At 61.2% G+C, this 57671-nt stretch carries 52 protein-coding genes and 1 pseudogene (2 of these 53 cut by a window edge); 29 read left to right on the top strand and 24 right to left on the bottom strand.

What is annotated here, in order from left to right; all coding sequences use genetic code 11:
* The 3 genes in view from P0648_RS19060 to P0648_RS19050 are tightly spaced (at most 50 nt apart) and all read right to left on the bottom strand, a layout consistent with a single transcriptional unit that may run on beyond the window.
* A protein-coding gene (locus P0648_RS19060) for an arylsulfatase (RefSeq protein ID WP_277506448.1) crosses the window boundary here: on the bottom strand, positions 1-32 show its start. 1399 nt of this gene lie to the left of the window's left edge; the window shows 32 of its 1431 coding nt (coding positions 1-32); the start codon lies at positions 30-32; its stop codon lies beyond the left edge, outside the window.
* 50 nt (positions 33-82) lie between these two features.
* Entirely contained in the window at positions 83-1984 is a 1902-nt protein-coding gene (locus P0648_RS19055; RefSeq protein WP_277506446.1) for a heparinase II/III family protein, read from the bottom strand.
* Positions 1977-2195 (bottom strand): hypothetical protein, encoded by a 219-nt coding sequence (locus P0648_RS19050; RefSeq protein ID WP_276248768.1) that lies wholly within the window; start codon positions 2193-2195, stop codon positions 1977-1979. Before P0648_RS19050 ends, P0648_RS19055 begins: the two co-directional genes overlap by 8 nt.
* Positions 2196-2655: 460 nt before the next feature.
* On the opposite strand from P0648_RS19050, the gene P0648_RS19045 reads away from it, so the two are divergent.
* The 3 genes and pseudogenes from P0648_RS19045 (at position 2656) to P0648_RS19035 (ending at position 6919) form a co-directional block, all read left to right on the top strand.
* Positions 2656-3783: a GNAT family N-acetyltransferase gene (locus P0648_RS19045; RefSeq protein WP_276275012.1), complete on the top strand. Its 1128-nt coding sequence runs from the start codon at positions 2656-2658 to the stop codon at positions 3781-3783.
* Positions 3784-3823: 40 nt separating this feature from the next.
* The gene (locus P0648_RS19040; protein WP_276248766.1) at positions 3824-4669 is read left to right on the top strand and encodes a GNAT family N-acetyltransferase; all 846 of its coding nucleotides are present in this window, start codon (positions 3824-3826) and stop codon (positions 4667-4669) included.
* Positions 4670-4748: 79 nt separating this feature from the next.
* Positions 4749-6919 (top strand): annotated as a pseudogene (locus P0648_RS19035) (ABC transporter ATP-binding protein).
* 21 nt (positions 6920-6940) lie between these two features.
* Here the strand turns inward: P0648_RS19035 and P0648_RS19030 are convergent.
* Complete coding sequence (locus P0648_RS19030) at positions 6941-7162, bottom strand: hypothetical protein (protein WP_276248765.1); 222 nt, start codon at positions 7160-7162, stop codon at positions 6941-6943.
* A 75-nt stretch (positions 7163-7237) separates the two neighbouring features.
* The gene (locus P0648_RS19025) at positions 7238-7666 is read right to left on the bottom strand and encodes a hypothetical protein (protein WP_277506444.1); all 429 of its coding nucleotides are present in this window, start codon (positions 7664-7666) and stop codon (positions 7238-7240) included.
* Between the two features lie 92 nt (positions 7667-7758).
* On the opposite strand from P0648_RS19025, the gene P0648_RS19020 reads away from it, so the two are divergent.
* The 3 genes from P0648_RS19020 (at position 7759) to P0648_RS19010 (ending at position 10023) form a co-directional block, all read left to right on the top strand.
* Positions 7759-8364 (top strand): hypothetical protein, encoded by a 606-nt coding sequence (locus P0648_RS19020; protein ID WP_276248763.1) that lies wholly within the window; start codon positions 7759-7761, stop codon positions 8362-8364.
* A gap of 2 nt (positions 8365-8366) precedes the next feature.
* Complete coding sequence (locus P0648_RS19015; RefSeq protein WP_276248762.1) at positions 8367-9221, top strand: metallophosphoesterase; 855 nt, start codon at positions 8367-8369, stop codon at positions 9219-9221.
* A 67-nt stretch (positions 9222-9288) separates the two neighbouring features.
* Positions 9289-10023 carry a fumarylacetoacetate hydrolase family protein gene (locus P0648_RS19010; RefSeq protein ID WP_277506442.1) on the top strand — a complete coding sequence of 245 codons (735 nt, stop codon included), beginning with the start codon at positions 9289-9291 and terminating at the stop codon, positions 10021-10023.
* Between the two features lie 38 nt (positions 10024-10061).
* On the opposite strand, the gene P0648_RS19005 is transcribed toward P0648_RS19010, so the two are convergent.
* Positions 10062-11030: a mannonate dehydratase gene (locus P0648_RS19005; RefSeq protein WP_276249005.1), complete on the bottom strand. Its 969-nt coding sequence runs from the start codon at positions 11028-11030 to the stop codon at positions 10062-10064.
* 100 nt (positions 11031-11130) lie between these two features.
* On the opposite strand from P0648_RS19005, the gene P0648_RS19000 reads away from it, so the two are divergent.
* Positions 11131-11832, top strand: coding sequence for a PIG-L deacetylase family protein (locus P0648_RS19000; RefSeq protein WP_276248760.1), 702 nt, complete (start codon positions 11131-11133; stop codon positions 11830-11832).
* Positions 11833-12218: 386 nt separating this feature from the next.
* Here the strand turns inward: P0648_RS19000 and P0648_RS18995 are convergent, their stop codons facing one another.
* Positions 12219-13424: an aminotransferase class V-fold PLP-dependent enzyme gene (locus P0648_RS18995; protein WP_276248759.1), complete on the bottom strand. Its 1206-nt coding sequence runs from the start codon at positions 13422-13424 to the stop codon at positions 12219-12221.
* Between the two features lie 322 nt (positions 13425-13746).
* On the opposite strand from P0648_RS18995, the gene P0648_RS18990 reads away from it, so the two are divergent.
* On the top strand, positions 13747-15381 hold the full coding sequence (locus P0648_RS18990) for an alkaline phosphatase family protein (RefSeq protein ID WP_277506440.1): 1635 nt from the start codon (positions 13747-13749) through the stop codon (positions 15379-15381).
* Between the two features lie 48 nt (positions 15382-15429).
* Here the strand turns inward: P0648_RS18990 and P0648_RS18985 are convergent, their stop codons facing one another.
* Both P0648_RS18985 and P0648_RS18980 read right to left on the bottom strand, forming a co-directional pair.
* On the bottom strand, positions 15430-15819 hold the full coding sequence (locus P0648_RS18985) for a hypothetical protein (RefSeq protein WP_277506439.1): 390 nt from the start codon (positions 15817-15819) through the stop codon (positions 15430-15432).
* Positions 15816-16610, bottom strand: a complete 795-nt coding sequence (locus P0648_RS18980; protein ID WP_276248756.1) for a ParA family protein — start codon at positions 16608-16610, stop codon at positions 15816-15818. The genes P0648_RS18985 and P0648_RS18980 overlap by 4 nt, the downstream gene beginning before the upstream one ends.
* Before the next feature lie 490 nt (positions 16611-17100).
* Here P0648_RS18980 and P0648_RS18975 point away from each other — a divergent pair, with 490 nt between their 5' ends.
* On the top strand, positions 17101-17451 hold the full coding sequence (locus P0648_RS18975; RefSeq protein WP_277506438.1) for a DUF6788 family protein: 351 nt from the start codon (positions 17101-17103) through the stop codon (positions 17449-17451).
* Positions 17452-17614: 163 nt separating this feature from the next.
* On the opposite strand, the gene P0648_RS18970 is transcribed toward P0648_RS18975, so the two are convergent.
* Complete coding sequence (locus P0648_RS18970) at positions 17615-18784, bottom strand: mandelate racemase/muconate lactonizing enzyme family protein (RefSeq protein ID WP_277506437.1); 1170 nt, start codon at positions 18782-18784, stop codon at positions 17615-17617.
* Between the two features lie 1632 nt (positions 18785-20416).
* Here P0648_RS18970 and P0648_RS18965 point away from each other — a divergent pair.
* Positions 20417-21691: an orc1/cdc6 family replication initiation protein gene (locus tag P0648_RS18965; protein WP_277506436.1), complete on the top strand. Its 1275-nt coding sequence runs from the start codon at positions 20417-20419 to the stop codon at positions 21689-21691.
* A 118-nt stretch (positions 21692-21809) separates the two neighbouring features.
* Here the strand turns inward: P0648_RS18965 and P0648_RS18960 are convergent, their stop codons facing one another.
* Both P0648_RS18960 and P0648_RS18955 read right to left on the bottom strand, forming a co-directional pair.
* The gene (locus tag P0648_RS18960; RefSeq protein ID WP_276248752.1) at positions 21810-22028 is read right to left on the bottom strand and encodes a hypothetical protein; all 219 of its coding nucleotides are present in this window, start codon (positions 22026-22028) and stop codon (positions 21810-21812) included.
* A gap of 238 nt (positions 22029-22266) precedes the next feature.
* Complete coding sequence (locus P0648_RS18955) at positions 22267-22770, bottom strand: Lrp/AsnC family transcriptional regulator (protein WP_276248751.1); 504 nt, start codon at positions 22768-22770, stop codon at positions 22267-22269.
* Positions 22771-23088: 318 nt separating this feature from the next.
* Between P0648_RS18955 and P0648_RS18950 the strand changes: the two genes are divergently transcribed.
* The 6 genes from P0648_RS18950 (at position 23089) to P0648_RS18925 (ending at position 29141) form a co-directional block, all read left to right on the top strand.
* Complete coding sequence (locus P0648_RS18950; RefSeq protein ID WP_277506434.1) at positions 23089-24381, top strand: ABC transporter substrate-binding protein; 1293 nt, start codon at positions 23089-23091, stop codon at positions 24379-24381.
* A gap of 50 nt (positions 24382-24431) precedes the next feature.
* Entirely contained in the window at positions 24432-25142 is a 711-nt protein-coding gene (locus tag P0648_RS18945) for an ABC transporter ATP-binding protein (RefSeq protein ID WP_276248749.1), read from the top strand.
* Between the two features lies 1 nt (position 25143).
* A complete protein-coding gene (locus tag P0648_RS18940; protein WP_276248748.1) occupies positions 25144-25863 on the top strand; it encodes an ABC transporter ATP-binding protein in 720 nt (239 codons plus the stop codon).
* A 45-nt stretch (positions 25864-25908) separates the two neighbouring features.
* Complete coding sequence (locus P0648_RS18935) at positions 25909-26784, top strand: branched-chain amino acid ABC transporter permease (RefSeq protein WP_276248747.1); 876 nt, start codon at positions 25909-25911, stop codon at positions 26782-26784.
* Positions 26781-27773, top strand: a complete 993-nt coding sequence (locus P0648_RS18930; RefSeq protein ID WP_276248746.1) for a branched-chain amino acid ABC transporter permease — start codon at positions 26781-26783, stop codon at positions 27771-27773. The genes P0648_RS18935 and P0648_RS18930 overlap by 4 nt, the downstream gene beginning before the upstream one ends.
* Positions 27774-27851: 78 nt before the next feature.
* Positions 27852-29141: an ArgE/DapE family deacylase gene (locus P0648_RS18925; protein ID WP_276248745.1), complete on the top strand. Its 1290-nt coding sequence runs from the start codon at positions 27852-27854 to the stop codon at positions 29139-29141.
* 21 nt (positions 29142-29162) lie between these two features.
* Here the strand turns inward: P0648_RS18925 and P0648_RS18920 are convergent, their stop codons facing one another.
* A complete protein-coding gene (locus tag P0648_RS18920; protein WP_276248744.1) occupies positions 29163-29603 on the bottom strand; it encodes a hypothetical protein in 441 nt (146 codons plus the stop codon).
* A 165-nt stretch (positions 29604-29768) separates the two neighbouring features.
* On the opposite strand from P0648_RS18920, the gene P0648_RS18915 reads away from it, so the two are divergent.
* The 3 genes from P0648_RS18915 to P0648_RS18905 all read left to right on the top strand — a co-directional run bounded on the left by P0648_RS18915 (position 29769) and on the right by P0648_RS18905 (position 32915).
* The gene (locus tag P0648_RS18915; protein WP_277506432.1) at positions 29769-30353 is read left to right on the top strand and encodes a TetR/AcrR family transcriptional regulator; all 585 of its coding nucleotides are present in this window, start codon (positions 29769-29771) and stop codon (positions 30351-30353) included.
* Complete coding sequence (locus tag P0648_RS18910; RefSeq protein WP_276248742.1) at positions 30350-31798, top strand: MATE family efflux transporter; 1449 nt, start codon at positions 30350-30352, stop codon at positions 31796-31798. Before P0648_RS18915 ends, P0648_RS18910 begins: the two co-directional genes overlap by 4 nt.
* Positions 31799-31880: 82 nt before the next feature.
* Positions 31881-32915: a M48 family metalloprotease gene (locus P0648_RS18905; RefSeq protein WP_277506431.1), complete on the top strand. Its 1035-nt coding sequence runs from the start codon at positions 31881-31883 to the stop codon at positions 32913-32915.
* 5 nt (positions 32916-32920) lie between these two features.
* On the opposite strand, the gene P0648_RS18900 is transcribed toward P0648_RS18905, so the two are convergent.
* From P0648_RS18900 to P0648_RS18885, 4 genes are all read right to left on the bottom strand, one after another.
* Positions 32921-34252 (bottom strand): PQQ-binding-like beta-propeller repeat protein, encoded by a 1332-nt coding sequence (locus P0648_RS18900; RefSeq protein ID WP_277506430.1) that lies wholly within the window; start codon positions 34250-34252, stop codon positions 32921-32923.
* Between the two features lie 78 nt (positions 34253-34330).
* Positions 34331-35152, bottom strand: coding sequence for a hypothetical protein (locus tag P0648_RS18895; protein ID WP_277506428.1), 822 nt, complete (start codon positions 35150-35152; stop codon positions 34331-34333).
* 87 nt (positions 35153-35239) lie between these two features.
* On the bottom strand, positions 35240-36580 hold the full coding sequence (locus tag P0648_RS18890; RefSeq protein ID WP_369685697.1) for a S8 family serine peptidase: 1341 nt from the start codon (positions 36578-36580) through the stop codon (positions 35240-35242).
* Complete coding sequence (locus P0648_RS18885) at positions 36577-37896, bottom strand: M14 family zinc carboxypeptidase (protein ID WP_277506427.1); 1320 nt, start codon at positions 37894-37896, stop codon at positions 36577-36579. Before P0648_RS18885 ends, P0648_RS18890 begins: the two co-directional genes overlap by 4 nt.
* Positions 37897-38100: 204 nt before the next feature.
* Here P0648_RS18885 and P0648_RS18880 point away from each other — a divergent pair, with 204 nt between their 5' ends.
* Entirely contained in the window at positions 38101-38574 is a 474-nt protein-coding gene (locus tag P0648_RS18880; RefSeq protein ID WP_276248737.1) for a hypothetical protein, read from the top strand.
* Between the two features lie 103 nt (positions 38575-38677).
* The gene (locus tag P0648_RS18875) at positions 38678-39067 is read left to right on the top strand and encodes a hypothetical protein (protein WP_276248736.1); all 390 of its coding nucleotides are present in this window, start codon (positions 38678-38680) and stop codon (positions 39065-39067) included.
* A gap of 19 nt (positions 39068-39086) precedes the next feature.
* Here the strand turns inward: P0648_RS18875 and P0648_RS18870 are convergent, their stop codons facing one another.
* Positions 39087-39581: an MOSC domain-containing protein gene (locus P0648_RS18870; protein WP_277506425.1), complete on the bottom strand. Its 495-nt coding sequence runs from the start codon at positions 39579-39581 to the stop codon at positions 39087-39089.
* A gap of 62 nt (positions 39582-39643) precedes the next feature.
* Complete coding sequence (locus tag P0648_RS18865) at positions 39644-43294, bottom strand: glycoside hydrolase family 97 catalytic domain-containing protein (protein ID WP_277506424.1); 3651 nt, start codon at positions 43292-43294, stop codon at positions 39644-39646.
* 274 nt (positions 43295-43568) lie between these two features.
* On the opposite strand from P0648_RS18865, the gene P0648_RS18860 reads away from it, so the two are divergent.
* Complete coding sequence (locus P0648_RS18860; protein ID WP_276248733.1) at positions 43569-44960, top strand: GntP family permease; 1392 nt, start codon at positions 43569-43571, stop codon at positions 44958-44960.
* 54 nt (positions 44961-45014) lie between these two features.
* Here P0648_RS18860 and P0648_RS18855 read toward each other — a convergent pair whose 3' ends face one another.
* The 3 genes from P0648_RS18855 to P0648_RS18845 all read right to left on the bottom strand — a co-directional run bounded on the left by P0648_RS18855 (position 45015) and on the right by P0648_RS18845 (position 48306).
* Positions 45015-45218 (bottom strand): hypothetical protein, encoded by a 204-nt coding sequence (locus P0648_RS18855; RefSeq protein ID WP_276248732.1) that lies wholly within the window; start codon positions 45216-45218, stop codon positions 45015-45017.
* A 91-nt stretch (positions 45219-45309) separates the two neighbouring features.
* A complete protein-coding gene (locus tag P0648_RS18850; protein ID WP_277506423.1) occupies positions 45310-46602 on the bottom strand; it encodes an LVIVD repeat-containing protein in 1293 nt (430 codons plus the stop codon).
* A gap of 69 nt (positions 46603-46671) precedes the next feature.
* Positions 46672-48306 (bottom strand): multicopper oxidase family protein, encoded by a 1635-nt coding sequence (locus P0648_RS18845; RefSeq protein WP_277506421.1) that lies wholly within the window; start codon positions 48304-48306, stop codon positions 46672-46674.
* Positions 48307-48661: 355 nt separating this feature from the next.
* Here P0648_RS18845 and P0648_RS18840 point away from each other — a divergent pair, with 355 nt between their 5' ends.
* From P0648_RS18840 to P0648_RS18810, 7 genes are all read left to right on the top strand, one after another.
* The gene (locus P0648_RS18840) at positions 48662-49606 is read left to right on the top strand and encodes a peptidoglycan-binding protein (protein ID WP_277506420.1); all 945 of its coding nucleotides are present in this window, start codon (positions 48662-48664) and stop codon (positions 49604-49606) included.
* A 113-nt stretch (positions 49607-49719) separates the two neighbouring features.
* Positions 49720-51291: a lamin tail domain-containing protein gene (locus P0648_RS18835; RefSeq protein ID WP_277506419.1), complete on the top strand. Its 1572-nt coding sequence runs from the start codon at positions 49720-49722 to the stop codon at positions 51289-51291.
* Between the two features lie 107 nt (positions 51292-51398).
* Positions 51399-52535, top strand: a complete 1137-nt coding sequence (locus tag P0648_RS18830; protein WP_277506417.1) for a citrate synthase/methylcitrate synthase — start codon at positions 51399-51401, stop codon at positions 52533-52535.
* A 256-nt stretch (positions 52536-52791) separates the two neighbouring features.
* Entirely contained in the window at positions 52792-53172 is a 381-nt protein-coding gene (locus P0648_RS18825) for a hypothetical protein (RefSeq protein ID WP_277506416.1), read from the top strand.
* A 62-nt stretch (positions 53173-53234) separates the two neighbouring features.
* Complete coding sequence (locus P0648_RS18820) at positions 53235-53981, top strand: hypothetical protein (protein WP_276275017.1); 747 nt, start codon at positions 53235-53237, stop codon at positions 53979-53981.
* 110 nt (positions 53982-54091) lie between these two features.
* Positions 54092-54883, top strand: a complete 792-nt coding sequence (locus P0648_RS18815; RefSeq protein ID WP_276248724.1) for a helix-turn-helix domain-containing protein — start codon at positions 54092-54094, stop codon at positions 54881-54883.
* 118 nt (positions 54884-55001) lie between these two features.
* Entirely contained in the window at positions 55002-55157 is a 156-nt protein-coding gene (locus P0648_RS18810) for a hypothetical protein (protein ID WP_277506414.1), read from the top strand.
* A 46-nt stretch (positions 55158-55203) separates the two neighbouring features.
* On the opposite strand, the gene P0648_RS18805 is transcribed toward P0648_RS18810, so the two are convergent.
* Positions 55204-55806 carry a TetR/AcrR family transcriptional regulator gene (locus P0648_RS18805; protein WP_276248722.1) on the bottom strand — a complete coding sequence of 201 codons (603 nt, stop codon included), beginning with the start codon at positions 55804-55806 and terminating at the stop codon, positions 55204-55206.
* A 300-nt stretch (positions 55807-56106) separates the two neighbouring features.
* On the bottom strand, positions 56107-57671 hold the 3' portion of the coding sequence (locus tag P0648_RS18800) for an RND family transporter (protein ID WP_276275018.1). The gene runs 883 nt beyond the window's last position; the window shows 1565 of its 2448 coding nt (coding positions 884-2448); the start codon falls outside the window, past its right edge; it ends in the stop codon at positions 56107-56109.

The raw sequence follows: 57671 nt of genomic DNA, 5'->3' as shown, positions 1-57671 counted from the left end.
ATCAGCAACAGGATGTTCGGACGGTCAGGCATACCTCACTGCTCACAGGTGGGCGTAATAATTCTTTACCGGAAGCCGAGGGTTACTGGTGCTCGATGGCCAGTCGAACGCGCGCTTGGCCATCGGTTGCTGACGTGGTGAATCGAGCACGCCACACGTCCGGGAAGTCCGCGGGTGGGAATCGACGCTCCGTCTTGTCGATGTTTCCCTCCAGTCGCTCGACCGACCGCTCGACCGCGTTAGCACTCGTCACGGTCGCCGACCTGGTTTCGCCGACGATGCGAACACCGCCGTCGAATGGTTCGATGGGGAAGTAGGAGACGAGCACCGACGTCAGGGTTGCGTCCGATTCGTCGAATCTCGCCGTGTCTTCGAGGGTCAACAGACCCGGCTCCGTGCGGGAAAGCGAAAAGCGACGGCGGAGCGCCGCGAGGCCGGCCGCACGCGGGTAACAGGCAGTAAGGTCGAGTTCGAACACCGACTCGCTGTCGGTCGTCGCACATCGCTCGACGGTCGCGGCGTGTTCCTCCCCGACCATCTGCTCGTGGCCGTTTACGTACGGAACCGAGTGCCCGAGTGACCGAGCGGCGAGGTACTCGTATCGCCGGTCGGTGAAGTAGTAGTTGTCGTAAGTGTGCGCGCCGAGGTCCGTGAGCAGCGACTCGCCTCCAACGTGGTACACGAACGACCCGCAGTCGTTGTGGTTGTGCGATTCGCCGTTGTGTCCGCCCTTCGCGGCGACGACGAGCGCGGACTCGTCGGCCGGGTCACACCGGGCGAACCACCACCCGTGCCCGGACAGCAATCTGCTGGTCGGGTGGTTCGACGGCGGAACCTCCGGTTCACTGTCGGGACACCAACAGAGCGTTCTAATGGATTTCGAGAACGGACGAATCGTCTCTGCGAGCGGCGGTGTGCGGTCCGCAGCCTGAAACGCCCGCCAGCCCAGCGCCGCGAGGCGTGGGAGGTCGAATCGGTCGCCAAGCCAACATGCGAGATACGGTTCGACGGCGTGAGTTTCGTCCGCGTCCGAGAACGCCGGGTAGCGGCCCGGGCGCAGCGCGATGCGAACGGGATACTGCGCGATTTCGCGCACCACCGGCGGTGTGAGCAGCGACAGTTCCCCGGCCGTCCGGGTCTCCAGCGTCGCCGCGAGTTGGACGTAGTTCTCGAAGCCGTAATTCCAGTAGCCGATTCCTTCGGGCGTACAGCCATCTGCGTCGAACGACTGGATGTAGTGGTCCAGATTCGCCACCGCACGCGAGACGAGGCTGGCACGGCGGTCGAGGTCACTTTCGAGGTACATCGCGGCCATCCCGACGCCGGCGTTGCAGACGGCGTTCCAGTTGTTCGCCGGGGGACGCATCCACCACATTTCGCGCCGTTCGAAGGGCTGGAACACACGCCGGTCTACTTCGGTGCGGATTCGAGACCGGAGCGCGGGGTGGAGCTTGTCACCCAGGACGTAATCGACCTCGCCAAGAAGTTTCGCGATTTCGGCCGGTCGCAGGGCGACGTTTCGCGAGGCAGGCGGGGCATCGACCGGGAGACCGTCACAGCGCTCGCCTTCAGCGAGATTCGCGGGGTGGAGCCAGGTCGTCTGTTCGCAGAGCGCCCACGCATAGTCGAGAATCGTCGCGGTAAATCGGCCGTCCCGTTCTAAACACGCCGCGAGCACCAGCGTCGAGAGGGCTTGCATGCGGTCGAGCATCGGTCGCATCACCGCCTTCTGTGAGACTTGCTCGTCCTCGTGATAGGCGAGGTACTGACTGGCCGGATACGCGGGAACGGGTTCACCCACGAAGTCCGCCGCCGCATCGATGTGGGAGTCCGCGAGCGACCGGGTGTGCTGGCCGGTACGAAGCGACTCCCAGACGCTAGCCGCTTCGTACTGAGGAACGGAGAATACGCGATCGGCCGACTCGAACGCTCGGCGAATGACGGCTGCGTTCCAGTCGCGGGGTGGATACGCGTGGTCAGTCATAGTGCGACGATGCGTCCGGGTCTGTGATGCGCTCGATTCGCGGGGCGATGCTGTAGTTGTAGTAGAAGACCCAGAACACGGAGACGACGGCGGCGGGAGCGACGATGAGCGCGGGCGACAGGTCGGTGAACAGTTTCTCTACGTACACCCCGGAGATGACCGCACCGAGGGTGTACATGTACCGAACGAAGTCACTTCGGGTGACGTCCATGTTCCGAACGTTTGCGAACGAGTGACAAAGTTCTTTGCCCAGCGACCGTCGGCCATCGGGCGATTCGCCCGGCGGAAGTGGTCGAGACGTGAATTCTGACCAACTGTTTTGTATCACAAAATTCTCGATGAGGATGCCACAGACAAGCGTCTCAGCGTCTCTCTGGGTCGGCGCGTCAGACAACCACCCATGCAGATTCATGTACGATTACAGCCCTATGTCTGTAACGGACGACCGCACAGCCACAGCGGGTAGTGTTTTGTATTATCAAACGATTTTGCCTGGTAGGCAGTCGTCCCTCGCAGCACGTCGCTACGACGCTCGGTGTGAACGCGGCAGCCGGGGGTCGAATAGGGTGTGGCCGAGAACCGACCGACACGGGCCTGTGATTCGGCGTGACGAAACGCGCCGACCGTCAGTCGAACCAACACTTATGGCGATAGCCCGCCCCACCACGGCCATGGTGACAGTTGAGGGGCCGCGACTCGCGACGGCGGACGACTTCCCCGGTATCCACGACCTCGTAGACCGGGCGTTTCACAAGGAGCGCGGGGGAATGGCCGCCCGCATCCCGACGTGTTACGACGAGCAGTTTCCAGAACACCACGCCGTCATCTGTGAGGAGGGTGCAGTCGTCGCGCACGCGGCGGCCGTCCCGGAAACGCTGGTCGTCGGCGACGGCGATCTCGCCTGTCGCGGCATCGGCGGGGTCTCTACGGAGCCGGACTGTCGCGGCAAGGGCTACATGAGCGACCTCATGGAGTTCTGGCTGGACCGCGCCGACGCGGCGCTCTTCGAACTCGGAGGCGACCGCCAACGGTACGGTCGGTTCGGCTGGGAAGACGGCGGGCGAGAACTCCGGTATCGCATCACCGAACGGTCGCTGTCCGCCGCTGAAACCGCCGCTGAGACCGCCGCCGAGGGTCGTGCCTACACCGCGGGCACCGACCTCGAAACCCTTCGTGGGGTCCACGAGGCAGAACCGCTCCGCGTGAAGCGAACCCGACGAACGAGCGAGCGGTTGTTCGGCAAACGCGGCGTCGAGACACTTGTGGTCGATGCTGACGACCCATCCTACCTCTGCGTGGACCGCGAGCGTCGCGAGGCAAACGTCGTGGAGTTCGGCGGAACCGAAGCGGGAGTCCGCGCCCTCTTACAGACCGTGTTCGCGCAATTCGACATCGACTCGCTGACCGTTCGAACGCCGCCGACCCACCGGTTGAATCCACTGTTCCACGAGGTGTCTTCGGTGTGGACCACTGCCCCGCTCCGAAAGGTGAACGTCCGTGACCTCGGGGCGGTGCTCGCGGCATTTCAGCCACAGATGACAGCTCGCCTCTCCCGTCACGACGTCGAACCGGAGACCGTGAGCCTCGCCATCGAGGGCGAAGAGGGCGTCGAGTTGCAGTACGAGGGTGCGCTTTCTATCTCGCAGACTGACGACCCCGACATCACGCTCGGGCGGCGCAAACTGACGACGGTGCTGTTCGGCGAACCGTCACAGGGTGCGACAGTGCGGCGGCGGTCTCCGCTGCTCGAAGCGGCGTGCCCGCTCACCTATTTCGTCTGGCCGAGCGAACGGGTTTGAGCGTCGATAGTTTTAGTTACTATCGCGGAGAAGTGAACCTATGTTAGAGATTACCAGGCTTCGGAGCGCCGATATTCAGGCCAGCCATCGGCTCTCTGCGAGTGCTGGCTGGAATCAGGTACAAACGGACTGGGAACGATTGTTGGCGCTCTCCCCCGATGGATGTTTCTGTGGGCGGACGGACGGGGAATTGGTCGGTACGACCTGCGTCGTCACCTACGCCGACGAACTCAGTTGGATTGGGATGGTTCTGGTTGACGAATCCCACCAGGCGAACGGCTACGGCACGGCGCTATTCGAACGCGGCCTCGAACACGCCCTCGATAGCGGGACCAACAGCATCGGTCTCGACACGAACGACGCGGGTGCAGATGTGTTCCGGCAGTTTGGCTTTCGAGAGACCGCCACAATCGAACGCTGGCACGGCAACCTGGGGACGGTAGAGACCCCCCACGACGCGACGATCCTCTCACCGGCACAGATTGCAGACCTCTACGAACTCGACGAGGAACACCTCGGTATCGACCGCAGCGCACTGCTCTCCTCGCTGCTCTCTGGAATCGGCGTCTCGGGAATCGGCGTGTACGACCAACCGGGTGAGTTGGCCGCCTACGCCATTCTTCGCCCCGGCAAGGTCCATCCGCAGGTCGGTCCCGTCGTCGCACCGGACGCAGATTCCTTCTCTGCGCTGTTGAATCAGGTCACGTCGATTCTCGCGGACCCGCGAATCATCATCGATACGCTTCCCGAAGCCACGATTCGGTCCCGACTCGATGCCCACGGACTCGCCCCAATACGGGAGTTCTCCCGGATGACCTATGAATCAGACCAGTCGCTGCTCGCAGACGGCGACGTTCGTGCGGTGGCTGGCGTGGAGTGGGGGTAACCGTGTCGGGTGAAAACCTATATACAATCCCGGTTGAATTTCCGTATCATCACGAACTCACTCCCCGCACCTACTGCCCATGAATCTGAATGACCAAACCCACGCGACACACGACCGCACGCGAGACACAATCCTCGAAGTGCGCAACGCGAGCGTCTCGTTCGATATGGACCGCGGCAAATCCAAAGTTCTGGACGACGTCTCGTTCGACATCCACAGAGAGGAAATCCTCGGCATCGTCGGCGAGTCGGGATCGGGAAAATCGATGTTCGCCGCCGCCCTGTTAGACGCCGTCGTCGAACCCGGCGTGCTGACCGGCGAAATTACGTACTACCCCGAATCCGGCGACCCGATTGACGTGCTCAACTTCTCCCCGAAAGAGCTGAAGAAGTTCCGCTGGGAACAAGTCTCGATGGTGTTCCAGGGGGCGATGAGTTCGTTCAACCCCACCATCAGCATTCGGGCGCACTTCAAAGAGACGCTCAAAGCCCACAACGCAGACCAGAGCGAGGGGATGGAGCGGGCCCACGACCTGCTCGCTGACCTCTATCTCGACCCGGAGCGCGTCCTCGATTCGTATCCCCACGAACTCTCGGGTGGGATGCAACAGCGAACTCTCATCGCCCTGAGTCTCGTCCTCGACCCCGAGGTGCTGGTGATGGACGAACCCACCGCCGCCCTCGACCTGCTCATGCAGCGGTCGATTCTGAAACTGCTCCAGGAAGTCCAGCAGAAGTACGAATTGACCATCATCTTCATCACCCACGACCTGCCGTTGGTCGCAGAACTCGCGGACCGTCTCGCGGTGATGTACGCCTTCGAGTTCTGTGAAGCCGGACCGACCGACGATATCGTCCGTAACGCGGCCCACCCCTACACGCGTGCGCTGCTGAATTCGACGCCGAATCTCGACGCGCCAATCGACCAGATGCGCGCCATCGAGGGGTCGAGTCCGGACCCGGTAAACGTCCCCGTCGGGTGTTCGTACAACCCGCGGTGTGAACTCGCAACCGCGAAGTGCCGCGAACAGAACCCGTCGTACCAGTCGGTGACTTCTGACCACGTCGCCACCTGCTTCTACTGGGAGGAAGCACGCGAAGAGATTCCACTGAGTCTTGCAGCGAATCCGGAGGGAAGCAAATGAGCACCGACCAACCTGTCCTCTCGCTCGAAGACGTCGAAGTCCACTTCGAGAAAGAACGCGGCTTCCTGAGCGCGTTCTCCGACCCGGCGACGGTGAAGGCCGTCGATGGCGTCTCACTGGACATTTACGAGGAGGACGTGGTCGCGCTCGTCGGCGAATCCGGCTGTGGGAAAACCACGCTCGGGAAGACGGCGATTGGGCTTCAGCGCCCGACCGGCGGGGCGGTCAAATATCGCGGCCAGGACGTCTGGCAGGCCAAAGACCGCACGGGCGACGTGGAGATTCCGCACGTGGACATCCGCAGAGCCCTGCAAATCGTCCATCAGGACCCGGGAAGTTCGCTCAACCCCTACCGAAAGGTCAAGAAAAGTCTCGAAGAACCGCTGAAGCGGTGGCACCGGGACCTGAACCACGAGGACCGTGAAGTGCGCATCCTCGGGATGCTCGAAACCGTCGGCATGAGCCCGCCACAGGACTACGCGAACCGCTACCCACACCAGCTCTCGGGCGGGGAGAAACAGCGCGTCGCACTCATCCGAGCACTGCTCATGAATCCCGACGTGATTCTCGCGGACGAGGCCGTCTCAGCGCTCGACGTGTCCCTCCGGGTGGACATGATGAACCTCATGCTCGACCTCCAACACCACTTCAACACGTCGTTCCTGTTCATCGCCCACGACCTCTCGAACGCCCGCTACATCGTGGAGAAAGCCGGCGGGCGCATCGGCATCATGTACCTCGGGCGACTCGTCGAGATCGGGCCGCCCGAACAAATTCTGAACAACCCACAACACCCGTACACCAAGGCGCTGCGGTGGGCTTCGCCGACGCTCGACCCGGACAACGTCGCCACGGGCGAGCTGCCGATGCGGAAAATCGACATTCCTGACCCGGTGAACCCGCCGAGTGGCTGTCGGTTCCACACGCGGTGTCCGGAAGCGCGGGAGATTTGCACCCGCCAGTCGCCGGCGCTCAGCGACAGCCCCGACGCGCCGAACCAGCAGGCGGCGTGCTTCCGGGTCGAAGATGACCACGAGTACTGGAATAGCGAACCACTCCCAGCGGAGACGGAACTCGACGCGCCCGCAGAAACGCAGTCCGATTGAGGGCGGGCGTTTCGAACGCGGTCAGAATTCGCGACTTCGACACCGGCGCAGCATGTAGCCCGACACCGCCACCAGCGGCACGACGAGCGCGACGTTCAGCATGCTTACGTAGTAACTCGCAGAGTCGGGTTCGACGAGGGCGAGCGAGACGGCAAGCAAGACGAGTAAGACGACGCTTATCGTGAAGGCAACCTGCCAGAGCGCAGGATTCCCACAGACGAAATCCCAGAATTCCTCGCGCATGTCCCACCAGTCGGGGCATCCCGAGTTAAACGTTGGCGTGTCGGATGCGTGAACACCGTTGTGAAAAACGACCGTCTATTGTGGACACGCACCCGGACCCTCGGTCGAGGAACCCGACGCGATGCCCGTCTCGCCGTCGGGCGCGGTCGTGACGAATACGATTGTACAGCCAGCTTCGTGAGCGTCGTCCCCGGTGTAGTCTGCCGTCAAAGTCGCGTCGCCGGTTGAAACGCTGACGACGTACGTCGCCGGGTCTGCGGACCAGGCGGGTTCGACAACCTGCTTCGTCTCTGCATCGAGCGTTAACGATTCGGTGGCGACCTGCTCGTCGTCGCGCTCGACGACGAGGCGGTAGTCGTGGGCCTCGTCGTCCATGTTCTGGACGTGCAGTTCGCCGAGCGTCGCGCCCTGCGAACTGGTGGTCAGGCTACCGAGACAACCTGCCGTGCAGGCGAGCGACCCGGCGGCGAGCAGCGTCCGGCGCGTGAGTCGGGAGGGGGCCATATCACCGCGTTCTCAGCAGCAGTTTGTAACGGTTCGCATCGCGGAAGGTTGGACGGAGTAACACTTACTACCACGGCACATGATTCTCACCCATGCGAGATGGTCCTGTTAGTGACACGCAGCCTGAGCGCGCCGACCGGCGAGCGCGCCAGGACCCGAAGAGTTCTGCCAACCGATTGGTCGCCCGGCGCGACCCGGTCCCACAATCAGAGAGCGGGTTGCTCTCCCGGGATTACCAGCCCCGACACGGCGGTCCGGAACTCATCACCTCCTGGCCCCTCGGCCCCGCGCCGGGGCAGACCGAACCGGGGAACGTCGATTGGGAGGTTACAGAATCGTCGTGGGTGCAACTCCAGCGCAACCTCACGGTGAATCACTTTCTCGGCCCCATCGAGTACACCAAGATTTACGCCGGTGTCAGGGGGCGAGCGCGGGTCGAAGGTGGAGGGACGCTCTCGCTGCGACTCGAACCGCTCCACCTCGAAGGCGACGAGTACGAGACGACGATTACGCTCACGAACGTCGCGGACGAACCGTTCATGACGCCGATGGTGGAGTTCACGCCGGATCGCCGCGATTACAGAGAGCACTCGTTCATCGGCCGCGAGATGTACGGCGGGTACGTCCTCTCGGCGAAGGTCGAGGACGGAATCGGCTACCTCGACCAGGGAACCGGCGTCCACCTCTGGAGTGAGTGACGATGCAGACGATTGGCCTCCTCTACGACCTGCACATCTGTATCGGGCGGTACGAGTACGAAGACGAGCGCGTCCAACACGCCGCCATCGAGAAACTGAACGAGGTGGGCGTCGACTGGACGCTTGCCGGTGGCGACCTGCGACTGCTCTCGCCATGGGAGGAAGAGACCGAGTGGGGCGAGTGGCACGGCGACCCCGACGACGCCTTCTACCCCAGTGAGTTCGGGCGGGCGAAGGAACTGTTGGACGACAAACTGGAGAGCGACTACTACGTCATCCGCGGGAACAACGAGCGACCGATGAGCGCCTACCGAAAACACTTCCCCGAAGACGAGTTCCCGCTCTGGTTCCACTTCGAGGCGGATGGGGCGCGATACGTCTTCCTCGATTCCAACCCCCACGAGGGCTACCACCCACTCACGGAGATTCAGAACTTCGTGACGGCCCCGCAAATCTCCATGCTCGAACGGCTCATGGACGAAGACCCCGAGATTCCGACGTTCGTGTTCTGCCACGCGCCGCTGTGTAAGCACACCGAACTGGACGACAACTGGGAGACGAAATCGAAGCCGTACTTCTTCGTCCTCAACTACCAGGCGGTCCAGAGCGTGCTCGCCCGGGGCAACACCGTGCTTGTCAACACCGGCCACTACTACTACGACCACGGCCGCGGGAGCAAGGTCGAAAACGGCATCGAATTCGTCCTCGCACGCCACCTGAGCCACATGTCCGAGGAAGCCGATTACGGCGGCGACGTGCGCTGGATGAACGTCGATACCGAGAACCGAACCGCCGAGGTCTGGTACTACGACGTCGGCGCGGACGAGGAAGGCATCCTGACCGAGACGAGCTGGTAATTCGGCCACGCGAATTTTTCCAGCCCACCCAAAGAGTATTGACCGTCCTACGTGATACTCAGTTGAGATGCGAACAGTGAGATTTCGTGACCACACCGGTCACGTTCGGACTGGCGAGTGGACCGACCACGGCATTCGAACCGCGAGCAGAGAGTACGACCCCGAGTCGGTAGACATTCTGCCCCCCTGTGAACCGACGAAAATCGTCTGTCAGGCAGGCGGCTATCAGGACCACCGCGACGAGAGTGGCCGCGATATGCCAGCGCGCCCTGACTTCTTCCTCAAGGGGCCGAACACCGTCGCCGGCCACGAGGACGGCGTCGAACTGCCGCCCGGCAAGGAGACGGTTCACTTCGAGGCGGAGTTCGCCGTCGTCATCGACAAACAGTGCAAGGCCGTGAGCGAAGACGAGGCGATGGACTACGTGCGGGGCTTTACCTGCGTAAACGACATCTCGAATCGCGACGACCAGCGGGCGGAGCAAAACTGGGTGCGCGGGAAGGCGTTCGATTCCTCGCTGCCGATGGGGCCGGTGCTCGCCACGCCCGACGAGGTGCCCGCGGACGCCCGCCTCCAGTTGCGACAGAACGGTGAAGTGAAACAGGAGACGACCCGCGACATGCTCATCTTCACCGTCCCGGAACTCATCGCGGAGATAACCAAACTCATCACGCTCGAACCCGGCGACGTCATCGCGACAGGGACGCCGTTTGGCCCCGGCCCGCTCGCAGACGGTGACGTGGTCGAAGTCGAGTTCGAGGGCGTCGGCACGCTCACGAACTACGTCGAATCCCAGAACTGAACGGTCGAAAGCGGACGTACGGGGACGATTGTACCCGGTCAGTACGTCGCTTCGATCAAGCCTTTCATGTAGCCGATGGCGAACAGCCGACCCTTCGACTCGTAGCCAGCGGACTCGTTCTTTTCACCGGACATCGTTGGGACGTGGTCCGGACGAGCTGGGCCGTCGAATCCGATGTCGCGGTAGGCCTCCATCGCCGCGTGCATGTTCGTCGGGCCGTCGTCCTGCCAGACCTCGACGAGGGTCTCTGCGTCGCCCTTGATGTCGCGGAAGTGGACGAACGAGATGTCGTCGCCGAAGTGGCGAATCGTCTCTGGGATGTCCGCGCCCATGGCGACGAAGTTCCCCTGACAGAAGTTCACGCTGTTCGCCTCGCTCGGGTAGATGTCGAGCATGCGGTCGTACGCCTCGACGCTCGTCATGATGCGGGGCATCCCACGGACAGGGCTGAGCGGCGGGTCGTCGGGGTGCATCGAGAGACGCACGCCCGCGTCCTCCGCGACGGGGACGGCACGTTCGAGGAAGTATTCGAGGTTCTCCCAGAGGTCCTCCTCGGTGACGCCGTCGTAGGGAACCGGCGGGCCACGTTGCATCTGTTCGTGATCGTAGGCGGTGGTCCACGACCCCCCGCGGGTCGGGAAGGTCGTCGTCGTGCGAAGCCACCAGAAGTGGGTCATCCAACTGTAACAGAGAATGGGAATGTCGAGTTGCCCCATCGTCTCGACGAACTCACAGAAGCGGTCGATTTCCTCGTCGCGCCCGTCGAGGCCGAGCCGCGTCGTGTCCGTGAGCGGCGTCCCCGCCTCGATGACGCCCACGTCGAGGCCGGTCTCCTCGAACGAATTTTTCAGCCGGAGGAGGTCGTCGAACTCCCACGGCGTGTCGCCGCGTCGTCCGTTTTCGACCTGACTCATGTAGGGATGGATGACTGCCTGTTCGACGCCGATTTCTGCGGCGAGGTCCCACCGCTCGTCACGCTTCGCTGGAAGCGCCAGTGCTGTCTTGATATTCCTTCAACTCCACTGACACCGACGGGAGTGTGGTAGATTATTGTTTCGGCGAGCGAGGCGGAACAACGCTTAATACGCCGTTGGGTGATACAAACGCATGCACCTGTTAGCGATAGTTGCGCATCCAGACGATGCGGACATCTTCTGTGGAGGAACCCTCGCGAAACACGCCGCCCGCGGCGACGAGGTTACCATCGCCTACATGACGCGAGGAGAGTACGGCGGGTTCGACACGACGGAGGCTGAAGTTGCGGAAACGCGCGAAGCAGAGGCGCTCGCAGCCGCGGAGACGCTCGGCGCAAGCGCAACCTTCCTCGGATTCGAAGACGGGCGGGTGACCTACTCGCTCGAAAATCGACTTCGCATGGTCGAGACGATTCGCGAGCACCGCCCGGACCTCGTCCTCACCCACTTTCGCGACGACATGCACCCAGACCACCGCGCGACGTCGCGCCTCGTCACCGACGCCTACTACATGGCGGCGTTACCATTGGTCGAGACGGACCACGACCCGTGGGAACCGGACAACGTCTACTACTTCGGCAAGCCAACCTCGTCGTTCGAACCCGACGTCGCCGTGGACATCACCGAGTTTCAATCCCAGAAGGAAGAGGCGATTCTCGAGCACGAATCGCAGGTCGAGTGGCTCGCCGCCCACGGTGGCATCGACGCCGAGTTCGAGGGGCTCGTAGAGGACACACGGGCAAGTGCACGGACCTTTGGCCGCGTTCACGGCGCGGGGTACGCAGAGGGGTTCTCGTCGCTGCACAAATCGGCCAGACAGTTCCTCGGCGAGTAGCATAGAATATGGCCAACAACACACAACAGAGTTGTCGTTGTTGACACGGCCTGATTGTCAGTTCAGAAAATGAGGAGAACGTGAGAGACCAGTTTTCGTCGTGTTGACGTTGAACCAAACTTAGACATGATGGAGATTTTTCGAAGAATCGAGAACAGAAGCGAATGAAAATTATTTAACATGCAGGTAGTGTGTCACTCTTGCCTGGTTCGAGAATTGATGTGAAAACACGAGAGGAGTGTATTAATAGCACAATTCTCGAAGGTAGTGAAGGGTCCATGGCAGTGAGAACCTTCGGGGTGTCAAACCGGATGGTCACCACCCCGAGAGGGCAGTCCTCGCGCGACCGGAATCGAATGCGTCGGTGTGCGTCGCCAGATTGACTCTCAGAGGTGGTGAGAGAGGCGGTCTGCGACGTATTCGGCCTCCTCGTCCGTGAGACACATCGGATTGATGGTGAAGGCCGCATCGGCAAGGGAGTCAGCGCCGACGAAAATTCGCGGCGTTTCACGACGGAGCGCGCTTACAAGGTCTGTGGCGTCCGTTTCCGCACTCGAGGCATCGACAGTAACGAGAATTTCGGGGGCGACGGCCACTTTCTGCCCGCCAGTCACCTCGTAGGTAACACCGTCGAGGGTGTCGAGGGTCTCGGTGAAGATGTCGATGCGGGCGTTCCACTCCCGTTGGAGTTCGGCCGTGTCCTCCTCCATGAACAGCTCTAGCGCCCGAATGAGTCCGACGAGTTCCTCCTTCCCAACTTTGAGCGAGCGCCCGATTCCCTGGCGTGGGACTCCGTATAGTTTCATACGGTTTATCAAGTCAGTTGGCGGTTCCCAGACTTCGGCTGCGGCATGCATGTCCAGGTGTTGGAGGGCAGCCGATTCGATGAGGGCTGCCCGACCAGCGAGGATGCCTGTCGACTGCGGGCCGCGAATCGCCTTCCCCCCACTGAAGACGACCAGGTCCGCCCCGAGGTCGACGAACCGCGAGAGGTTGCGCTTTGGCGGGAGTTCGGCCGCTGCGTCCACGATGACCGGCACATCGTGGTCGTGAGCGATTTCGACCACCGTTTCGAGGTCTGGCGTGGTGTACTCCTTCTGGACGTAGGCGACCGCAGCAGTGTCCTCACCGATGGCGGCTTCGATTTCCCACGGTTCGGTATTCGCAGCCCCCGTCCCCAGGTAGTGGTCGTTCGTCCCGACGTCCACGATGGTCGCCCCAGCAGCCCGGAGCGCGTGGTCGTAGCCGGTTCGATGGGTGCGCGGCATCACGATTTCGTCGGCAACACCCGTCGTGTCCGGGAGCTGGGCCATGACGCCGAGGTCGTCGCCTGCGATACAGGCCGCCGCGCCGAGCAACATCGCCGCAGACGCGCCGCTCGCGACGTATCCCGCCTCCGCATTCGTACACTCCTGGATGAGCGTGCTCGCCCGGGCTTGCAAATCCGAGATGCGAACGAAGTCTTCGGCGGCACGGGCCATCGCCTCAACCGCCTCCGGGCGAATTCGGCTGCCGCCGATGCGCGTTTTCGTGCCAGTGGCGTTTACGACACGGGGGACGCCGAGGTCGTCGTAGATAGAAGTTCCTGACATGGAGTTCACATCTTACGGTCACGGGCGGTCCCGATAAGTTCGGGGGTCGTGGGCGATCCCGACCATCAATGAGTGGTGGTGTCTACGAGCCCACGGGACAGTTCACAAATGTATCAGTCCGAACCGGCAACCGGTGCCGCCTCATTCGCCAAACCAGCATATTGCGGCGACGGCCACTGGACTTATGCATACCATAGTAAAATAAGTAGAATCAGTACTGAACTCCAATGGATATGGAACGCGTCGAAAAACTGGGAAGGGCTTTCCGCCAGAGGGGCGGCGGAAAAACGTCTGTTTTGAGACATATTCTCGGTGGGAACTGATGACGGGCAACGTAGATGTCCTGTTGATCGGTATCGATGCTGGATGTCTCCCCGTATTCGAGCGGTTGTACGAGGATGACGTCATTCCGAACATACAATCTATCTGTGAGGAAGGGGCCGCAGCACCGCTCGAATCACAGATTCCACCCTGGACTCCGAGCGCCTGGCCGTCGATGTACACCGGCGTCAACCCCGGAAAGCACGGCGTCTGTGGCTTCGTCACCTACGACGGTTACGACTTCCGCGTGGTCAGCGGAACAGATGTAGAAGAGCTGTCACTCTGGTCGCTCCTCGACCAGCACGAAAAGAGCAGCGTCGTGGTCAACGTTCCGGTGACCCACCCGCCAGAGGAATTCGACGGAGCGCTCATTCCCGGTTTCATCGGGCCAGAGAACCCGAAGTGTCACCCAGAGGGACTGCTCGACGAGGTGCGAGACGCCATCGGCGAGTACAAAGTCTATCCATCCTACGCGCGCGACGATTCTACCTTTAGCGACGCGCAGAAGATGGAAGAGTACACTTCGCTCGTCCGGATGCGCGGCGAGGCGTTTCGCTACCTCGCAGACAAGCACGAACCCGACTTTGGCTTCGTCCAGTTCCAGAAACCGGACACCGTCTTCCACGAATTCGAAGGCGACTGGGACAAGGTCCGAACCGTCTACGAGGAGACCGACCGCCAGATTGGCAAGGTTCTCGAGGCGTGTGACCCGAACACCGTGTTCATCGCGAGCGACCACGGGATGGGTCCCTACGACAAGTACGAGTTCCGCGTAAACGAGTTCCTACGCGACGAGGGCTATGTGAAATCGCGGAAGGGCGGCAAGGGGATGCCGTCGTGGAATCCGATTCAGGAGGAACTGCGCTCTGGCAAAGACACCCGGACGTGGGAGCCAAACACCCTTGAACGCGCCGCGGCGACCGTCGCGAGATTCGGCCTCACCGCCTCGAAGATTCGTGCCGGCCTTGAAAAGGTCGGCCTCGCGGAAATCGCAAAACAGTACGCCCCGAAGAACGTCGCCCGGACCGCGAACGAACAGGTCGACTTCCCGAAATCGACCGCATACATGCGCGCTCGCACCGAACTTGGCGTCCGCATCAACCTGGAAGGCAGGGACCCAGCCGGCGTCGTCCCACAGGAAAACTACGACGAGGTGCGCGACGAGTTAATCGAGAAACTCAGTGCGGTCAGAACCCCAGACGACGAACCTGTCTTCGGCGAAGTCGCGCCCCGAGAGAAGTACTTCCACGGGAAGAACGCGGACAACGCCCCCGACATCGTGACGATTCCGAACGACATGGGTCATTTCCTGTCCGCCCAGTTGCTCGGAGACTACTTCGCTCCGCCGACCGAACCGTGGAATCACAAGATGGACGGTATCGTCGCCGCGAAAGGTGCGGGAATCGACGTCGACGCCATGCCCGCCCGGGCCCACCTCTTCGACGTGGCTCCGACCATCATGTCCGCGCTGGGCGTCCCCTACAGCGACCGAATGGACGGCACCGTAATTCCCGTCGTCCCCGACGTCGGTTCGGAGACGTATCCGGAGTACGACGAACAGGCCGAAGCCGCGGTGAGCGACCAGGAGGAAGCCGACGTAGAAGAGCGGTTGGCTGACCTCGGCTACATGCAGTGAGCCGATCTCAACGTTTTTCGAACAGGCGGTAGAATTCTTCGAGCCGATTTAGAGGTCTTCGAGCAGCGCCTTGATATCTGCCGCAGACGCCCCATCGAGCGTCTCGATGCCATACTGGATAAGCAGCGGGAAGAAATGGCGGTTCTTCTCGAAGTCCGCATCGAACTCGTATTCGTACTGCGCCTTCGCTACTGTGTACACCCGTTCGAGTTCCTTCTTCTGACTCTCTGGAAGGTACATGTAGGTCCCAACCTGTTCTTCCTTCACCGAACTCTGTTCGGGGACAGCCGTCTCGTCCGGTTTTGACGGTTCGGCCGGTTCGGACTGATTTGCGGCGTCGTCCGTTTCGCCCTCTTCGTCCGGTTCGACCGTCTGAACTCGGTCTTTGGCCGCTCTGCGCCGCGTCCTGAGTCGGTTCGCCCGGCTGTCATCGCTCATGCTTTGACCTCCACGAAGCCATACTCTTCGTCGAGACCCTCTGCGACGGCGAGGAATGCGTCGAACATGTCGCTCTCAGGGTTGTACTCGATGAGCGAGACACCGGATTCGAGCGCCTTCTGGACGTCTGCCCGCTCGCGGACCTCGTAAACCGGGATGTCCGGGAACGCGGCGTTGATCCACTCGACCATCTCGTTTGCCTGGTTCTTGCGCACGTCGATGCGGTTGATGACGACGCCGCGTTCGACGATGTCGATTTCGTAGTCGAGTTCGAGCGCTTCGACGTGGTCGAACAGGAGTTCGAACGCCCGCTTGCTCGTGGACTCTGCGAGCGCCGGGATGAGGACGTTCTGCGTGGCGTAGAGGGCGTTGTCCATCAGGTTGCCGAGGTTCGGCGGGCAGTCGACGATGATGTAGTCGTAGTCCTCCTCTACGGCCTCGAGCAGGAGGTCTAACTGCTCGCCACTTCGTCGCGACAGGGTGAGCTCCGGCTCTGCGGCCGTCATGTCGATGTTCGACGGGATGACGTCCATCTCCGGGTGCTCGCGGATGATGTCGTTGATGACCTCGCGCTGTTCTGGGTTAGTGAGGCAGTCGAAGAGCGTCGGTGGTTCGTCCTCGTAAGCCTCCATCAGGCCGAGATTCTCGGTCGCGTTCCCCTGTGGGTCTAAGTCCACGAACAGGACGTCGTGGCCGCGGTGGTTCAGCGCGCCCGCGACGTTGATAGCCACGGTCGTCTTGCCCACACCGCCTTTTTGATTTGAGACGCAGAGTTTGGCCGGGTTGCTCATACAAACTGGTTTGTATATCCAAATGATATAAAGGTATGTCAGACGGAAGGCGCTGCCCCAAACTCACAAACATGGCGAAAAACCCATTTTGAGCGTCTAAGAGTGGGGAGTACGGCGAAATGATTCGAGGACCGAGTGCCGAAAGTCTGGTTCCAGATATGAGAGTGCCTAAGCTATCACAGACATACAAACTATCCAAGCGGGACAAACAATACAAACTGAGCAAACTATTCGAAAAGGACGAGACAGTACATCGAAGTTGCACATCCTGCAAAGTTCAGCCGCCCAAGCCAACCCAACCAGCCAAGCGAACAAAGCGAGATTGGGCGTTTGATACGCCTCGACTGTGCGAGCGATTTTTTCCTTCTCAGACGCGTTGTACGGTCCAGATTTTCTCAGTGGTCGAGCCGAATACGGTAGGGATGGTTCCAGTGGGCATATCGTATCTTACCAAACAATGATGGGCTGTCGATTCGAAATGTTAGGTAAGATGGCGGACGAACCACCAGACGCACCTGAGGAGATTCCGACCTACATCCGCGAGGGACTCGACCGCCAGGATCGCAACTCTCTCGAAAAGATTGTCGAGTACTGTGAGGCCCGAATCGGGTGGCTTGCAGCCAAGCCCGTCACCGAGACGACACAGTTGGACGCTGCGGACGATGAGTTAGTCGAGGTTTCTCAGGAGCAAAGCGGGACGGTCGTCATCAAGAAAGTCACCTGCGGAAAGTCGAGATGTCGCTGTACGCGCGGTCACCTTCACGGTCCGTACAAGTACGTCGTCACGAGACGCGGAGATTCGCTCCATTGGGACTACAGAGGGCCAGTTTCTTCGGAATAACAGCGGAAACAGTGGTGTTGGCTGTGTGCAAGACAGCGCCTGGTCGTTTGATAAACCATATGTCGAGATATGAAGTGTGGAGCGGGTGTGGAAGAACAGTTTTTGGATTGGTCGCGATAAGTTGAGGTTCGGGCAGGGATAGAGGTTCAGTAGTGGTAAAGGTTCAGGCACCTGGTGGGTGTTCCTCCAGCGCGGACTCGTCTGGTTCACAGCCCCACCCTGGTTCGGTCGAAAGCTGTAGCTTCCCGTCGCGATACGTCGGTGCGGTGGTGAACAGGTCAACGTCCCAAGGGAGGCGGTCGATATCGGTTTCCATGATTCTAAGATTGGGGATGGCGGCCGCGAGGTGCGCGTTCATGAACGTCGCGAGATGGCCGTAGTAGTTGTGGGGTGCGACGTGATACTGGTGAGCGTCGGCCATCGATGCAATTTTCGTGGATTGCTGAATCCCGTTCCAAAGTGCGTCGATGATGACCACGTCCATCGACTGCTCCCGGAAGAACGACACGAACGACTCGTGAGGGACCAGTGCCTCACAGGAACTGATGGGATGTGGACTCGCCCGCCGGACGTCAGCGAGCGCCTTCGCATCCGGCATATCGATTTCGACCCAGAACAAGTCGAAGTCGGCGAGTTCCCGGAGCAGCCGGATGTAGCCCTCTGGTTTCATGTTGTAGTTGAGGTCGAGAAGGATGTCCACGTCGGGACCGGCACCCTCGTGGAGCGCTTCGAGGTAATCTCTCTGGGCTGCCAATTGGTCGGCCTCGATGGTCAGCGACGGATGGAACGGCCCACCGAATCCGGGTCGCCACCCCTGGGGTTCGTCGCCACGGAAGTCGAAGATGTTCGTCTTCAGTGCCGTGAACTGACTGTCGCGCACCTCCTCACCGAGTGCTCGCACGTCCTCGAGGCTCTCTACCGGGTCATAATACTCTGGATAGTTGATGCGGTACGTTCCACAGTGCGACCAATAAACCGGAATTTCGTCGCGAACCGCCCCACCCAGCAGGTCTACACAGGGGACACCGAGTTCTTTCGCCTTCGCGTCTAAGAGCGCGTTCTCAATCGCGCCAAGCGCCATCGCCCCGACGCCGGTATAGGATTGTCGCACTCGAGGGATGAGCTTCGCTCGGATGCGCTCGATTGCCATCACCGATTTGCCGACAACCACGTCGGCCATGTCCTCGATTATCGTGGTGATACCCGTGGCACCCAGATTCTCGTCGTATTCACTCCACCCCACCACCCCCTCTGTGGTGGTTACCCGAACGAAGTGATAGTTGCGCCAGCCGGCGTTGCAATGTCTCGTTTCTACGGACTGGATCGTGCTCATTGTACACAATTAACATGGATGAGGTCGTGGCCCATTATTGTATGCACATTCCACCCTCCTTGCTGGTAGTGAAGGTCCCCGCAAACAGACGGAGTTCCGGGCGACAGGAGTTGTACGGTGACAGCGTACGAGAACAGAGAGTGATGGGATGGAAAACCAGAATACGAAACAACGGAAACACCGGTGTCTGACGCACGAAAGACAACGGAAACAGTGGTGTGGAGTTTACCGAACAAATCAAGAGACTATACTGAAAGATGGTGTAGAAATCCGAGACAGGAATGATGCAAATTTGACCCACTCACACCACTATTTCCGCTGTTTCTGTCGAGACTGAGGAACGGACTCGGGATTGTGGTGGTGGGAGACCCTCCCACCCCACTATTTCCGCTGTCTTTTTGTGAGAGAGTGGGTGGGAAGAGGAAGGGGACTGAAGACGGAAGATCGAGAGGTGAAACGAGACGGCACGGAAAAGAAATCCCCAACAGCTGATCGAACATCACTAGCCAACTAGACGAACCCTAGCTAGTGTCTAGCCTAACTTACTAAACACACAACTAATTTATTAATTAAATTAGTTGTTAGTTCCCTACCACGGTTGTGGTTGGATGTTTTGTGTTATAAAACTATCGCTCTTAGAAAGGTCCCCGCTCACAACCCCCTCTCCCTTCTCCAAGATAACAGCGGAAATAGTGGGGTGGGAGGGTCTTTATATTAAAACAAACATCGGAAACACCACTCCCACAACACCTTATAAAAAACCAATCAAACGAAACAGCGGAAACGGCGGTGTACACGTTCCCTCCTCCCGTCTAACTCGCTTTGTCCGGTGCTAATTCCTTCCTTGTTTCATTTTTCACGCTACTTCAGTTGTTTCTCTGGTTCGACTCCATATTCCAGGTTACCTAGCCACCGTTCTCGACCACGACAGCCCATCGTACTCCGCTCCGAACAATCCGACACCACCATTTCCGTTGTTTTCGAGCGTTGGATTACCATGGCAATACCGGTCAAATCCATCCAACTTCACCCCAACCTCTCCAACCTCAACCCAACCTCTCCAACCTCAACCAAACTTCACCAATTCCAATTGAACCTCGCTTATCCTCGATTCCACACTCACACATCTCCCATTCGCTATCCTGCACGCTCCCTCATACCGTATCCTGAACCCTCTCCCACTCGTGATTGTCCTGTATTTCGATGTTCACACACCGAGCAACTGTCCTGGAGGTCTTTCAGCCTCCAGTTGTCGACCGAGCGTCTTACCAAACAGATGAGAATATTGACGTTCGAATGTTTGGTAAGACGGGATTGTCGATCCATCAATTTTTGCGCTCCACTCCTCGAACAGCCTTCGTCGACCGAGCGGTTGATTCAATCAATTCGCGTGAAAATACAGGACGCTGACTCGATGAAACAACGGAAATTGTGGTGTTGCTTCACAGAGTTACGCTCGAAAAATCCGGCTCGAACCATCCGGCTGGTCTGAGTACACATTCGCGTCCTGTGGAAATCAAACAGCGGAAACGGTGGGGAGTGAGTTTATAAATAAACAATGACTTCGGAAACGCTGGTCCTCCTCCATATATAAACGAATCCGACAGCGGAAACAACGGACGCCATAGTTTTATGTACGCTGTTATCGAACAGTATGGCAACGTGACATCCTTCAGCTTCGAGCGGGACGATTCCCTCTACAAAAACCGTGACGCGCTGCTTGAGGAGTACACACCCGAAGAGCTGGTCGGTCGTGACGAAGAACTCGAGGAATTCCACGCTGCGCTGCAACCGGTCATCAACGGCGAAGCACCGTCGAACATCTTCCTGTACGGGAAAAGTGGGGTCGGAAAGACTGCGGCAACCCGATTTCTCCTCTCACAGCTCAGAAACGACGTCGAGCGATACGAGGACGTCACGCTCAACGTCATCGAGGTCAATTGCGACGGGCTCAATTCGAGTTACCAGGTCGCCGTCCGACTCGTGAACACGCTTCGCGACCCGGCGAACCACATCAGCAACACTGGCTATCCGCAGGCGCAGGTGTACTCGTACCTCTGGGACGAACTCGACAGCCTCGGTGGAACCATCTTGCTCGTCTTAGACGAGGTAGACCACATCAGAGACAACTCAATCTTATACCAGATTCCGCGCGCGCGAAGTAACGGGTACCTCACGAACTCGCGCATCGGCATCATCGGTATCAGCAACGACCTGTCGTTCCGTGATTCGCTCTCTGCGAAGGTCCGGTCGTCGCTCTGTGAGAAGGAAGTCTCTTTCCCGCCGTACGACGCGAACGAACTCCAGTCAGTGCTCCGTCAGCGCGAAAAAGTCGCCTTCCACCCGGACGTTCTCTCAGACGACGTCATTCCACTCTGTGCGGCCTACGGTGCACAGGACGCGGGTGACGCTCGCCAGGCCCTCGACCTCTTGCTCGAAGCCGGGGACCTCGCTCGAAAAGATGGAGCGGAGAAAATCACCGTCCAACACGTCAAAGACGCCCGCGAGAAATTAGAACGCGACCGTATCGTCGACGGCGTCTCGGAACTCACCCAGCACGCACGACTCATTCTCTATGCGCTTGCTTCGCTCGACGCAGAGGACGAAACCCCAGTTCGGTCGCGTCAGATACGCCCGCGCTACGAACAGCTTTGTGACCAAATTTCGACGGAACCGCTCACCAGCCGTCGGATGCGCGACCACCTCGCCGACCTCTCGATGCTCGGAATCGTCACCTCGATCGAGAAGAACGAGGGGATGTCGGGCGGGAAGTATCGTGAACACTCGCTGAAACAGGACCTGCAGGTGGTGCTCTCTGCGCTCACCGATACCATCGAGTTCGTTGGTACCCACGAGAGTATCAAGCGGTACCATCAGCCAACGCTCGACGAAGCCGTTCGGAAGTAACACGCTCCGGGACGCCGTCGATAGCCGTTCCCACGTGCGAATCGACACCACTATTTCCGCTGTTTTCCCGCCAGGAGAGCAGACAGTAACCCTCGGGGCTACAATCTGAGCGACCCTGTCACTCAGATTCAAACCTATCCAAAACGTCCAAACCAAATTCGCTATCTTCTGCTGGCGACGGGGTGAACGGTGCAACCCCATCCTCGAGAGCCGGTTCTGCAATCACGTGGCTGAACACCACCATTTCCGCTGTTTTCAGGGCGACGGCCCGTGCGACATCCTCGGCCCAACGAACGATGGTCGAACAAACAAACCAGCCATACTCTCCAAGCTTCACAAACTGTACAAACTGAAAAAACCATCCAAACTATCAGCTTGCTATTGCATCCCGTTCTGTAAACAGCCGCCGACAACTCGAAATATGAGAGAACCACCGTTCTAAACGTACTGCGTACTGGGATGTTGAACCCACGTACTGGGATGTTGGACCCAGGACAAAAACGGGATAGAAAACGGGAGACCGGAATTCAGGGCAAATTAATCCACAGACAGACATGTAATAAAATCTTTGGTCGTCAGTCGAATGCGCCCGACGTGGAGAGGTCGACGCTCTGAAGCGTGTCGAGGCTGTAGTTGTTGAAGGGATTCGGTTCGTTTTTGATGGTGGTGATGACGAACTTCGAACTCGTTCGACTCACGCCGTCGACGGCTTCGTAGGAGTTAATCAGCCGACTGACGAACTGGCTGTTTGGCAGGTGAGCGATAACGACGAAGTCCGTGTCGCCCATCGTGAAGTAGACGCCGGAGACGCCCTCGATGGCCGCGAGTTTTTCGCCGGTGGTTTTCTGATAATCCTCCTCGTACTCGGCCATCACTTCGGTGATGACGGTGATACCGAGACCCGCCTCCGTCAAATCGACGTCGTAGAGGTCGTTTTTCAGGATGCCAGCCTCCCGGAGCTTCCCAAGTCGGTAGTGAACCGTCGATTTCGGAACGCCCGTCTCTGCGGCAATCTGTTTCGGACTCGGGTCGCCGAGTTCGAACAGGACCTTCAGAATCTCGATGTCTCGCTCATCCATCCTCACAGACCCCCGCGCTCGGCGGCGACGCGCTGACCGCCCTCCATTACTAGCGTTCCGTCGGGGACTGAGAGCCCATCCCTCACCGAGGCGACGCCACGTTGCAAAGCAGTCCATTTAATGACAGCACAGTCGACCAAGCAGGAATCCTGCTCGGTATCGGTAGTCACCATGTTTGATAACACCTCACACTCTGGCTATTTACCTATTGTCCATCGCCAAACGATTATTTTGGATTATATCTCGAAAGTTTAAGTGATTTTGAATGTGGGCCAACATTCTCAAAAAACTTAAATACCTGGTGTTTGATTTCCGACTATGGTAAGAGATAACAATAATCGGGGACGCAATCGGCGGGCGTTCCTTCGGGCAACGGGTGCAGGTATCGCGGCAGCGTCACTTGCAGGGTGTGTTCGGGGACTCGGTGGCGGAGACGGTGGCAGCGGCGGGCTCAAAATCGGGTTTTACGGGCCATTCTCCGGTCCCGCGTCGAACATCGGTGAACAGAAACAGAACGCAGCGAAGTTGGCCGCAGACTTAATCAATGAAGACGGCGGCGTCCACGGCGAGGACATCGAACTCGCGTTCGGTGACTCCGAGTCGAAACCGGCAAGTGGACGCAACGAGGTCAACCGCCTCATCCAGGAAGAAGGCGTCGACATCGTCGGCGGGGGCTTCCACAGCGACGTCGCGTTGACCACCGTCGAGGTGACGAACCAACACGAGGTCCCTCAGATTATCGACGAATCGGTGTCGAGCGCCATCGTCGAGAAGATCAACGAAAACGAACTGTGGAACGCGTTCAAGACGGCACCGCCGTCCGAGGCGTACGCAGTCGGCTGGAAACAGCTCATCTCGCAGCTTCAGGAACAGGAAGTCGGCTACTTCCCGTACGAGAAAAAACGCATCGCGCTCATCGGCGAGGACACCTCCTACGGCCTGTCCATCATGGACCTGATGGAAGAACAGATGGCTGAAATTGGCTGGGAGGTCATCTCCGAAGACGAAGTGGGCCTCGATGAGACGAACTTCACGTCCCTGCTCTCTCGCATCAAGGACAACGACCCGGACATCGTCTGGGGCGTCCAGACGTCGTCGTCGGGGTCGGGCAATCTGGCCAAGCAGTTCGCAGAGACTGGATTCGAGGAGACGCACTTCTTCCACAACTACGGGCTCACCATCGACGAAGCCCGGGAGACGGCCGGCAGTGCGGCGGACGGCGCAATTACCCTGATGAACGCCGGTCGAGTCGACAAACTGCTCGAAGAACGCGGCGCGCTCTCTGCATGGGACGAGCAGTACGACATGCAGTTCACCGGCAGTGCCGCGCTCTCCTTCCAGAACGTGCTGGTCATCGCGGAGTACGCGAAAGCCTTCGACAGCCTCGAGGCGTTCCGTAACGCGAGCATCGACGAGTGGGCGAGCACCGTCATCGACCACGACCCCATCAAGGGCGGCACCGGGTACATCGACTTCCAGGACAACCACCAGGCTGCGTGGGGTTCGACGGAAACGCAGTCCGCACTCGGCTACCAGGTCGTCGACGGCGAACTGAACTTCGTCTGGCCGGAAGAAATCGCCGCAGACGAGTTCGACGAGAGTCTCTACTGAACTAATGGCTTCACACGAACTGCCTACGAACCAGCGAGGGGGTCGCCGCCGTGAGTAGCCTGCTCTCTACGGCGAACCTCACCAAGTCGTTCGGCGGTATCACCGCCGTAGACGACCTCAACATCGAGATACACGATGGGGAACTCGTCGGCCTTATCGGGCCCAACGGGGCGGGGAAATCCACGACGCTCAACCTCATCACGGGGTTTCTGTCGCCGACGAGCGGCACGATTCGCTTCGATGGCGACGACGTGACCAAAGGCAAACCCCACGACCTTTCGAGTCGCGGCATCGGTCGCACGTTCCAGATTTCGAAGCCGTTTGGCCGGCTTTCGGTCTTCGAGAACATGCTCGTCCCGAACGTCCCCGTGGGTCCGGCTGAACAGGAAGCACGCGCTCGCGAACTGCTCTCGGAACTCAACCTCGATGCAGTCGTCGAGAATCGGGCGGATGCACTCAGCGGTGGGCAGAAGAAACTGCTCGAACTCGCACGCGTGTTGATGCTCGAACCCGACCTGATTCTGTTAGACGAACCCGCGGCGGGCGTCAATCCGGCGCTCATGGACGACATCATGGCCGACATCCAACGCATCAACGACCGAGGGACGGCACTCGTCGTCATCGAACACGACATGACCGTCATCAGAGAACTCTGCGAACGCGTCATCGTGATGAACGCCGGCCACAAGGTGATGTCCGGGACGTTCGACGAGATCCAGGCGGACGAGCGCGTCCGCGAAGCGTACCTCGGGGGTGCGTGAAATGTCACTCATCTCTCTCGACAACGTGGACGCGGGCTACGGCGAGAATCAGGTGCTCCACGGCGTCACCCTCGACGTGGAACCCGACCGCGTAAACTGCATCATCGGCCCGAACGGCTCGGGGAAATCGACGCTCCTCAAGACCATCTGCGGACTCGTCGACGTCTGGAGCGGGAGCCTCTCGATTCAGGGAACCGACGTAACCGGTGCCCACCCGCGGACCGTCATCGAACAGGGTGCAGTCCTGCTCCCCCAGGGGGGCAACGTCTTTCCCGACATGACGGTCGAAGAGAACCTGCGGATGGGTGGCTTTCTCACGGACGACAGCGACGTACTCGCCCAGCGGTTCGAGGACGTCTACGAGATGTTCCCGGTGTTAGAAGAGCGAAAATCCCAGCGTGCGGGCCAGATGAGCGGGGGCCAGCAGATGATGGTCGCCTTCGGGCGGTCGCTGATGGCAGACCCCGACATTCTCCTGTTAGACGAACCAAGCGCGGGACTCGCCCCCGACCTCGTGGCGAACGTCTTCGAGGAGATCGAACGTCTCAAAGACCGAGGTCGGAACATGGTCATCATCGAGCAGAACGTCCGCAAGGTGCTCGACATCGCGGAGTACGTCTACGTGTTAGACCAGGGGACGTGCGTCTTCGAGGGCGCGACCGAAGAACTGCGCGGCGAAGACGAAATCATGGATATGTACATCGGAGAACGCCACGGATGAGCGAGCACTGCACGGATACCCCAGGCGGACGCGGAGGGCCACACCGTGGTTAGTGGGAGCCTCGTCGCCCAGCAGGTGGTAAACGGCCTCCTGTTCGGCGGCCAACTCGCGCTCATCGCCGTGGGTCTCACCCTCATCTGGGGGGTCGCCCGCGTTCTCAACTTCGCACACGGCGCGCTGTTCATGATTGGCGGCTACGTCGGCTTCTTCGGCCTCCAGTGGACGGGCAACCTCGTAGTCGCCATCGTCCTCGCGACCGTCGTAGTGTTCGTCGTCGGCTGGCTCATCGAGTCCGTCTTCGTCGAACCGCTCAGGGGCCGCGAGGAGTTCGACATCGCCTCGATGGTCATCACGCTCGGTCTCGCCATTTTCGTCGAGAACACGCTGCTCGTCGGCCTCGGCTCACAGCGCCGGACGTTCCCGCAGTTGCTCGACGCCGTCTGGAACGTCGGCGGCATCACGATAAGTGCCCAGCGCCTGCTCATCTTCCTGATTTCGGTCACGGCGCTCGGTGCGCTGTTCGCCGTCATCTTCTACACGAAACTTGGCCTCGCGGTCCGGGCCGTCTCCCAGGACAGCGACACGGCGCTATTGATGGGCGTTCGCCCCGAGCGCGTCTACGCGTTCACGTTTGGCGGCAGTGCAGCACTCGCCGGGCTCGCCGGCGTGTTGCTCGCACCGCTCTACACCATCTACCCCTCCGTGGGCTGGAGCCCGTTCCTGCTCGCGTTCATCGTCGTGATGGTCGGCGGATTGGGCAGCGTCAGAGGGACGCTCGTCGCGGCGCTCGCGCTCGCAGTCATCCGCAGTATCACCACCATCTGGGTGGCGAGCGAGACGGCCATGGTCGTCCTGTTCGTCATCATGGTCGCCGTGCTCGTCGTCGCTCCTGACGGCATCGGGGGGTGGCTCGAAGCATGAACGGCGACTCGCTCCGCGTGACCCTCGGTCGCGTCGGTCGTCGGCTTCGCGAGGACGCGAAAACCCGCAACGGAAAACTCTTCCTCGCGGGGGCGACCCTTTCGTTGCTCGCCCCGGCGATTCTCACGAGCTACGCGCTCGAGATATTCATGCAGTTGTTCATCGTCGTGTTGCTCGTCGGTAGCTGGATTTTCATCGCGGGCTACTTCGGCATCTTCACGTTCGCTCACGCGGCCCTCTACGGGGTCGGCGCCTACGCCGCCGTGTTGCTCGCGGGCGAACTCGGCGTTCCGCCGTTGCTCACTATCTTCGTGGGTGGGCTGGCCGCCGTCGTGTTTTGCCTGCCCATCGCCTACCCCGTGTTGCGCCTGCAGGGTGCCTACGTGGGAATGGTGACGCTCGCGTACGCGGAGATTATCTACCGTGGAACCATCATCTTCCGCGACGTGACCGGCGGGCCGACCGGCTACTCGGGCTTCCCGGCGTTGTTCGGCGGCGACCGCCTCGTGATGTACTACTTCGTGCTCGTGACGGTGGCGGCGTTCATGTTGCTCCAGTACGGTTTGCTCGTCAACCGCTTCGGGCTGGTCGCACGGGCGATACGTGAATCCGAGGACGCGGCCCAGATGCTCGGGAACAACGTCTCTCGGTACAAGCTCACGGGCTTCGTCATCGGTTCCGGTATCGCAGGCATCGCCGGGGCGTTGCAGGCGTACACGATTCTCATCATGTCGCCGCCAGTGCTCGAACTCACGCAGATGATCGAAATCATGGCGATGGGCATCATCGGCGGCCCCCGCACCCTCGGCGGTGCGGTGTTCGGCGGCCTCGCAGTGTTTGGCCTCGCGGAGGTCCTCCGCGGTCTCGGGGAAATTCGACTCATCATCTGGGGTGCGATGCTCGTCATCGTGACCCTATATTTCCCCGACGGCATCGCAGAAAGCACGCTCAACCTCAAGTCGCGGCTCAAGGAGTTGGTAGACCGGTAGGGAGTCGCAGCTTGCAGCACCGCCCGCCGCCCTCGGCGAACTAACTCCGTTTCACCCTAACCCAACTTTCGACGTACAATGACCGACAAACAGGCCGTTTGGAACCGAATCGAATCGAACGAAGAACACCTGCTCGACCTCGTGTCGAGTCTCGTCTCCACCCCGACCGTGACCGGCGACGAAACCCCCGGCCAGCAGGTCGTCATCGAGGAACTCGAAGCGCTGGGCCTCGAACCTGACGTCTGGGAACCATCGGCTGCCGACTTGGAAGGCCACGAAGGCTACTTCGAAACCTCGTCGTACGACGCGGTCGGCTACGAGGGCAGAGAGAACGTCGCCACCCGAATCGAGGGCGGCGACGGCCCCACGCTCACGCTCGGGGGCCACATGGACGTCGTCGACGTTACCGAGAGCGAGTGGGAGCGCGACCCGTGGGCGCTCACCCAGGAAGACGAAACGCTCTACGGTCGCGGCGTCGCCGACATGAAAGGTGGCCTCGCGGCGATTCTGCTCGCGATTCGCGCGCTCCGCGAGGAAGGCGTCGAACTGGGCGGCGACCTCATCTTCCAGAGCACTATCGAGGAAGAAGACGGCGGCGTCGGCGGGGCGCTCTCCGTGCTAGAACGTGGCTACGTCCCGGACGCCGCGGCCATCGCCGAACCGTTCAACGTTCCGAACATCGGTATCGCGAGCGCCGGCGTGATGTACTTCGAAGTAAACGTCCCCGGCAAGAGCGTCCACGCGGCGTGGGGTCACGAGGGCGTAAACGCTATCGGCAACGCGATTCCGATCTACGAGGCGCTCGAGGACCTCGACAGTCGCCGCAAGGCGAACATCGACTACGAACCGGCCTATCGCGCCGACCCGTCGCTCGAAGGAAACGTGACGAACATCAACGTCGGCATGATCGAATCGGGCGACTGGCCCTCGACGCTCCCGTCGAAGGCCATCCTCAAAGGCCGCGTCGGGTGGCCGCCCGGTGAGACTCGCGAGGACGTGCGCCAGCAAATCGAGGAGACCATCGCGGAGGCCGCGGCGGACCACGAGTTCCTCGCCGAGCACCCACCGGAAATCACGTGGTTCGGCTGGCAGGCGATGCCCCACGAGATTTCCCCGGACGAAGCGATTGCACAGCTCGCGCTCGACAATGCAGAGGAAGTGACCGGGCGAACCGGGTCGTTCGTCGGCGGGAACGCCGCGCTCGACGAGCGATTCTACGCGCTCTACTACGACGTTCCCGCCGTCTCGGTTGGGCCGCAGGGCTGGAATCTCCACGGCGCGGACGAGCACACGACGGTGCCGGCACTCATCGAAACCGCGAAGACCATCGCCGGGCTGGCGATGGACTACTGCGGCGTAGAGAACTGACCGCCTCGGCACCTCGTCGCGTTAGAGAAACTGCTTCAGGTAATCGACGGTCGATTCGACGCCTGACCCGTCTTCTTTCAACTCCTGTTTGTCGGCGGCCGCACTCGCCGCTTCGTCCGTGACCTGTGTTTCAGGTTCGGCCGTCGACTCCTCGTCTTCCTCGGTGAGGTGGGCCTGTGCTTGCTCGTAGGCTTTTTCGTTCATCGTCAGCGTCTTGAACGACAGGTCGATGCGCTCGCTCTTGTAGCGATACGCGCCCTGCTGGTGGATGGTGACCTTCCCGAAGTTGTCAACCGACACCGCGTGCGTCCCGCGAAACGACGGCGTCTCGACGTGGACTTCACTGTCCGTTACCTTCACCGCGACGACCGGTTCGTTTCTGAGAATAGCTTTCGCGAGCGTCTGGGCCTGGTCTCTGTCACCGTGTGTGAGTAACTGCCCGAAGCGCTCGTCGAAATTCATTAGTTGGTAGATGTCACCCGAGGATAAGACACTTCCGTACGTGTACTTCACGTGATATGATGTGACCGAAGCGACAGGAGGTGGCCGGGAGCTGGAGTGTGAGATTGGGTCACGTCCACCTCCCGAACTCTTTTGACTAACTGGTTAGTAAGTTCGACCAACTGAATGACTGCAGAGACCAAAGAACAGATTCTGGAGGCGACCCATCAGGCGATTTGCGCCCACGGATACGCCGATTTGACGATGCAGCGAATCGCCGACCACTCGGCGCTCACGACCGCGGCGATACACTATCACTTCGACACGAAAGAGGAGTTGCTGAACGCGTTCTTAGACCACCTGCTCGCCCGCTTCGAGGACCGATTGGTCTGTGAGGCCCGCGACCCCCGCGAGCGACTCATGTCGTTCCTCGACGCCATTTTCATCTCACCTGCGGAAGGGCCGACCAGCGTGTCCATCGCCCTGATGGAACTCAAAGCACAGGCTCCCCACCACGAGGCCTACCGCGCCAAACTCCTCGAGATGGACGAGCGGATGCGTGCAATCCTCACCGACGCCATCGAGGACGGCATCGAGGCGGGCTACTTCGCCGACGTCGACGCCGCCTCGGTCGCTCGATTCGTCCTCACCGTCATCAACGGCGCGCACGCCCGCCACGTCGCGCTCGACGAACCGCCGATAGAAACCGACCGGGACCTGCGAGCGTACCTCGCCCAGCGACTGGACTGGACCCCGGAGGCGGTTGTGTGAAGCTTTTCAAGGGACAGAGCGAACTCGAACTGACCGAGGGTGGCATCGTCGAACCACTGGTTTATCTCTCGCTACCCATCGTCATCACGAATCTGATGCAGACGGCGTACAACCTCGCCGACACCTTCTGGCTCGGTCAGTACTCCACTGAAGCCCTCGCGGCAATCTCCTTTGGCTTCCCGATGGTGTTCCTACTCATCTCGCTTGGCATGGGTCTGTCCGTCGCGGGCAGCGTCCTCGTCGCCCAGCACACGGGGGCCGGCGAGACGGAGGAAGCGGAGTACGCCGCTTCTCAGACGGTAAGTTTCGCGTTCATCGCGTCGATTATCCTCGGCGCGATTGGTTACCCGTTGGTTCGCCCGTTCCTCGCGTTCCTCGGGGCATCACCGGAGGTGCTGCCCGGCGCGACAGCCTACATGCAGGTCATCTCGCTCGGCCTGCCGTTCATGTTCGGGTTTTTCATCTTCATCTCGCTGATGCGCGGAGCGGGGGACACCATCACACCAATGGTCGTCATGTTCGGCACCGTCGTCGTGAACGTGGTTCTGGACCCCTTTCTCATCAATGGGTGGGCGTTCTTTCCGGAACTGGGGATTCAGGGCGCAGCCATCGCGACGGTGTTCTCCCGGAGCCTCGCCATGGTGGTCGGCCTCGCAATCATGGTCTCGGGAACGAGGGGCATCCAGATTCACCTCGCGGACATGAAACCGGACTTCACCTACCTCCGGAAAATCGTCCGCATCGGGATTCCGGCGAGCATCGAGGGCACGGGCCGGGCACTCTCGGTCAACGCGATGTTGCTCATCGTCGGCATGTTCGCGACGCCCGTCGTCGCCGCCTTCGGTATCGGCGTGCGCGTTTTCTCGGTAATCTTCATGCCCGCTATCGCGGTGGCCCGCGGCGTCGAAACCATGACTGGCCAGAACATCGGCGCGGGGCGCTACGACCGTGCAGAGGAGGCGAACTACATTGCGGCGAAGGGAACGTTCGTCATCCTCTCGCTGGTCGGTGTCCTCATCTTCCTGTTCCCGACGCCCATCGTCGCCGTGTTCACGGACGACCCGCTCGTGCTCGCTGAGGGGAGTACGTTCCTCCGGTACGTCGCACTCTCCTTTGGCTTCACTGGCATCATGCGTGCGTTTACGGGTGGCTTTCGTGGCGCTGGCAAGACGCTCGTCGCGGCGACCATCTCGATTCTCGCGCTCGGAGGGATTCGCCTGCCGGTCGCCTACGTCGCCTCGCAGTTCCGGTTCTCGCTCCCCCTGATTCCGACCGACGCCATCTTCGGCGTCCGCGGTATCTGGGTGGCGTTCTTCGTCTCGAACGTCACCGGGGCGCTCATCGCGTGGGCGTGGTTCTCACGAGGGACCTGGCGCGAGACGAACGTTCGCGGGTCGCCGGACGCCGGACCACCGGACGTAGACGCGACCATTTCCGACGACTGACCTCTCACGTCTCTATCTTTTCATCGTTGAAGATGTCTCTCAACTGAAACGCTCAAGAGGTGAGCGAGAGTAGGGCGAGATAATGCAGTGGGAACCCGACCGCGGCCTCCAATATCGCATGGCCGTCGCCCTCGTCTTGCTCGCCCTGATGCCCCTCGCCTTCGTTACTGCGATGAGTCTCGCGATTTCGTACATCGTCGTTCCGCTCGCCGAACTCCTCCTCGAAACCCAGATTGCCTGGCGGTTCACCGTAAGCTTGCCACTCGTCCTCGTGTTGACGGTCGGTGGTCTCGCATTTCAGTTCCTTTTCGGCGACCGTCTCGCCCTCCATTCGATTGGCGCACGCCGCGTCGAACGCGCCGACTACCCGGAGGTGTACGCCCGCCTCGACCGCCTCTCGACGCAGGCCGTCCTCCCGACGCCACGCCTCGCGGTGGCCCCAACTCGCGTCCCGAACGCCTTCGCCACGGGCCGCTCCCCGGAGACGGCGACCATCGCGGTCACCCGCGGCCTGCTCGACACGCTCTCGGGCGACGAACTCGACGCCGTGTTGGCCCACGAACTTTCCCACGTGAAAAACCGCGACGTGGCGGTCATGTCGCTCGCCTACCTCTTGCCCTCGTTCACTTACGTGGTCGCCACAATTGCCTACACTCTGCTCGGCGGCCTCTGGAACGTCATCGGCCACTTCCACCACAGCGACAGCGACGACGCCCGGCCCCTGCTCGTGTTCATCGTCCTGTTCGTCGTCACCGCCCTGCTGACCATCCTCATCGCCACCGTCTTCTGGGTCGGCAGTTTCCTCCTCTTTCGCCTGCTCTCGCAGTACCGAGAGTACGCCGCAGACCGCGGGGCCGCCCGCATCACAGGCAACCCACTCGCCCTCGCGAGCGCCCTCGGGAAGATAGACGAGACGATGGCCGGCCTGCCCGACCGCGACCTGCGCGAAATCGACGGCGGCGTCGAAGCCCTCTACATCGCCCCGCTCGACCTGCCGATGTTCACCGACGGCGACAAGGCGCTCATCAGTCGCGACATCTTCCCGGAGACCCACCCGCCGACGGCGACGCGAATCGAGCGATTGCAGGCGCTCGCCAGGGACTTAGAAACTCGATAACCTTCTCAATCGACGAGACAGTGACCCAGCACGACCAGATTACACGTCCCGAACGCGAACAACTCGCCGTGGTTGGTGGGTGCGAACACGAGGTCACTGGCAACCGCAGGTCGGGCGGCATGGAGCTGCGAATTCCTCCCCAGTTTAGCGCGGGCCTGCTCCTCGCCGGTCTTCGCGTCGAGGACGAACACCTGTCCGAACACCGTATCTCGCTGTAACCACCCGGGTACGTAAACCGACCCTCCGGAGACGACCGGGGTCGAGACGAGGTCGATTTCGGGATTCCCCTCATGGGCTTCGACACTCACGTTCTCCGGCCGACCGAACCGCCAACTGCGCTCGCCAGTCTTCACATTCCTCGCGTCGAGGCCGAACCCCGCGGCGTGGTAGAGGAGTCCATCCGCGACGGCGAATCCGGCGTCCGTCCATCGCGGCGTGATCTCCTGTTTCCACTTCGTCTCTCGCGTCTCGCGGTCGAGTGCGACGACGTACTCCTTGCCGTCTTTGGTGCGTTCAGAGAGCGCGACGAACAGCGTGTCGTCGACGATAGTGGGGGCTCCGTCAATCAATAGCTGTTCGCGCCACAGCTCCTCGCCAGTCTCCATGTCGAGGGCGATGAGGAGGTCGTCGGCAATCATCGGGACGTAGACGATACCGTCTGTGGCTGATAGTTGCCACATGAGTGTTTCTTCCGGGAATGTGGTTTTCCAGCGTTCTGACCCGTCAGCAGGGTCGATACCGTACACTGCTTCGACTTGGCCCTGGTCTCGAAACGGTGACCCGTACGTCCCGGCCACGACCACGTCGTCGGTCACGATTGGTGGGACCACGTCGGGCCGCTGCTGGGGTTCGAAGAGATTGTCGAACGTCCATTGCACCGTCCCGTCCAAATCGAGCGCTTTCAGCCCGGGTTTCGTCTGGACGTAGATGCGGTCGTCGTGGAGGACGAGCGAATCTGCGAGATAGAAGTAGTAGAACTCGTCGCTGCGCCACAGTTCGGTCACCCACCGCGATTCGCCGGTCGTTGCGTCGAGGGCTTCGAGCCACGCGCCGCCCGGATTTTCTGTTCTGGGTTCCTGCGAGAAGCCGAAATAGACGGTGCTATCCCCGACGACAGGCGAGGTGATTACGACGCCACCTTGGTCACGACGTTGTTTCCATTCCGTGTGAAGCGCCGAAGCCGGCCCCTCGATGCCGGTGTGGCCGGTGTGGGAATTGTCGATGGTCGAGCGGGGCCACGTCCCCTCTGCTTCGGAGGAATCGAGGGAGAGACAGCCAGAGAGGGCTGCGAACGCGCTTCCGAACGTCGCGAGAAACGTTCGGCGATTCGAGGGCATTTCAGAAATGTTGACAGATTCGAGGTAAATATCTTCTGTTGAATCGAGTGCGCGTGGCGGTGCCCGCGTCGAGGTTCCTCACGCGGTGTTGGATTCGAGCGAACAGGCCACTGCTCCCCCACCGTTCACGCTCGACTGCTCGCCCGTCAGCCGGTAATCGAACGAATAGGCCGCGCTCCCACCGCGCCCGTGAACCACCGTAACTTTCCCAGTTCGCTCCGCGCCGTCGCAGGCGTTGGCCGGTGCGCCGTCGGGGAACGCGAACGGTGCGTACGTCGTCTCGAACGCTCTGGTCTCACCGCCCGGGACGATGAGGTCGGGGCGGTCGGGCGTGAGTGGCTGGTTCGCTCCGACGCCGATGACGCCGGGGTCGAAGCCGAGTGAGGAACGGTCGAACGACTCGCTCTGGGGGTCGACCGTCGGATTCGGCACGTCCCCGGAGATAGCGACGAATCGAATCAGGAGCGGTGAATCGCCCTGATTCTGGATGTCGAACCGAGCGCGGCCGTCGGGGAGGGCTTCGACGTGGTTCGTCCAGGCGTGGACGGAGCCGAACGCCCACTCGCTGGTCCAGCCGTCGGCCGTCTTTGCTTTGACGTGGGGCATTCCGGTGAGACGGGTTTCAAACGTTTCCGGGAAGATGACGCGGAACCGCGCCGTCTCGCCGGGATGGCTCACGGTTTCGTGCTCCTCGTCGGTGTCTTCGTCGTAGAAAACGACTTCCTCGACGATGACGTCCTCTCGAAATTCGACCACGAGGTCTGCGCCCTCGAATCGGTAGGAGGAAAACACGTCGTCGGACTTCGGAGGGCCAGTCACGAACGGAACCGAATCGACGCAGCCGGCGGAGAGCAACGCGCTTCCCGCGGCCAGCGAGTGGAGGAGTGGGCGGCGCTTCATGTAACGGTGTTATCAAAATCCGCGATAAGCTTTCGGGTGTTGCGTTGCTGTCACGTTGACTCCGCACCCGAAAAACGGAGACTCGGGTTACTCTGTCAGTGCACCGTAGGTGTCGAGGTAGCCCGAACCGTAGTACTTCTTCTCGTACTCGTCTGGCACTTCGGCGACGCGTTTGAGCGTGCTCTGTAGCTGATTCGCGTTCATTCTCGGGTTCGCGCTCTTGAGGAGCGCCACCGCGCCCGCGACCTGCGGGGCAGCCATCGACGTGCCGGCGTACCAGTCGTAGCCGTAGTCCGCGCCGAGGTACTCGCCGTTCTCGTCGTAATTCGGCTCTGCGACGGTGTTCACGACGAAGTCGTAGTGCCAGTTTGCGCCCGTGCCGACGGCGTCCGAATCGGCGTTGCCGCCGGGTGCGCCGAGGTCCACCGCGTTCGTCCCGTGGTTGGTGTAGTAAGCCGGTGCGTAGGGCGGTTCTTCGAGGCCGTCTTCGCCCCACTTGAAGCCGATTGGGCCGGTGGCGGCGACGGTGAGGCCGCCGGCCATCTCGGAGGAGTCGCGCTGGTCCTTGTCGAACTGGAGCGTGCCGCCCCAGTTGCCACAGGCGTGCGTGAGGACCGTCCCCTGTCGGTTGGCGTAGGTGGCGGTGCGCTGCATCGCCTGCCCCCAGAATTTGCCCCACCCGTCTTCGCGGAAACGGAACGTCCAGCCGAGACTGAGGTTCGCGGCGTCCGCCCCGATGTCCGCGGCGTAGACGATGGCGGCGAGCACGTCGCCCATCCACGCGGAGAAGTCGGCCGAATCCACCTGCGAGAACACTCGCAGGTCAACGAGCTCCGCGCCGGGTGCAGAGCCGACGACCCCGGAGTCGTTCTCATCGCTGGCTGCGATGATGCCCGCGACGTGCGTGCCGTGTGCGCCGCCGTACGGACCGGGTGCGCCGAGCGAGTCGGGCGTGAAGTTCCGCGAGAGGTCGTGGTTCACCGTCCCTTGTAGGTCGGGGTGACCCGCGCCGACCCCGGAGTCGATGATGGCGACGCGCGTCCCTTCGCCCCGGGTAATTTCGTGGGCTTCGGGGATGCGCTGGTCCTGTTTGTCCCACTGGTAGGCAGTGAGGTCCTCGCCCTCTGGCGGGTACTCGACCCGCGTTGCACGGCCCGGAGCCGGGTCTGGAACTCGCGGTTCGTAGCGGCCATCTGCCGCGTATTTGGCGCCGTCGAGGGCCGCCTCGTCTGCGCGGACGACGAGCAGGTCGACTGCAGAGAGGTCGTGGAGAATCTCGACATCTGCGTTCTTTCGCAGGCTCTTGCTGTCGACGAGGTAGCGCCGCTTCTCACTTGCGCCGGCGAGCGACGTGCTGAGTGTGAGTCCGGCGAGTGCTGTCCCCGTCGCTTTCAGGACGCTCCGCCGATTCGTTCGGGGCAGGGTCATCGCAGATTCACCTCCTCGCCGTACAGCGGGGTATCGAAGTAGGTGTCCACGCTGTAGTCAGTGAGCGTCGGGTCGTCTGCGAGCGCGGCGAACGATTCGAGGAAGCCGACTTTCGTGAGTTGGAGTTGGCGGCCAAACGCCTTCTGCCCGAGGTGGTCGGTCTGGTAGGCCACTTCGTAGAGCATCCCAGCGGCTGTGTCGCCGCCGTTGGCGACGTTCGGACAGAGAGCGTCCAGATACGACCCCCAGAGTGGGTAGTAGCCGTAGCGCGTAATGCTGTCGTAGACGCTGTTGCCGCGGTCTGCGAGCGCCTCGATGACGAGCGAGTTGAGTTTGATGGACTTCGTGCTGGTCTCGTAGTCAAGGAACGGATTGACCGCTTCACTGACCGGCGTGTGGTCGTCCGGGAAGAAGGGCGACTGGGCGAGGTAGTCCTCGCCAAAATTGGCCATGACGCTCATCAGCGTTTGCTTCGGCGGTTTGTTGCCGTCGCCCGACCCCGGAATCAGGTCGCCACCCTTGTGGTGGTGAGTGATGGCGTAGTCCGGATTTGCCTCGATGAACGATTCGGTGACGGCCCGCACTTCTGGCGTGAGGCGGAGGCCGCTCGCAAAGAGCGTGTGCCCTTCATAGGGCATGTCCATGTACTGTTCGTTGGCCCACCAGTCCGCCTGGTCGTCAGTTCGTGGATTGAACTCAGAAGGTGGACGGATGTTGAAGTCCCGGTTCATGTCGTAGCCGGGGTCACCCACCGGGTAGGTCGAGTGATAGTACGGCTTGTAGCGCGATTCACCCTCCCACGCCTGGGTGTTCTGCCGGCGGGCCACCCACTCTTCGCGGCCGTCGTCGTCGTAATCGTAGTGGTACATCGCCCCGTCGGGGTTGATTCGCGGGATGATGGTGAACGAGAGGTTGTCGAGGATGTGTTCGACCTGTTTCGAATTGCTCATCCCGAAGGATTTGATGAGTTTCAGCGCGACTTCCGTTCCGATGGCTTCGTCGCCGTGAATCTGGGTGACGAGGTGGATGTGGGTGTCGCCCTCGCCGACTTTCACCTCCCAGATGGGGTCGTTTCGACCCGCAGAGCGCCCGATTTCTCGGAGCGAGATGCGGTCGCTTCGTTGTTCTACCTGAGCGAGTTCCGTCGCGAGTTCCTCGTTGGTGTGGAACGCGTTCAGGTTGATGAAGTTCTCAGTGCCCTGTTTCGGCCCGCCCGGTCTGTACGTTTGTTTGTCTGGGTCGGCGGACACGCTCGTGAGGCCTGCCACGCCGAGTGCTGCTGTACCCGTAGTCTGGAGGAAGTGTCTTCGTTTCATCTTCGAATGCGAGTCGGTGGACCTGGAGGGCTGTCTCCGTCCCCGACTATCCCGGTCAAAAATGCGGGCAGCCACTACTTAGTGTTATGCACTACCGTGGTTGGTTGAAACAATCACATATCTGGTTAGAAGGGACTGTGCAGGTGGGGCCCCCGGCCGTGTACCATGCTATCATTCATAATGGATAGTCCCGAACAGGTCAGTATGGCCGTCGATGACACCAGAGTGGACATCCTCGAGTTCGAGTTCGAGCGAGCGCTCACCGACAAAGCAGAGACGGACCTCTCGGATGCGTGGCCGTTTCGCGAGGTACACCTCGCGTATGTGGGTCCGGACGAGGTCACCCACGCTCCGAAACAGCCTCAGTTCCTGGTGAACATGTCCTACGAACTGCCACGGGACATGGACTGGTCGCGACTCACGTTCGACGAGCGCGACCCGGCGGAACGGCGAGAACCGAGCGAACCGGCCGGCCCGGCCACGGCGATGACCGACGCACTCGCCCACGCCCAGGGGTACGACGCCATCGACTATCTGGCCGATTTCGCCACGGCGTATTCGAACGCCATCGACGAATCCTACGAGACGGTGGTGAAGTACTTCGACGACTTCTACGTGGTCAACGCCGATCGGCGCGAGCGACTCGTCTTCTTCGTCGGGAGTCTCCCAACCAGCTGAGTTTACGAGTAGAACCCACAGACTGAGCGGTCGGTAAAAATGTTATTATCCTGATGTATGTGTCTGTCCAATGAATTATACGTAGTGGCGCAAATGGGAATCTATGCAAACGCTGGCCAATCGGGTCTACGATGAACTCGCCGAGTGGCTCGGAACTGACCTCGTCGGGGTGGCGTACTTCACGCAGGATTCGTGGGGCGTCGTCGATACACGCGCAGATTTACGGGAGAAGTATCCAGACGAGGTGGTGATAGAGAATATCATCAAACCGATGCAACTCGATTCGCTCGCCTCCCCGCTCTACGAAGAACCACACGGAGAGCGACTGACGGCGACCTGTCGCCTCTACGAGCACATCGTCGTCGCTGCCATCCTCGTCGGTGAAGAAGAGGGTGAGGGGCTGATTCTCGGGCTCGAACGTGGCACCGACTATTCGCTCGTCGAAGTCGTAGACCACGTCCAGATGCTGGCGACACAGGAATCTGCTGACTAATTCTTGAAACCGCCGGATTCTACTCGTCGAGGACGGTGATTTCGTCCCCAGGTCGAATCGTGCCGCCTTCGAGAATGTCGGCTCGCAGGCCGCCGCGGTGGGTGAGCCCACTGAGAACGCCGTCTGCGGTCACGCGCTGGAGGTGACTGCACGGCTCACAGAGGCGGTCGCCCCGACAGACCACGTCCCCGACTGTGAATCGCTTGCCGACGAGGTGATTGAGCGCCGCATCGCGCGTCTCCACGTTGCGTCGATGTTCGCCGGGATTGAGTGTGAGTCCAGCCTCGCGCTCGATTGCTTCGATGGCTTCCTGTTCGATGAGCGTCAGGTCATACCCCGTCGGCCGGTCCTCGTCGCGCTCCCACTCGACGAACGTTCCCGACTCGATGTCCCGAAAGTACCGGTCGCCGCGGAGGCCGGCTCCGGCGACCGCCTCGACTGCCGACTGTTCGCGCATCTCTGCTTCTGCCTCAGGAGCGATAAAAATCCGCTCGACTGTGCCCTGTCCGTTCATACTTCACTTCGGTACGTCCGAATCTTGAGTGTATCCCCTGGGAATCGCGGACTGTGCCCGGTCTATCCCAGCGGGACGAACGGGAGCGTCGCTCGCTCTTCGCTCGAGTAGTCGAGTGCGCCTGCCTGCGAGACTCCCGCCGGCGTGAGCAGGTCCACGATACGCGGTGCGTTTTCGACGGCCCCTGCTTTCGCCCCGCCAAACACCCACTCGGCGTTCGATTCTGCGACCGGGCGAAGCGTGCCCCGGTCCTCCGATTGTACCATCGGAATGACTTCTAGATTTGCGGCATCGACGCCGTCGAACGCGGCCCGGTCGAGGGTGAGCGTGATCGTTCCGGCGTCGGTATCGACGCGCTGGTCGAGACTCACTGCTGACCCCGACTCAGTAGTGAGCGTTCCGCCGCCTGCATTCACGGCGCTCTTGGTGAACCCGCTCACTTCGAGGCGGTAGTGCCACGGCTGTTCGAACTCGGTCGTCGCCGCGAGGTCCGAGCGACTTTCGGTCGTCCCTCCTTCCTTGGCCGGGTCGCGTACCCAGAGCACGAACATGTGTGGTGAAAAGCCGGTTCCACTCCCGAAGGCGTTGTAGAGGTTCTCGACCTCGAAGGTGAACTCGTAGAGGGTGTCGGTCTGTGCGGCCGAGAACGATTGCAGGTCGAACGCACCGGATTCGAAAGCGGCGTTCGTCGGGTAAGTGTAGGAACCGGGGCCATCGTCGTCACCATCTGCATCGGTGAGCGTCGCGACCGTCTCCGGTGGTTTGACGCGCACCGTCTGTGCGGCAAGTTCGGTTCCGTCGGTGGTTCTGACGGTCACGTCGTAGGTTCCCGGGTCAGCTATCGTGTAGACGAAGTCGTCGGTTTGCTCACTGCTGTTCGGCGGGAAGCGGACGTTCTCGGTCGCGACGACGTCGCCATCGACCACCAGTTCGACCGTCGTCCCGCCGATGTAGTCACCGTCGTTCGACCCCGTCGCAGTGATGAACGATTCTTTGACGAACGTCTCGGCTGGAATCGACACGCTGAGGTCCTGCTGTGGTCGTTCGTAGGTCGGCAGCGTGGCGATTTCTTTGCCGCGAGCGCGACGCAATCGGATGGCCGTCCCGCCAGAGCCGACCATCGACGCGAGAATCGTCGTGCTCGGATTCACGAGCACCCGGTCGATGCGCACGTCTGCGAGGTTTTCGTCGTAGGTGGCGTCGATTCCGTCCGAGTAAATCTCCGCGACGTACTTCGGTCCCTTCGCGTGCTTGCCAGGGCCCTTGCTCAGGAAGTCGAGCCGAACGTCCAGCGCCCGCCCGTTTCCGTCGGTCATGGCTCCGACGTACCACTCGTCGTCCTTCTGCCGGGCGGTGACCGTGTACTCGCCGATGGCCGAATCGAGGACCCGGGTGTCACTCCATCCACAGGCGGGCACGTCTTTCACGAACTGGAACTCGGGAACTGTCGGCCCGCGAATCGGGTCCGTCTCGGGGTCGGGCATGACCGCCCCCGGCTGCGTCAGCGCGATAGCGTCGAGGTTGAACCCGCCGCTGTCGCCTTCGCCGAGTGTGAGGTTCAGGTCGGTCTCGCCCGCGGCGAGCGAAACCGTCGTCGAGGCCGTTGCCCAGTCGTCCCAGTAATCCGTCGGTGCGAGTGTGAGTTGGGTCGTCGTCTCGCCAGCCGACACCGTCACGGTGCGCGGTTCGTCGGCCGGGACGGCGTTTTCCTCCGCGTCACTCGCATAGCGCAGGTGGAGGTCGTACTTCCCGCGCTCGGGCACATCCTCGACGGTCCACGACACGCTCGCACCCGTGTCTGCGATGTTGAGGTCGAATCGGACGTATCGGCCGCCCTGGGCGTTCGCCCACTTCGCGGCCCGTGGCAGGCCCTCGCGGTCGGCGAATTCGGCTTGTGCGACCGACCCGACGGCGACCGTCGCTGCCTGTTCTGCGAGGTACGAACTCGGCAAGTCTGCGACCATGTGCAGGCCGCTGAAGTAGGTCGGGTACATCGCGAGTTGCTTCGCCCGCGTCGTCTCGATGCCGCCAGACCCGGAGTCCATGTCGAAGATGCCGGGCGTGTACTCGACTGGCCCGCCGAGCATCCGGGTAAATGGGAAGGTGACGTGGTGGTCGGGGCTGACGTAGCCAAAGGAGTCGTACTCCTGGCCGAGGACGCCCTCGCGGGTCATCACGTTCGGGTAGGTCCGGCGCTCCCCGGTCGGTTTGATGGGTTCGTGCACTTCGAGCATCTGACGGTGGTTCGCCGCCTCCTGATAGACGAGGTGGTGGTGGTTCACCAGCGCCTGACAGTGGTGGTTGTAGGTCTTCCCGTCGACGGTCATGCCATCGTCTGCGACGTAACCGGTCTTGATGGACCGAATCCCGAGTTCCTCGTAGAGTGCGAATGGATTCGGCGAGTCGTCGAGTTGCGCCTCGTAGTTCACGAAGTTCCCAGAGGTTTCGTTGTGAGAGGTCATCTCGACCGGTGGGTCCAACTGGAGACCGTACTCGGTGACCTCGCGCAGGTCGAAATCGGGGTAGGGGTCGTCGAAGTCCATCGTCGTCCCATCGCCGGGGAACGAGTCCCAGCCCTCGTTCCACCCTTCTACGAGCACGCTCGGAATGTCGTGTTCGCTCGCGAAGTCCATGTAGCGTTTCATCCGGCCGGTCTGTGCGCCGTGATTCCCGGTCTCCGGGCCGTTGTACTCCCAGTCTGCACGGCCGGTAATCATCATCCACCACACGCCGAGGAACTTCTGTGGAGTGATGAAATCGGTCCCTTTCGGGAATGCATCCGCGTCGAACGGTTCGTTCAGGTTGACCACGAGATTCGACTCGACTAGTGCCCCGGGTCGGTCGGCAACCTGAATCGTCCGCCACGGCGTCCGGTGGGGGGCAGCTGCAGTGACTTTCGACCCGTCGGGCATAGGTGCGAGGACGGATTCGAACGTGGTGGCTCCCGGGGAAACAGGTTCGAGGCCCATCCCGGCGTAATCGACGAGATTCGCCTCGTGGATGCTGACGTAGCGATTCTCGTCGGCCCGCATGGTCATCGGCGTGTGTGCGCCGCCGAAGGGACTCAGGTCGCCGATTTCGCTCAGGACTGACTCCGTGTACTCGTACTCGTAGCTGTTGAAGTCGTTTTCAATCCACCACGCGGTGTAGTCACCCGCGAAGGCGAACTCGGTGCGCTCTGCGGTGATGGTGAAGTCTCCGAACCCGCCGTTCTCGGGGAAGACGTAGCGAAAGCCGAGGCCGTCGTCGAAGGCGCGAAATTCGAGGGTCAGCGAGCGACCCGGTGAGCCTGTTTCCTCGAACCCGATGCGGAGCGCCCGGTAGTGCTCGCGAATCTCGTCGTACTGGTCCCAGAGCGGTTCCCAGGTGTCGTCGTACGTCGTCCGCTCTGTGCCCGTAACGCGGATGCCGTCGCCGAACGGTGCCTGCGTGGCGAACTCGAACCCAAGCATCGAGTCCTCGACGACCGTCTGCCCGTCGTAGGCGACGCTGTAGACGGGAACGCCGTCTTCGAGGTCTATCGTCGCTTCGACGCGGCCATCGGGGGATTCGAGCGTCTGTGGCATGGAACTCGTTCCAGTATCGACTTTCGCCGCTGTTTCTTCTGCGAGGGAGAGGGACAACGCAGACGCCGCTGCGAGCGAGGTGAGGCCGCTCACGAACGAGCGTCGGTCGAGGGGCAACCCAGAGCAGGATGTTGGTTCGTCAACCATTATTTCCACCAACACGAACAAGAATGATAAATTTACTGCAACTTGAATTAATTTTAATAATATATCGAACCGATTAGAAGTCAGACGGTTCATTCCGTGGCACGAAACGGACAATCTGAGCAGCGTATCACCGGAATAAACGCGTACACAACGGAGCGTGCACGCGGTATGCAGAACGGTTGAAAATTACCCTCTAACAGTAGTAAAAAATAATTGCAAATTTGTAGAATAGCAATCAATTTCAATGGGGAATCTCGTTGCCATTGAATAGCACATGGCAATACAGTTTGCACACAGTCCACTGCTCACCTTCGCGGTTGGACTCGTCCTGGTCGTCCTGCTCCTCGTCGTCTGGGACCTCCCGGCGTTCGTGGGCCTCGCACTCGCCGCTTTCGGCGTGGGAATCGTGAACGCCGCGTTCGTCCCCGATTTCGCCCTCGCACAGGCGGCGACGAAAACAGCAACCGAATTCGGCGCTGGCATGGCCGGCATCGGGATTCCCATCCTGATGGCCGCCATCATCGGCAAGTCGATGCTCGAAAGCGGCGCGGCCCAGCGCATCGTCCGGTCGTTTCAGTCGCTCGTGGGCACGGGCAACAGCGACATCGCACTGTGGGGCAGCTCCACGGTCCTCGCCATCCCGGTGTTCTTCGACAGCGTGTTCTACCTGATGGCTCCCCTCGCCCGCTCGATGCGGGCACGGGTGGGCAAGAACTACGCGCTCTACCTCGTGGTCGTCGGCGCGGGCGCGGCCACCGCACACGTGTTCGTTCCGCCGACGCCCGGCCCCCTCGCCGTCGCCGAGCAGATTGGTGCTGACCTCGGCGTGACGATGGCCATCGGCGTCGCGGTGGCCGTCCCCTCCGCGACGATGGGCGGCCTCGTCTACGGGCGCTGGATAAACCGTCGGCTCGACATCCCACTTCGCGATTCGATGGGCACCACCACGGAGGAACTCAAAGAACGTGCGAAACGAGACACCGACTCGCTGCCGGGAGTCCTCGAATCGATTTTACCCGTCGTCCTCGCCGTCGTCCTCGTCGGCTCGCTCACCGTGGTCGATGCGCTCGTCGGTTTCTACCCCGACCTCACGACGGTCGAACCGTTCGTCGCCTTCGTCGGCGACAAGAACGTCGCGCTCACCGTCGCGGCCCTCGTCGCGGCCTACACCTACCTTCGCTGGAGCGACCTCGCGCGGCCGGCGTGGGAATCTGAACTCACGGAAGCCCTGAAAAGTGGGGGAAACATCGCCGCAATCACCGCGATGGGTGGCGCGTTCGGGGCGCTGCTCGCCGCGTCCGGTATCGGCCCATACCTCGCAGACAGTCTGGAGGGCGTCGGCATCGGCCTGCTCGTGACGGCGTGGCTCATCGCCGCCATCGTCCGCATCGCACAGGGGTCTGCCACCGCAGCCATGCTCACCGCCGCGGGCATCATGGCCCCACTCGCGAGCCAACTCGCCGTCCACCCCGCCTACCTCGTGATGGTCATCGGCGCGGGCGGCAACATCTGCTCGTGGTACAACGACTCCGGGTTCTGGCTCGTCAAGGAAATCGGCGGCCTCACCCAGCGCGAGACCCTGCAGACGTGGACGGCGCTCACCACCATCATCTCGATTACCGGCCTCGTCGTGGTGCTCGTCCTCTCGACGCTGTTCCCGTTATAGGGAACTCACACGTAACTCGCGGGCTGGCAGTCGCGCCGACTCGTGCCGGTTTCGTCACTTTTTCGCGTAGTGTCTGATGAGTCCGCACTCCGGGCAGACGGCCACGACCGTACCCAGTTTCTCCTTGACGCCGAGGCCGCCGAGGAGTCCCGGCTTCGGTTCGTTGGTCACGAGATAGAGTTTGAAGCCGTCGCCGGTCTGTAGTTCCATCTGTTCCATCCCCACGCCACAGTCTGGACATCGTCTGGTGGTCGCCATCGTCCCGTACAAAATGACAGCCGGGGGTATTAACGCAGCGTCCACTGGCTCGATCAGCACGTCGAAAAATGGGCCGAAACCCTTCGAGGATCTACTCCCGTCCGCCGGCAGCCGGGGATACCTTGAACGTGTAGATGCCGGTGGTCATGTCGCTCGCGACCACGAGGTCACGCGCTTCGTTGTAATCGGCACCCCACGCGTTCGGGGCCGAACCGAGCCACTCTGCGCCGTTCGCTTCGTCGGCTTCGTCGTCGGTTTCGTAGATGTCTACGGGGACGGGGTCGGTCGGGTCGCTCATGTCGTAGACGACGACACCCTCGTGGTAACCGCCGTCGACGAGGAGCGTCGTGTTCCCCTTCGAGATGATGTCGTGGTTGTGCGTCGTCCAGTCGTAGGTCTCCTTTTCGTCGTCGCCCTGATACTCTGCGTTCGGCGAGTAGGTGAAACCGATGTGTTTCGGGTTCTCCGGGGACCCGTCACCCCAGCCGATGTCGAAGATGTGCTTGCCACCGGGCCAGCCGTGGCCGATTTCGTCGCCGACGACCGCGAGTCCGCGTTCGGGGTCGTAGTTCGCGTAGTGACAGCTCTCGAAGCCGGGTTCACCCTGTTCGAGGCGCTCCTCGCTGTAGTCGGGCCGCCCCTCGTAGTCGAATCGACCGACCTCCGTCGGGGCGGTCGGGTCGCTCATGTCCATGATGACGTAGCCGTCGAGGCCGCCACCGATGTACGCACAGTGCATGAACTCGGTGTCCGGGTCGATGACGAGGTCGTGGAGTGCGCCGGCGGGACCGGCTTCACCAACCTTCTCCGGGTTCCACGGGTCGCTCACGTCGAAGATGTCGAACCCTGTGTTCTCCTCGTCCTCGTGCCCGCCGTGGGCGTTCGTAGTGTAAACCACGTCCGCGTTCGGATGGGCGAAGATGTTGTGCGTGTCCTCCGCTTCCAGTCGGCCCACGATTTCGGGATTCTCCGGCGTGGTGTCGCCGTAGCCGTAATCGATGATTTCGACGCCGCCGACGCCGTCGTCGTCGTTTGGCTCCTGTGACCGGTAGTAGAGGCCATCGCGGGTGTCGAACTTGGCATCCGCGTTCCGGGTGTGTTTGGAGGAGGGCACGCGGTGGACCTCCGTCGGCTGGGTCGGGTTCGTGATATCCACGAGGAAACTCCCGCCTTCGCCGAAGAAACTGCCGAGGACTGCGTACTGTCCGTCATCGCGGACGTCGACCTCGGCGTAACTCCCCGGCGGGTCGGAAAGCAGTGAGTGGCCGAGTTTCTCGATTTTGCCCTTTGGCTTCGATGCGCTCACGGTCCCGATTCCTGCGCTCCCGAGAACTGCCCCTGCCCCGAGTGCCTTGAGAACCGAGCGGCGAGTGTTTTCCACCATGTTGTATTCCCAACAAGACTGATTATGGATTAAAATAATTATGGACGAAATCAAGCAGGTTTGACGTGCTTATCGTCGTTCATTCCCCTTCGTCACCTCGAATGGGAGCATCATCTCCTGGTCTTCGTGTTCGAGGATGTGGCAGTGCCACGGGTAGCGACCGGCAAAGTTCTCGAACGTGGTTATGATGCGCACCGTTTCGTCTGGATTGACCCGAACCACGTCCTTGTCCCCGCGCTCGTTCGGGAGCGGTTCAGCCGTGCCGTCCGGTCCCCGTCCGATGACTTCGAAGCCGACGAGGTGCATGTGAATCGGGTGGGTGTGGTGGGTCATGTTCTCGAACTCCCAGATCTCCGTGGAGCCGAGTTGCGGGTAGACGACGGCGTCTTCGTCGTTCCAGTGAGCGTTGTTGAGTAGGTGCGTGTCCAGTTCACCCGTCATGTTCATGTTGAGCGTCATGTGACGCGTTTCCTTCGCCGCCTGCTCGCGGAACGTGGTTCCACCGGGAAGGTCCAACTCCGCGGGTTCCGCGCTGTCGTCTTCGGGTTTCTCCGCCGGGTCGGTCACTCGAACCTGAAGCAGTTCCGGAAGGTTGGACCCCGCGTTCTCACCCTCGTACGGGAACTCGGCGTCGTTCGTGAGCGTGAACGTCTCCCCTGCGAACTCGCTGAAATCCACGATGACGTCGGCGCGCTCGAACGGAGCCAGCGTCAGCGAGTCGAGGTCGCCTTCGGGGCCGATGGAGACTACCGATTCGAGGAATCCCTGGTCCGGGGCGAACTGGTGGACCTGTGGTGCCCCCGTCCCGTCGTCGTTCGAAAGTCGCATGTTGAACGTTCGGCCGTTCGACTGGTTCACGAGCCGGAACCGGTACCGCCGCGGTTCGACTTCGAGATACGGCCAGGCCGTGCCGTTTACGACCGCGGTGTCCCCGGAAACGTTCGGCTCGAACGACTCGGGATAGTGCAGCGCCCCATCTTCCTCGAAGGCTTTGTCCTGGAACAGGAGGGGTATCTCGTACTCGTCGCTCGGCAGATTCATTTTCTCCTCCTGCTCGCTCCTGATGAAGTAGAACCCGACCAGCCCCGCATAGTTGTTGAGACGGGTGATGCCGAGCGCGTGGTCGTGGTAGGTTGACGTCATTCGAGATTGTCGGTTCGGAATCTCGTGGACCGACTGGGCGAACAGCGGCCCTTCAACCCCGTCCGGTGAGGTCCAGGCTTCCGCTTTCCCGTCGCTCTCGGGTTCGATGTTCAACCCGTGGAAGTGGGTCACCGTTCGGACTTCGGGGACGGGGCCGTCGTAGTCGGGGTAATCGTCCGGGTTCGTGCCGTTGACTCGTTCGTCAACTGAGAGCAGGTGGTCGTCGGGGAGCGCGCTATTGTCGAACTCGACGGCGAGACGTTCGTGCGTGTTCCCCTCGATGAGTGGTCCGGGGAATTGCCCGTCGAAGCCCCAGAGCGTCGTGTCGGCGAGGTCGGGATGGAAACTGTGGTCGAACTCCTCGAGTTTGATGTGGTGGTAGTCTGCACCGTTTCGCTTGCCGTCGGGGGCTTTCGCGCTCGGAATCGGAACCGGCTCGACGAATTTTTCGAGGTTGGGAGACGGTTGGGCTCGTGCGGGCGCAATCGAATTGAGGATGGTCCCGGAGAGGCCGAGTGCGGTCCCCGCCTGAAGCACGCGCCGTCTGGTTACCTCTCTCATCGACGATTCGCTCCTTCGTTCGCGACGGGAAGTGCGGATGCGACGCTGAACTTGTCCGGAGGGCTACATCGCGACATAGCAGAGACATGAACACGATGTAATTAATCCTTTTTACCGATACGATTATCAAAGACTCTGGCTGAATTTTTCACCGTTTGCTGCCAGTTTCGTTCGGTGGTCAGCCGCCCGCCCATGCCGTTAACGGAAAGCACAACGTGGTCAACGGTGGCGACATGCACACCGAGGGGCGTCGCTCGTGTCGATTCTCATTCTCGCTGTATGCCTCTATTCGTCAATGAACAACCATTAGAAAACTTTTTTGCATAGCACTTTTAATTTAAATCGAAATTAAACAATGGGAAAGAAATGGGCGCGACGAAACTTCCTTCGCACCGTTGGCGCAACCGCACTCACGCTTCCCGTGATGACCACGACGGCCGCCGCCGCCCAGGCCGACTTCGTCTGGCCGGTTTCAGACCACATCAACTCTCCGTACGGCCCACGCGGAAGCGGCTACCACTACGGGGTCGACATCGACGGCGAAACCGAAGACCCAATCTACGCTTCCCGTGCGGGGACGGCGTACGCCGCAGAGGACCCGAGCGGCTATGGTCAGTACATCTACATCGACCACGGCGACGGGTACGTCTCAGAGTACGGCCACGTCAACAGTTACGACGTTTACGACGGCGAGTGGGTCGAACGCGGCGAACAGATTGCTGGTATGGGGACCACCGGTTCGTCGACCGGCGTCCACGTCCACCTCGAAATCGAGCACGACGGCTCGCCGCAGTCGATTCCCGGCGATAAGGGCGACTGGGTCACGCAGGGCGAACCCATTCCGAAGGACTTCCCCGGCATCGGCGGAACCGACACCGACAACTATTACAGTTGGCCAACCTACTCCCGGGGCGACCAGTCTGAGGGGGTCTACTCGATTCAGTACCTCCTCGAAGAGCAGGGGTACAACCTGAACTACCACGACGGGATTTACGGCTCCGAGGTCGAGAACACGGTCGAATCCTTCCAGTCCAGCCAGGGACTCAGCGTCGACGGCATCGTCGGGCCGAACACGTGGGAAGAACTCTACGTGACGGTGTACGACGCGAACAATGACCCCTACTGGGCGACCTACGGCGCACAGCACCACCTCCGCTACGACCAGGGCTACAGCATCTCGGTCGACGGCTACTACGGCCCAGAGACGGAGGGTGCAGTCGAGGACTTCCAGTCGAACGCCGGGTTGACTGTGGACGGCATCGTCGGGCATGACACGTGGCAGGCACTGATGGACCTCTAACACGGACACCGACGGCTCTCACCACGCTTTTTGCGGTGAAACTCACCGACACTAATAGCTGAATTAACCACCTCGGCAATGAACTATAATAACTAGCGGGGCCGACTGCGGGTATGACGGAATCGGCGACTATTCTGAAAGTGGTGGATGGGGATACTGTGACCGTCGAACTCGAAGACGGAACCGAGGAGACGGTTCGCGTCCTCGGCATCGACACACCAGAGACGGGGGACAACGTCGAGGCGGAGCGGCGCGCCGAATGGGAGGGAATCGGCGACCTCGACTATCTGGGGAAGTGGGGGGACCAAGCCAGCCTGTTCGCGAAGGACGAACTCGCCGGCGCAGCGGTCGAACTCGAAGCCGACGAAAACGAACCCGACCGCGGGACCTACGGCCGCCTGCTCAGGTACGTCCGATACACCCCGAGCGACGGCGACGACTCAGTCGTCTACAACCGCCGGGCCGTCGCTGAAGGATACGCCCGCGTCTATCACTCTGGATTCGCCCACCACGACGATTACCTCGACGCGGAACTGGATGCCCGTGCCGACCAGCGCGGCGTGTGGAAGCGAAGTGACCCGGACGCCTCGCCAGAGATTCGCGACAAACCGGTGGGTAAACTGTACGTGCCACGGGCAGCGAGCATCCACACAGAGACGGGGGCTGTGGACGAATCGCGCGTCCCGGTGTTCGCCGAATCGAGCGCGACCCAACAGCTCGATTCCGGCACCGCGTACGACGAGGCACTCCCGCTCGTTGCCGTGGACGAGGAGTCGCGGGTCGCACTGGTCTCCGGCCCGCTCGTGGATGAATCGTACGAAGAGGCGGAGAGATTCTCGGAAGACACGAGTCGATACGGAAACTTCCCGTTCGTGACGAATCTCCTCACTTCGCTCACGGACCGCTCGGGATCAATTTTCGTCGACGGCGGCCACGGCCAGTTCAACGCCGACTTCGCCCTCTCACTCGAGGACATGGCCTACTATCTACGCTTCCTCGAGGGACAGGACGTGGCCCTCCATCAGGTCAACTCGTGGACCGAAGAAACGCTCGCTGAGGCTCGGGGAATCGTCGTCACCGCGCCGGCGGAGCGGCTGACCGAGGACGAACGAGCCGCACTCGCGTCGTTCGCAGCGTCTGGCGGGGCCGTTGTGCTGGTCGGCCACGCCGCGGCCGATATGCCAGCGCGTGCTCGGGAAAATCTGAACGAAGTCGCTGCCGCCCTGGACACTGACCTCCGCCTCAATGGTGACACCGTCTCCGACGAGGCGTCCCACCTCGCAGACGACCCACGGCTCGTCGTCACGTCGAACCTGAACAGCGAATTCGAACACCTCTTTTTCCCGGTCACGCAGGAGCAATCCCGCGACGGCCACCTCGCCGTAAGCGAGATTCGACCGTCAGTCGAGGGGCACGAGTATTCTGAACTCGTCGTCCTCGAGAACACTGGCGACTGCCCTCTCGAGATCTCGAACTGGCGCGTCGAAGACGCCTCTGGCAAGCGCTTCGAGTTCCCCGTCGGAACGACCCTGCCGGTCGGCGGTCGCGTTCAGGTTCGAACCGGTGACGGCGAAGACGCGGTCGTTCTCCACTGGGACCACTCCCAGGGCGTCTGGAACGACGATGGCGATACCGTTTCCGTCGTCGATGATACCGGAACGGTCGTGGCTGAACGGACGTACTGAACGGTCTTCGCATGCCGCCCGTCCCAGAATACAACGCTCCGTCGCGTTCGACCGGGTAAATTTCCGCTGCTCTCGGATATTTACCAGTGCCCGGCGTTTGCTTCACCATGGCTGACGAGCAACTGAATCGGGGCTTAGAGGGCGTGGTTCTTGCGGAGACGCGACTCAGCAGCATCGACGGCGAGGCAGGCGAACTCACCATCGGTGGGTTTTCGGTCGGCGAACTCGCCTCGAACGCGACCTACGAAGAAAGCGTGTTTCTGCTGTTGCACGACCGACTCCCGACGGTCTCTGAACTCGCCTCCTTCCGCGAGGAACTGGCCGCAAACCGTGCTATCACGCCAGAGGTGACGGCGGTTCTCGAACGGGCGGCCCGCGAGGAGCGTTCTGCGATGGACGCACTGCGCATGGGCGTCGCGGCCGCCAATCTCGGCTTCGAAGGCGGTGCTGATACCGACGCCCTCCTGAAGCGTGTCGTCGCCGTCTTCCCGACAATCGTGGCCGCTTATTGGCGGTTCCGAGAAGGGAACGACCCACTCGCCCCACGCGACGACCTGGGTCACGCCGCGAACTACCTCCACATGCTGACGGGCGAGGAACCGACCGACGACGCGGTGCGAGGCCTCGAAACCTACCTCAACACGGTTATCGACCACGGCCTGAACGCCTCGACGTTCGCCGCCCGCGTCGTCGTCTCCACCGAATCCGACCTCGTGTCCGCGGCGACCGCGGGCGTTGGGACGCTCAAAGGACCGCTGCACGGCGGCGCACCCGGCCCGGTCCTCGAGATGCTCATGGCGGTCCACGAATCCGGTGATCCTGAGGGGTACATTCAGGAGAAATTCGACGCAGGCGAGCGCCTGATGGGCTTTGGCCACCGCGTCTACAAGGTTCGCGACCCGCGTGCGGAGGTGCTCGAAACCGCCGCCAAACGCTTCTACGCGGGCAACGACGAGAGCGCCTTCTTCGAGACGGTCGAATCGTTCGAGGAACTCGCCGTCGAAAAGCTCGCAGAACACAAACCCGGTCGCCGCCTCGACACCAACGTCGAATTCTACACCGCCGCGTTGCTCCACGGCGTGGGCATCCCACAGGACCTGTTCGCGGCGACGTTCGCCGTCTCCCGGGTCGGTGGCTGGATAGCCCATTGCAAGGAACAACTCGCCGACAACCGCCTCATTCGACCGCGAGCCCGCTACGTCGGCGAGACGGGAAGGCAGTGGGTCCCGGTCGGGGAGCGGTGAGCGCGTCTCTCCTGGTCAGCACCTCGCACCCGATTTAATGACCTGACCAATACGACCGTTCGACTACCTTGAAACTAACTCACGAACAGAGAATCGTGAAAAATATATATTTTTATGCAACACCTGCTGGGAAATTCAGCATTCACAATCATTACGTGAATACTTTTCGGAGAAACACCTAACATGGCGGCCAGAGACCTACTATCCATAGTGCTTCGACTAATGACGCGGTGTCCGACTGCGGAGGTGGCGTGAGATGATTCAGTGCTTCGACTGCGACCACACGTATCTCTATATAGGTGCTGACTCGCACCCTGGCATCTGTAACGAGTGTGGGTCACGTTGCGTCAGCCTGAGCGGCGAAGCCGTTATCGAGACGGTCGAGACCCACGAACCGCTCGTCGAATCGTTCGACACGTATCTCGACGTGCGGGTGTCGGATGCGACAGACCGGTTGTTCCACTACATGTTCAGCGTCCAAGAAGACCGCATCGCCCGACTCGACCTCATCTGTGTCGGGGAGTCAGAACTCAGAAGGGAGACTGGCTGGCCGGACGAACTCCTTCCGTCGGTGGTCGTCGACGCGGTTTCCGACGCTGGCTACGCGATTCCCGGACGCGCCCTTCAGCGAGACTGACAGAGACGGCTGGAGCGCCGTCATTCCTTTTACTGGTGGTCTCCCATTGACACGTAGGGAGGATGGTTCTCACTGACTCGTTTGGGGTGTTCGCGGGGGCGATTGCGCTCGGTGCGTTCCACGGCATCGAACCCGGCCACGGGTGGCCAGTCGCGGCCTCCTATGCCCTCGGCACGGCGAACAAGTGGGCCTACGGACTGGCCGCGAGCGTCATCCTCGGCGTTGGCCACCTCGTGAGTAGCATCGCGATGGTCGGGGCGTTCTTCTACGCGAAAGCGTACTTCGACCTCACGGAGGTCAACCAGCCCATCACGATTTTCGGCGACGTGCAAATCGGTGGCCCAGTCAGTCTGGCCGCCGGATTCCTCCTCATCGGTCTCGGCCTCCGCGAATACGTCTCCGGACACTCCCACGGTCACGGCGGGCACGACCACGATCATCCACACAGCCACGAGGCTGGTCACTCCCACGACCACAGTCACGACCATAGCCATTCCAACGACCACGCTCGCGATTCTCACACCGACCGCGGCCTGCTCGGCATCGCGTGGTTCGCCTTCCTCCTCGGATTCGCCCACGAGGAGGAGTTCGAAATCATCGCCCTCTGTGCCGGGTCTGACTACTGCCTCGAACTGATGGGCGCGTACGCCCTCACGGTCATCGCTGGTATCGTGGGACTGACGCTCCTGCTCATCGCCGGCTATCAGGAGTTCGAGGAGCAAGTCGAGCGGTACACGCCTTACCTGCCCGTCTTCTCTGCGGCGGTGCTCGTGGTCATGGGAGTGGGCTTCATCAGTGGCCTCCTGTGAGGCGGCGCCTCTTACACACTGCGTCGTCGCTCGACTCGCTCCTCTCGTTCACCGTGAAGAGTTGCACTATTGCAAAGAAGGGCTAAATCCACACCTATCCTACGTCTCCTATGCGCGAGTACGTCTTCCTGTTCGAGTACGAGCGGGGGGTCCACGCGGTTCGGGACAGCTTCATCGACCACCCCGAGTTGATGGCCACGACGCTCGCAATCTCCGCGTCGACGGATTCTCGGTGGCGCGTAGAGCGTATCACAGGTCCCGAGGACGCACTCGATACGCTCGAAGCCGTGTATCTGAATCCGGACATCTGCAACGAGTGCATCTACCCCCATCCCGCGTGCGACGCGGTCGCTGTCTACGAAGTTCTCGAAGCCGAACCGACCGCCCGGACCATCTACCGTTCGACGACCGAAGTCGAGTTCTGTTACTCGGTTTCCTCGCTCGCCGTCGCCACGCTCGGCTCTGGGCTCGTGTTCGACGCCGTCCAGCGCGGCCCCTACTACGAGTGGCGCGTCCTCGTCCCGGCGGGCCGCGACCTGAGCGCCTTTCACGAGGCGCTGCACGCAGACCTTCCTGCGGGTGTGACGCTGTCCATCCGCCGGGTCGGATCGCCGGAACCGTGGGCACACCGCCGTCCGAACCGGGAACTCGCCCTCCCGTACGAACAGCGCGTCGCGCTCGAAACCGCGACTCGGCTCGGGTATTACGAGCACCCGCGACGCGCCGACTTGACGGACATCGCCCGCGAACTCGACCTGCCGCTTACGACGCTCAGATACCGACTTCGCCGGGCGGAGGCGTGGGCGGTGTCGCTCGCCGCCACCGCGACCCAACCCGGCGGCGCATTCCGAGAGCATTCTGATTTCTCACCCGACACGTCGTCGCCACTGGTCGAGCGATAGGCCGCCGGCTGGCGCAAAACCGTGTGTAGTGAACCGATTTGCACTACTACAAACGCAGGCCTATCGCCTCCGCCGTCGTCTCTTTACCTGTATGTCGAGCTTACAACAGGGAGAACGGATGCCTCACACGCGCGTCCGCAAGAAGTACAGCATCGGTGGTGGCGTCGAATGTATCCACCCCGTCGAAAACCGCCGATATCTCGGTCATCAGGGAGAGGGGGCGTACTTCCAGTGTACACTCTGTGAGTCGGTGGTTATCAGCTACGGACGCTAGCCAATATCGATTTTTCGCGCTGGAATCGCACTCAGAGAGTGCAGCGTCAGGCGGCCAGGTACTCTTCGATGTAGGAATTGAGCGCAGAGCGGAGGTCCTTGATTGCCCGTGGGTTGTCGGCGGTCACGCGTTCCAGTATCGCTCCGTTGATCATGGACAGAAAGAGTTGCGCCGTCGCCTCGGAGTCGACTTCCCTGAAGGTTCCCTGTTCGATGCCCGATTCGAGGTACTGCTCGATCGTCTCGCGGATGAAGCGGTCGGTCTTCGTGAACTGTTCGCGGTAGACCTCGTTGTGCGGAGCCTGCGCGCGGATTTCCAACAGCGCGGTCTGGAACTCCCGTTGTTCGTCGTCGAGCGCGGGAGGAATGAGGCGGTCGAAAAACGAACGCAACTGGGCCTCCGCGTCGTCCCACGCGTCGAGTGTGATGTCCGCGGCGAACTGGTCGATGAGGTACTCGAGGAAGGCGACCAGCAGGTCGTCTTTACCGTCGTAGTGATGGTAGAGCAACGATTTGCTCTTTTCGAACTCCTCTGCGATTTTCGAGATAGAGAGGTCTGCGTACCCGTGTTTTCGGAGTGCTTGATACGTCGCCTCCATTATCGCCGTCTGGGTGTCGCTCGTGTTCGATGAAGCTGAGGTTGATGTCATGATTGAACCGTCTTCAGTGGCCGTCGGTCGGGGTCTTTTTCGTCGTATTACCGTCGGCCATTAATAGTTATCTCGTCTGGTCGGCCGTCGTACTAACAGGCCGAACAGTTCGCGACCCCGGCGATACGGGGCGACTCATCGAACCGACGAGCGCGCCGAGTGTGACGAGGAGGGCCGAAACGAGTGTCACAGCGGAGAGGCAGGCGGCGGGACGCCGGGCGCGAACGATTACGGCCTACTTTGACTAAACATTCGTTCAGCAAGAAGGTTTCGCTATAAAAAGCCGGCCGCCGCGAGCTTTCACGCGACGATGTCGTCCCAGATGACGGCCGCAGACGGCGTGACGAGCAACGAGGCGACGAACGAGAAGAACACGCTCAGCGCGATGACGAGTCCGAACTGACCGAGGACGGGCGTAATCGCCAGCGCGAGAACTCCGGTTCCCGTCGTGGTCGTCAGCATCGACCCGGCGAGTGCCCCACCGGTACCTCGAACCGAGTCGTCGAGGGCGCCGTGAACCTCGCCCTTCTCGTCGTACTCCTCGGCGAATCGGTGGACGATGTGGGCGGAGTAGTCGATGCCGAGTCCGATGGCGATAGAGAGCACCGTCGCGGTGAGGGCGTTTAGCGGAATGTCCAGCAACCGCATCGACCCCGCGAGCAGCGCGACGGTCACGACGATGGGGATGAGATTGAGCACGCCGAGCGACGGGCGACCTTCGAGTAGCCAGTAGACGAACACGAGGAAGATGCCCGTGGCGACGAGCGCAGCGATGAGGCTCTGGATGGCCGACGCGAAGATGATGTCCGTAATCGCGGCGAACACCACCGTCTGGCCCGTTGCGATGGCGGTCATCCGATACTCGGCGGCAACCGCTCGTCCGTCTGCGGTCACCTCGCCCTGCGTCGCAGAGGCTTCCGTGGAGTAGACGACGCGTGCCGTACTGAAGTCCTCGCTCACGTACGAGAGTGCCTGCTCGCGGACCGGCGAATCGAGCAGGTATTCGTAGATGGCTTCGAGGTTGTCGTCGGGAACGCCGTTGTCGTTCAGGTCGTTTCGCTCGACCAGCGCGGCGAACTGCGAGTCCTGTCTGGCGTAGGACCGAATCACGCTGACGATGCTCGACGCTTCTGCCTCGCGGTCACGGGTGACGAACGACGGTGGCGGCGTCTGTGAGGCGCGGTGAATCTGCTCTAAACTGTCGTCCTGGCGCATCGGTTCGTCGATGAACACCGTGACTGTGTTGCCCTGTGCGGACTCGAAGTTTTCCTCCAGGAAATTAAGCGACTTCGTGACGGTGTAGTCGCCGGGTGCGAACGGTTCGGGGAGCGCCTCGATGTAGTCCGGTATGTCTTCGGGCGGCAGGAAGTCCTCCTGTGAGAAGGACGTATCCACGCCGGTTCCGTACGCGCCAGCGGCGGCCGAAGTGACGAGCAACAGCCCGAGAAACGCCTTGGGCGCGCGGGCGGCGAACCAGTTGCCGACCGTGAGCGCCCGGCCGAAGGCGGAGTCACCGCTCCCGATGGGCGTCGAATTGAACGCAGGGACGCCAGCACGTTCGCGCCACTCGTCTAAGAGAATCTTGAGCGATGGGAGGAACACCCCGAAGATGAGGAACGTAAAGACGATGCCGATGGCTGCGACCAGCCCGAAATCCCGGATGGGACCGAGGTTGCTCAGCAGGTTGGCCGCGAATCCGAGCACCGTCGTCCCGGTGACGATGAAGAACGCGACGAGCAGTTGGTCCGTCGTCGGACGCATTGAGCCACGGATTCCCTTCCCCGTCGCCCGCTCCTCGCGGTAGCGATTGATGGCGTGGATTCCGAAGTCGATGCCCACCGCGAGCAACAGGACGGGGACGGCGA

Origin of the sequence: Haladaptatus sp. DYSN1, from assembly GCF_029489995.1 — an archaeon.
Taxonomy (GTDB): Archaea; Halobacteriota; Halobacteria; order Halobacteriales; family Halococcaceae; genus QDMS2.
The sequence above is the reverse complement of the archived record's forward strand: the minus strand, read 5'-3'. Positions and strand labels throughout refer to the sequence as shown.

Coding starts and splice junctions, on each gene's coding strand:
- P0648_RS18895 (WP_277506428.1), bottom strand. CDS start 35,152: ATGAAGCGCCGCCCACTCCTCCACTCGCTGGCCGCGGGAAGCGCGTTG.
- P0648_RS18805 (WP_276248722.1), bottom strand. CDS start 55,806: ATGACATCAACCTCAGCTTCATCGAACACGAGCGACACCCAGACGGCG.
- P0648_RS19025 (WP_277506444.1), bottom strand. CDS start 7,666: ATGGCCCCCTCCCGACTCACGCGCCGGACGCTGCTCGCCGCCGGGTCG.
- P0648_RS18815 (WP_276248724.1), top strand. CDS start 54,092: ATGCGCGAGTACGTCTTCCTGTTCGAGTACGAGCGGGGGGTCCACGCG.
- P0648_RS18840 (WP_277506420.1), top strand. CDS start 48,662: ATGGGAAAGAAATGGGCGCGACGAAACTTCCTTCGCACCGTTGGCGCA.
- P0648_RS18950 (WP_277506434.1), top strand. CDS start 23,089: ATGGTAAGAGATAACAATAATCGGGGACGCAATCGGCGGGCGTTCCTT.
- P0648_RS18835 (WP_277506419.1), top strand. CDS start 49,720: ATGACGGAATCGGCGACTATTCTGAAAGTGGTGGATGGGGATACTGTG.
- P0648_RS18845 (WP_277506421.1), bottom strand. CDS start 48,306: ATGAGAGAGGTAACCAGACGGCGCGTGCTTCAGGCGGGGACCGCACTC.
- P0648_RS18810 (WP_277506414.1), top strand. CDS start 55,002: ATGCCTCACACGCGCGTCCGCAAGAAGTACAGCATCGGTGGTGGCGTC.
- P0648_RS18955 (WP_276248751.1), bottom strand. CDS start 22,770: ATGGATGAGCGAGACATCGAGATTCTGAAGGTCCTGTTCGAACTCGGC.
- P0648_RS19015 (WP_276248762.1), top strand. CDS start 8,367: ATGCAGACGATTGGCCTCCTCTACGACCTGCACATCTGTATCGGGCGG.
- P0648_RS19040 (WP_276248766.1), top strand. CDS start 3,824: ATGTTAGAGATTACCAGGCTTCGGAGCGCCGATATTCAGGCCAGCCAT.
- P0648_RS18870 (WP_277506425.1), bottom strand. CDS start 39,581: ATGAACGGACAGGGCACAGTCGAGCGGATTTTTATCGCTCCTGAGGCA.
- P0648_RS18940 (WP_276248748.1), top strand. CDS start 25,144: ATGTCACTCATCTCTCTCGACAACGTGGACGCGGGCTACGGCGAGAAT.
- P0648_RS18820 (WP_276275017.1), top strand. CDS start 53,235: ATGGTTCTCACTGACTCGTTTGGGGTGTTCGCGGGGGCGATTGCGCTC.
- P0648_RS19050 (WP_276248768.1), bottom strand. CDS start 2,195: ATGGACGTCACCCGAAGTGACTTCGTTCGGTACATGTACACCCTCGGT.
- P0648_RS18965 (WP_277506436.1), top strand. CDS start 20,417: ATGTACGCTGTTATCGAACAGTATGGCAACGTGACATCCTTCAGCTTC.
- P0648_RS18875 (WP_276248736.1), top strand. CDS start 38,678: ATGCAAACGCTGGCCAATCGGGTCTACGATGAACTCGCCGAGTGGCTC.
- P0648_RS19010 (WP_277506442.1), top strand. CDS start 9,289: ATGCGAACAGTGAGATTTCGTGACCACACCGGTCACGTTCGGACTGGC.
- P0648_RS18990 (WP_277506440.1), top strand. CDS start 13,747: ATGACGGGCAACGTAGATGTCCTGTTGATCGGTATCGATGCTGGATGT.
- P0648_RS18930 (WP_276248746.1), top strand. CDS start 26,781: ATGAACGGCGACTCGCTCCGCGTGACCCTCGGTCGCGTCGGTCGTCGG.
- P0648_RS19045 (WP_276275012.1), top strand. CDS start 2,656: ATGGTGACAGTTGAGGGGCCGCGACTCGCGACGGCGGACGACTTCCCC.
- P0648_RS18855 (WP_276248732.1), bottom strand. CDS start 45,218: ATGGCGACCACCAGACGATGTCCAGACTGTGGCGTGGGGATGGAACAG.
- P0648_RS18905 (WP_277506431.1), top strand. CDS start 31,881: ATGCAGTGGGAACCCGACCGCGGCCTCCAATATCGCATGGCCGTCGCC.
- P0648_RS18920 (WP_276248744.1), bottom strand. CDS start 29,603: ATGAATTTCGACGAGCGCTTCGGGCAGTTACTCACACACGGTGACAGA.
- P0648_RS19030 (WP_276248765.1), bottom strand. CDS start 7,162: ATGCGCGAGGAATTCTGGGATTTCGTCTGTGGGAATCCTGCGCTCTGG.
- P0648_RS18925 (WP_276248745.1), top strand. CDS start 27,852: ATGACCGACAAACAGGCCGTTTGGAACCGAATCGAATCGAACGAAGAA.
- P0648_RS18890 (WP_369685697.1), bottom strand. CDS start 36,580: ATGACCCTGCCCCGAACGAATCGGCGGAGCGTCCTGAAAGCGACGGGG.
- P0648_RS18865 (WP_277506424.1), bottom strand. CDS start 43,294: ATGGTTGACGAACCAACATCCTGCTCTGGGTTGCCCCTCGACCGACGC.
- P0648_RS18985 (WP_277506439.1), bottom strand. CDS start 15,819: ATGAGCGATGACAGCCGGGCGAACCGACTCAGGACGCGGCGCAGAGCG.
- P0648_RS18995 (WP_276248759.1), bottom strand. CDS start 13,424: ATGTCAGGAACTTCTATCTACGACGACCTCGGCGTCCCCCGTGTCGTA.
- P0648_RS19020 (WP_276248763.1), top strand. CDS start 7,759: ATGCGAGATGGTCCTGTTAGTGACACGCAGCCTGAGCGCGCCGACCGG.
- P0648_RS18880 (WP_276248737.1), top strand. CDS start 38,101: ATGGCCGTCGATGACACCAGAGTGGACATCCTCGAGTTCGAGTTCGAG.
- P0648_RS19055 (WP_277506446.1), bottom strand. CDS start 1,984: ATGACTGACCACGCGTATCCACCCCGCGACTGGAACGCAGCCGTCATT.
- P0648_RS18830 (WP_277506417.1), top strand. CDS start 51,399: ATGGCTGACGAGCAACTGAATCGGGGCTTAGAGGGCGTGGTTCTTGCG.
- P0648_RS18915 (WP_277506432.1), top strand. CDS start 29,769: ATGACTGCAGAGACCAAAGAACAGATTCTGGAGGCGACCCATCAGGCG.
- P0648_RS19000 (WP_276248760.1), top strand. CDS start 11,131: ATGCACCTGTTAGCGATAGTTGCGCATCCAGACGATGCGGACATCTTC.
- P0648_RS18885 (WP_277506427.1), bottom strand. CDS start 37,896: ATGAAACGAAGACACTTCCTCCAGACTACGGGTACAGCAGCACTCGGC.
- P0648_RS18975 (WP_277506438.1), top strand. CDS start 17,101: ATGGCGGACGAACCACCAGACGCACCTGAGGAGATTCCGACCTACATC.
- P0648_RS18900 (WP_277506430.1), bottom strand. CDS start 34,252: ATGCCCTCGAATCGCCGAACGTTTCTCGCGACGTTCGGAAGCGCGTTC.
- P0648_RS18980 (WP_276248756.1), bottom strand. CDS start 16,610: ATGAGCAACCCGGCCAAACTCTGCGTCTCAAATCAAAAAGGCGGTGTG.
- P0648_RS18825 (WP_277506416.1), top strand. CDS start 52,792: ATGATTCAGTGCTTCGACTGCGACCACACGTATCTCTATATAGGTGCT.
- P0648_RS18850 (WP_277506423.1), bottom strand. CDS start 46,602: ATGGTGGAAAACACTCGCCGCTCGGTTCTCAAGGCACTCGGGGCAGGG.
- P0648_RS18970 (WP_277506437.1), bottom strand. CDS start 18,784: ATGAGCACGATCCAGTCCGTAGAAACGAGACATTGCAACGCCGGCTGG.
- P0648_RS18860 (WP_276248733.1), top strand. CDS start 43,569: ATGGCAATACAGTTTGCACACAGTCCACTGCTCACCTTCGCGGTTGGA.